Origin of the sequence: Escherichia sp. WS338, from assembly GCF_046486405.1 — a bacterium.
Classification (GTDB): Bacteria; Pseudomonadota; Gammaproteobacteria; order Enterobacterales; family Enterobacteriaceae; genus Escherichia; species Escherichia coli.
Genome location: NZ_JBJQLL010000020.1, coordinates 1 through 57,383 on the forward strand (window position 1 = coordinate 1; position 57,383 = coordinate 57,383).

Here is a 57,383-nt window from a genome sequence, read left to right on the forward strand (position 1 = left end):
ATCCAGAGCACGACAGTTACTCAATTAGTGAAAAGAGTCACGGCAGAGAAGAAACCCGTCTTCATATTGTTTGTGATGTCCCTGATGAACTTATTGATTTCACGTTTGAATAGAAAGGGCAGCTATGGACAGAAACTACCTGGCGTCAGTCCTTACGGGGAGCGGGCTTTCGTAATCTTGCCCTGCTACAACAGGATTAACTTCACAAATTTCATTTCCCAACGTCTACACTTACTCCTGTAAACCGTTCAGGAGCAGTAATGAATCAGCAACGATTTGATGAAAGCACCCTAATCCGCATCTTCGCGATTTATGAGCTATATCGACTGAAAGAACATGGCTTAACGCGCGGGGCGCTTCTCGATTATCACAGCCGTTATAAACTCGTCTTTCTGGCGCATTCCCAGCCGGAATACCGCAAACTTGGCCCGTTTGTGGCTGATATTCACCGGTGGCAAAGTCTGGATGACTATTACAACCAGTACCGCCAACGCGTGATTGTTTTGCTTTCTCACCCTGCCAACCGGCGTGATCATACTAACGTTTTGATGCACGTTCAGGGATATTTTCGCCCACATATTGATTCCACAGAACGCCAGCAGCTGGCGGCGCTTATCGACAGTTATCGCCGTGGCGAGCAACCACTTCTTGCGCCGCTGATGCGTATCAAACACTATATGGCGCTTTATCCTGACGCCTGGCTTTCAGTGCAGCGTTATTTCGAACTTTGGCCGTGTGTGATTAACTTGCGCCATTCAGGAGTTTTATGACTACCCATCTGGTCTGGTTTCGCCAGGATTTACGTCAGCACGATAATCTCGCGCTGGCTGCCGCCTGCCGCAATTCGTCTGCAAGCGTGCTGGCGTTGTATATCGCTACACCACGCCAGTGGGCGGCGCATAACATGTCGCCGCGTCAGGCTGAACTTATCAATGCTCAACTGAACGGGCTACAAATCGCGCTGGCGGAAAAAGGCATTCCTTTATTGTTCCGTGAAGTGGATGACTTTGCCGCCAGCGTCGAAATAGTTAAACAGGTGTGCGCGGAAAACAGCGTTACTCATCTTTTTTATAACTATCAGTATGAGGTGAATGAGCGGGCGCGGGATGTGCAGGTTGAGAGAACGCTGCGTAACGTGGTGTGTGAAGGATTTGATGACAGCGTGATCCTGCCGCCTGGCGCGGTGATGACTGGCAATCATGAGATGTACAAAGTCTTTACGCCTTTTCAAAATGCCTGGCTGAAACGGCTGCGGGAAGGGATGCCGGAGTGCGTCGCTGCACCAAAAGTTCGTAGTAGCGGATCGATAAAGCCCGCGCCATCCATTACGCTGAATTATCCTCGTCAGTCTTTCGATACTGCGCATTTCCCGGTGGAAGAAAAAGCTGCGATTGCGCAATTACGCCAGTTTTGCCAGAACGGTGCCGGAGAATATGAGCAACAACGAGATTTTCCGGCAGTGGAAGGCACCAGTCGTTTGTCCGCCAGCTTGGCAACGGGCGGGTTATCGCCTCGCCAGTGTTTGCATCGCTTGTTGGCGGAACAGCCGCAGGCGCTGGACGGTGGGGCCGGTAGTGTCTGGCTTAGTGAGCTGATCTGGCGCGAGTTCTACCGTCATCTGATGACGTATTACCCCTCGTTGTGTAAACATTGTCCGTTTATTGCCTGGACGGATCGTGTGCAGTGGCAGAGCAATCCCGCACATTTACAGGCCTGGCAGGAAGGCAAAACGGGATACCCGATTGTCGATGCTGCCATGCGTCAGCTTAACAGCACTGGCTGGATGCATAACAGGCTACGGATGATTACAGCCAGTTTTCTGGTGAAAGATTTGTTGATCGACTGGCGCGAAGGCGAGCGATATTTCATGTCGCAGCTGATTGATGGTGATTTGGCAGCTAATAACGGTGGCTGGCAGTGGGCCGCTTCAACCGGAACCGATGCAGCGCCGTATTTTCGTATTTTTAACCCGACAACCCAGGGCGAGAAATTTGACCGCGAAGGCGAGTTTATCCGCCAGTGGCTACCGGAACTGCGCGATGTGCCAGGGAAAGTGGTGCATGAGCCGTGGAAGTGGGCGCAGAAAGCAGGTATGACGCTGGATTATCCGCAACCGATAGTTGATCACAAAGAGGCAAGGCTGCGAACGCTGGCAGCGTACGAAGAAGCGAGGAAAGGAGCCTGATAAAACGCAGTGAGCGTCTTATCAGGCATCGGTGCTGGTCTATTAAGATTCCAGCGCCAGCGCGCGGTTTCTGAATTTCAGCGCCTGATACAGCCAAATCATCAACACCACTCCTACACACGCCAGTGCGCCCCAGGTAATTTGATCAAATACTTCAATATATGCATTGATGGAGTAGTTGATCGCCCCGGAAGCATCAAACGAAGCCTGCGATGTCTGATCGGCAATCACGCCAGCCAGATAGTTCGCAATCGCGCCGGAAAGCAGCATATAAATGCCAGTTAATACGCCAGTCACGCCAGGGATTTCAATGCGCGTAATCTGCGACATAGCAACCGGGTCGATAAACAGTTCGGCAAACCCCATCACCGCCAGGCCTAACACCATCAGTGGCAGAGAAGAATGACCATACATTGCAGACCAGCGGGCGCTTAAGGTCAGAATGCAGAATCCGGCGCTCATCAGGCCGAGACCAAGAGCAAATTTCCCCCAGATGCGCACGGTACGATTACCTGCGACGCTTTCTTTAACCACCCATGCCAGGAACACACCGCACAGCATAACCGCGAAGGCATTAATTGACTGGAACATCGCGGTCGGAACGGTATAACCAAACATATCGCGGTTAACGAAGCGGTCGATATAAAGGCTAATCGAGCTACCGCCCTGTTGTGCGAAGGCCCAGAACAACATACTGAAGAAGGTGAGCGTCACAATCAGCCCCAGCTCCTTACGCTGTTTTTGGTTTTCTGCTTTGCGATAAATTTTAGCCAGAACCCCAAGGCCAATGATCGTCGCGACAATCAAGGCGTATACCGACCACTCTTTCCAGAACAACACGGTAATCAGCGCAGGCGTTGCCACCAGCAGAACCAGTAGCCATCCCCAGTTGGGCAGGAGAAAGTTTGTCGCACGCAGTACCTTTTTGTTAACGCCGCGGGTGTGTGTGAAATGACGATTGCCACATAAGAAAATGACCAGACCCGCGATCATGCCAACCGCCGCCAGGCCAAAGCCCATCGCCCAACTGTACTCTTCCTGGGCGTAGCCACAGGCGATAGGTGCGATAATAGATCCCACGTTACCCGCCGCATACATCAGCGAGAAGCCGCCATCACGACGCGGATCGGTTGGCTCATACAGCTCGCCGAGCAGGCAACTGACGTTGGATTTAAACAGACCATAGCCACAAACGATAATCGCCAGGGACAGATAGAGGAATGACGGATGGATCTCACTGGCACCCAGCACCACATGACCGATCGCCATCAACAACGCCCCCAGCATCACCGCCATGCGATTACCGAGAACTTTATCCGCCAAAAAGCCACCGAGGATTGGCGTGACATACACCAGCGAACAGTAGGCGCTAAATAACTCGTAGGCGTGAGTATCGTTGTATTTTAGTTGATTGGTGAGATAGAGAATCAGCAGGGCACGCATGCCGTAAAAGCTAAAATATTCCCAGATTTGCAGTGCAACGACATAGTAAATAGCGCGCGGTTGTGATGCGTATTTATTCATAATAATTCCACAATTGATGGCAACGTCACGTAATAGTTGCGCGGCGTGCTTGTGTTTCCTTAAAGTTAAAACTTTGATACAGATCTGATTATTTATGCAATATGCTGTCTGATTGCATAAATATACATTAGCTGAAGCGTGATGATATAAACAATTTGCGTCTTTTGGCGTCGGGTTTGTTTCTTAATATGTCAAAAGATTGGCTATCGACGAACAGGCGAGGTAACGCTATGTTAACGGTGTAGCTATCAGAATACGGAAGGCGCGAAGATGAAAAACACCGAACTGGAACAACTGATTAACGAAAAACTGAACAGCGCGGCGATTAGTGATTACGCGCCGAATGGTTTGCAGGTGGAAGGCAAAGAGACGGTGCAAAAAATTGTTACCGGTGTCACTGCCAGCCAGGCTTTGCTCGATGAAGCGGTGCGTCTGGGCGCGGATGCGGTCATTGTGCATCATGGCTACTTCTGGAAAGGCGAATCCCCGGTCATTCGCGGCATGAAGCGTAACCGTTTAAAAACGTTGCTGGCGAATGATATCAACCTGTATGGCTGGCATTTGCCGCTTGACGCACATCCTGAGCTGGGCAATAACGCACAGCTGGCGGCGTTACTGGGGATCACGGTCATGGGCGAAATTGAGCCGTTGGTGCCGTGGGGCGAACTGACCATGCCTGTGCCGGGACTGGAACTGGCCTCCTGGATTGAAGCGCGTCTGGGACGTAAGCCGTTATGGTGTGGCGATACCGGACCTGAGGTGGTCCAGCGCGTCGCCTGGTGCACGGGCGGCGGGCAAAGTTTTATCGATAGCGCCGCGCGTTTTGGCGTGGATGCTTTTATTACTGGCGAAGTTTCTGAACAGACCATTCATTCAGCCCGCGAGCAGGGATTGCATTTTTATGCTGCGGGTCACCATGCCACTGAACGCGGTGGTATTCGCGCATTGAGCGAGTGGCTGAATGAAAATACCGATCTTGATGTGACCTTTATTGATATTCCTAATCCTGCATAACGAATAATCAGAGGGATCGAAAGTGCAACGAGCGCGTTGTTATCTGATAGGTGAAACGGCGGTAGTGCTGGAGCTGGAACCGCCGGTGACGCTGGCTAGCCAGAAACGGATCTGGCGACTGGCGCAGCGTCTGGTGGATATGCCGAATGTGGTTGAAGCCATTCCTGGCATGAACAATATCACGGTGATTTTACGTAATCCTGAGTCGCTGGCGCTGGATGCCATAGAGCGTTTGCAACGCTGGTGGGAGGAGAGTGAGGCGCTGGAGCCGGAGTCTCGTTTTATTGAAATTCCGGTGGTTTACGGTGGCGCAGGCGGACCGGATTTGGCGGTGGTCGCGGCGCATTGTGGGTTGAGCGAAAAACAGGTTGTTGAATTGCACTCCTCCGTGGAATACGTGGTCTGGTTTTTAGGTTTTCAACCGGGCTTCCCGTATCTCGGGAGTTTGCCGGAACAACTACACACGCCACGGCGCGCTGAACCGCGCTTGCTCGTTCCGGCAGGTTCTGTCGGGATCGGCGGGCCGCAGACCGGTGTTTATCCGCTGGCAACGCCGGGTGGCTGGCAGTTGATTGGTCATACCTCACTCAGCCTGTTTGATCCGGCGCGTGACGAACCCATCTTATTACGTCCGGGAGACAGCGTGCGCTTTGTACCGCAGAAGGAGGGAGTATGCTGAAGATTATTCGTGCGGGCATGTATACCACTGTGCAGGATGGCGGTCGTCACGGTTTTCGCCAGTCGGGTATCAGCCACTGCGGCGCACTGGATATGCCCGCGTTACGCATTGCTAACCTACTGGTGGGTAATGACGCCAATGCCCCCGCGCTGGAGATCACGCTCGGTCAGTTAACGGTTGAGTTCGAAACTGATGGGTGGTTTGCTCTGACGGGGGCCGGTTGCGAAGCGCGGCTGGATGATAACGCCGTCTGGACCGGCTGGCGATTGCCGATGAAAGCAGGTCAGCGTTTAACGCTTAAACGCCCGCAGCACGGGATGCGCAGTTATCTGGCGGTCGCGGGTGGTATTGATGTTCCGCCGGTAATGGGGTCATGCAGCACCGATCTCAAAGTGGGGATTGGCGGGCTGGAAGGCCGTTTACTAAAGGATGGTGACCGACTCCCGATTGGCAAATCGAAGCGTGATTTTATGGAAGCGCAGGGCGTTAAACAGCTGCTGTGGGGCAACCGCATTCGCGCCTTGCCGGGGCCGGAATATCATGAGTTCGATCGCGCCTCGCAGGATGCATTCTGGCGTTCGCCCTGGCAGCTTAGCTCGCAAAGTAACCGAATGGGCTATCGCTTACAGGGGCAAATTTTAAAACGCACCACCGATCGCGAACTGTTATCTCACGGTTTGTTACCGGGCGTGGTGCAGGTGCCACATAACGGGCAGCCGATTGTGTTGATGAACGACGCACAGACCACCGGTGGTTATCCGCGTATTGCCTGTATCATCGAGGCTGATATGTACCATCTGGCGCAAATTCCGCTCGGTCAGCCGATTCATTTTGTCCAGTGTTCACTGGAAGAAGCACTGAAAGCACGGCAAGATCAGCAACGTTATTTCGAACAATTAGCGTGGCGGCTGCACAATGAAAATTGACCTGAACGCCGATCTGGGCGAAGGCTATGCCAGCGACGCAGAGCTATTAACGCTGGTTTCCTCTGCCAATATTGCCTGTGGATTTCATGCAGGCGATGCGCAAACCATGCAGGCTTGCGTGCGTGAAGCAATAAAAAATGGTGTTGCGATTGGCGCTCACCCGAGTTTTCCCGACAGGGAAAATTTTGGGCGCAGCGTCATGCAGCTGCCGCCAGAAACCGTTTACGCCCAGACGCTGTATCAAATTGGCGCGCTGGCAACGATTGCCCGTGCGCAAGGCGGTGTTATGCGTCATGTCAAACCTCACGGCATGTTATACAACCAGGCAGCGAAAGAGGCACAACTGGCAGACGCCATCGCCAGAGCGGTATACGCTTGCGATCCGGCATTGATTCTCGTCGGGCTGGCAGGAAGCGAGCTGATTCGTGCAGGCAAGCAATATGGCCTGACAACGCGCGAGGAAGTGTTTGCCGATCGCGGTTATCAGGCAGACGGTTCGCTGGTGCCGCGAAGCCAGCCAGGCGCGTTGATTGAAAACGAAGAACAGGCGCTGGCGCAAACGCTGGAGATGGTGCAACACGGCAGAGTCAAAAGCATCACCGGCGAATGGGCAACGGTCACGGCGCAAACGGTCTGCCTGCATGGCGACGGCGAGCACGCACTGGCATTCGCCCGCCGACTACGCTCTACATTTGCCGAAAAGGGGATTGTTGTCGCAGCATAACCCCGTTTAATAAAGAATGAAAAAAGGATATCACCATGCCTGAAGGCCCGGAGATCCGCCGTGCAGCGGATAACCTGGAGGCGGCGATCAAAGGCAAACCACTAACTGATGTCTGGTTTGCCTTCCCGCAGTTAAAACCTTATCAATCACAACTTATCGGTCAACACGTTACCCATGTGGAAACGCGTGGTAAGGCGTTGTTAACTCATTTTTCCAACGACTTAACGCTCTACAGCCATAATCAGCTTTACGGCGTCTGGCGCGTGGTTGATACCGGCGAAGAGCCGCAGACTATGCGAGTATTGCGGGTAAAACTGCAAACGGTTGACAAAACTATTCTGCTTTATAGCGCCTCGGATATTGAGATGTTGACGCCGGAACAACTGATCACGCATCCGTTTTTACAACGAGTCGGCCCCGATGTGCTGGATCCGAATCTGACGCCGGAGGTGGTAAAGGAACGGTTATTGTCGCCGCGCTTTCGTAACCGTCAGTTTGCTGGATTACTGCTCGATCAGGCGTTTCTGGCTGGGCTTGGCAATTATTTGCGGGTGGAGATCCTCTGGCAGGTTGGGTTGACTGGAAATCATAAAGCGAAAGATCTCAATGCGGCGCAACTGGATGCACTCGCACACGCGTTACTGGATATTCCTCGATTTTCCTACGCTACGCGGGGGCAGGTGGATGAGAATAAGCATCATGGGGCGCTGTTTCGCTTTAAGGTTTTTCATCGTGATGGCGAACTGTGCGAACGCTGTGGCGGCATCATTGAGAAAACCACGCTGTCATCTCGCCCGTTTTACTGGTGCCCTGGCTGCCAGCATTAGGCAGAACGCTTCGGCGCATAGGTTGAAATAAACCGCGCAATGGCAGGTCCCGTCAGCAAAATACTGAACAGGCGCAGGGTTTGCATCGCCATGATGAGCGCCATATCGGCATTGCTCCCTGCGGCGATGACCGCCACGGTATCAAGCCCGCCGGGGCTGGTGGCGAGGTAGGCGGTCATAAAATCAATATGCATAAACCGGGTCAGCCCCCACGCCATACCCGCACAAATAGCCAGCAGAGCAAAAATCGACAGCAGGATTTGTGGCAGTGGGCGCAATGCCCGCAGTAATATTTGCTTATCGAAACCAAGACCAATCCGCCAGCCAATTGCCATATATGCCATCGCCAGCAGCCATTCCGGGAGTTCAATCGTGATGAGCTGACCAGACTGGAGCACTGCGCCCGCCAGCATCGGGATGAGCATCGTGCCGGAAGGAAGACGTAGCAAGCATCCCGCCGTACCGGCAACGACCGCGAGCAAAATCGTAAGCAGGAGATTAATGCTCACTGGCGGGAACCAGACGATCTGCTGGTTAACCGCTTCAGCGTTATCGCCCAGCATCATGCGGGTGACCAGAACAGCGGCTCCTGCGACGAACAGCACTCGCAGATATTGCATAAACGCCACCAGGCGAATATCTGCGCCGTAATCTTGCGCCATTGCGACCATTGCCGCCGCGCCGCCAGGAGAAGAACCCCAGGCCCCGGTATTTCCTGGCAGCGAGCTATAGCGCACCAATAACCAACCCACGATGGCGCTGGAAAGTAACGTCACCAGTAAAATAGCTAACACAATCGGCCAGTTCACCGCTAGCGTGGTCAGGATCGAACCGGTCAGGTTTTGCGCAATCATGCAGCCAAGAATGGCCTGCGCGGCGAGAAAAGCGGAGCGGGGGAGTTGCAGGGTAACCCCGCGCATACTGAAGATGATCCCGGCGAGCATCGGCCCAAGTAATAGCGCCGCCGGGAGATGTAATCCGAGGAAGCCAATAGAAAGTAGAAGTGAGAGCACACATAACATTCCCCACTGCAAAACTGGCATCCTTCGCTCCCTCATTATTTTCTCTTTGGTGTATCGATACAGCATAAAGAAAGCCGGGCCAGGAAAAAATAACAGCAATCAAGGAAAAGGGGAAAATCAGCAATTTTCTGAAAGAGAGGCCCTTTACTGACTGCAAAGGGCATCATGATAAATTAGTTATAGTTAATCTTAAAAAGCACCACTGTATCGAAGGGACCCGCTTCGATGGGGGTGCCGGGAATGGACGAAAGTTCAGCCGTATAGGTTTTTTCGTAGATCAGCATATCGCTGGTGAAATCAGCATATTCGCTGTATTTGTTGAAAGTATAGGGTGAAGAATTTTCATCCAGCAAACGTAGCTTCAGTCCATTACCAATCAGCAGTGCTTTATCCTCTTCAATCAATGTTTCTTCGGTATAAAACGAAGAGCTGACCTTAAATCCGTCGGTGCACTGGTCATTTTGTGATTTTGTCGTCTTAATACTGAATGTTTTCGACATTGTGTGGCGGCGAATATCCAGCAAATTAAATTTACCAAAATCAATCACCTGTGTTTCCGGTGAAATGGAAAAATTGACGCTGCAATCCAGCACGCGAATGTTTTCCAGACCAGTAATATGATATTTCAGGTTTTGGGCAGTAGGGTCTTCGTTAACGCTACCGGCACCGTCAAATTGCACGACGATATAGTCGCTAAGCGTACTTTGATAATCATGCGGCGGCATTTCGCGAATCTTAACGTATAACCGCATACGAGCGAGAAAGGTTCGCGACATGTGAATATTAGCGGGGTCACCCGAGCATATTTTGTTCTGCCAGCCCATCGCGATAATCTGCTCAGGGGTATAAATGTTAATGTTCTTACTGTCGATACACTGGTTGGTGTCGATGCGGCTTTTCCCCAGACTGGCATCGTAATCGACACCATTGTATGTCACGCCGAGTTGATAATAACGATCCTGTACCCCGGGGTAGGGGTTTACCCATGCGTAGACATGTTCGCTTTCAAAGTTGCCGTTGGTATTGTTGTCACAATAGACGGGAATTTTAATATCGTCAGATTCCCAGATCTTATCGCCGGGTTTGGCATTACCTGGCACAGCAAAGGGTTGAATCGCTTCCGATTTTTCTACCGTTCCGCCGGAAGTACCAAAATAGCAGTTCAGCGCTAGCGCAGACTTCAATGGCAGAAATACCAGACAGATGACGAGCAACACTCCCTTGCCAGCACTCATTTCTTCGCCTCCACTGCTTGTAAACGGCATTGTCCGCTGCAGTTGAGCGTCGTCATGCGTAACGCGCCGTAATCATCCATATAACCGAGATAAAACTGACTGCCGCTATAACTTCCGGTGTTTGTAATTACTGTACTAAAAGGCGCAACCATCACGGTTTTGAAGCCGGGAAGAACGCCTTTTTCATTTCTCCCCAGATAGGCAATGGTCAGATAATACGCGGTAGGATTTTTCAGTGTCAGTTGGTTGCCCTGCTGGCTGACTTGTAACTGTAGCTCGACCTTTTCTCCTGCTTTCTTGCGTAATGCAGCCGGTCGCCAGAATACCTTGATACGACTCTGAATGGCGACTTGCAGAACGGCATGGCCGCTGTTTTTTTCTGGGGAGGGAGGAATTTCACGCATATTGTAGAAAAATAGCGTTTCGCGATCGCCCGGTAATTTTGTGGTCGAGGCTTGCTTTACTATCCGTACCTGCGTTGTTGCTTTCGGTTCCAGACGTTGTATCGGTGGCAGGGCAACCAGAAGATCATCGCTTTTCTCCCCTTTTTCATTTTCGAGCCAGGAATAAGCGAGGTAGGGGAGTTTATCGCTACGATTATCCACGCGCAGACTGGTAGCTTTATCATTAGCGTTAAACACAATACGAGTGCGATCGGGTTGTAGTGCAGCGTGGCTGCACAGACTGGCAACCAACAACAAAAGGGGTAGTCCTTTCATAAATGTCATTTTCATTTCCTTAATTAATGACAAGGTAAAATCAGTCGATTTGCGGTGTCTTCCATATGTTCAGGAAGATGGAGCGAGCAATGCTGACTATCACCCCAGACCACGGTAAGCATTTGATTTTCAGCGACTCCGCTTAACCAGGCATGTCCTTCCTCGCCAACCATCCCCACGCTAATGCCGCTGTTATCCTAGCGGATATCCGCACCGAGGGGAGGGAACTGACCGCTGGCGTTGCGAATGATGACGTTAACGTCTTTACCGGAACGGGAAGCCAGCGATTTGTAACCTATCGCGCCTTCAATCCACGTTTCTTTGATAACGTTTTCTGCCACTGTTACGCCGTCGGGTAAGTCATTCATGTTCACCGCCACGGTGGAAGGCTGATAACTGGAAATCAACGGCACCACCGCAATGCCAAAATGGTTGGTGTAGTCGAGATTGCCCTGAACCGGAATATCTGCCACGCCATCGGTACTGACCATCAGACGTGGTTCATTGGTGGAGCTGCGACGATGGAACGCCGCACCATATTGAGTTGCCGTGAAAGAACCGCTCCAGCTGCTGCTGACGGAACTGTAATCATTGGCGGCATAGGTACCAGAAATATCCCACTCACCCGCTGAACTCAGGTGCTGATAGTTACCGCTCACCTGGACTCCATTATCCGGACGGTCGGATTGCAGTCCGGTAGACATGCCCCAGCTATTACGTTCATCTAACGTATCATTCCACGACATGCGGTGTGTGGTGCTGTGACTACTGTTTTGCATGTCATAACCGACCCGCCCCCCGTTACCGAAGGGGAGCGAAATCGACAGGTAAATCTGATTGTCGCGATCTTTATCTTCGTAATGGGTTGTATTGAATGACGTCGAGATCGAGATATCTCTCCAGTTACCAATATCAACATTAAAACCCGCCGTGATGTTGGCGGTCGTGGAGGCGTCTGCATTCCACCAGGTTTGATGCAGCAGGTTGGCGTACAGATTGAGGTTCAGTGGGGTAATCGGTTGGCCCACGGATAAGCTGATCGTCTGTTTTTCGTCCTGCGCATCGCTGTTGTTGTATTTGTGATCCAGATAGTTGGCGTAGCTGTGAAAATGACGATCGGAGAAACGATAAGCGGCGAGCGAAATCGTGCTGTCGGTGGCATCCACTTGTTTGCTGTAATTAAAGCGGTAACTTAAGCCCCGCTCGTCCTGCTGAGTATCAAACTGACTACTGGCCCACGTGACATCAAACGACAATGCACCAAGCCACAGCATATTTTGCCCGATACCCATTGCGGCAGAATGGTAGTCGTCACCCGAAATCAGCAGGCCGCCGTACAGTGAGGTATTTGACAGCATCCCCCAGGAAACTTCATTGCTAAAAAAGGTTTCATTTTCAGTTTGATGAGACATAGATGTTCGCGGCTGACCGGCAGCAAGTTTATAGCGAACCTGCCCCTGGCGCGTAAGGAAAGGCGTCGATGCTGCCGAAACCTGGAAATTGTTCGCCCGACCATCTTCTTCCGTCACTTTGACATCTAACGTACCCTGGACGGACTGATTAAGGTCATCAATGATAAACGGACCTGGTGGGACTTTCTTCTGGTAAATAACTCGCCCTGAGTGACTCACGGTGACGGTGGCGTTGGTTTGTGCAATGCCGCTGATTTGTGGGGCGTAGCCGCGTAGCTCCCACGGTAACATCCGATCGTCACTTGCCAGTGCCGCGCCGGTATAAGAAAAGCCGTCGAAAATATTGGAACTGAAATCCGTTTCACCAAGGGTTAATTTTGAACCTAATTGCGGTAATGGACGAAAAAGATAGGTGCGTGATATTTCGCCTGACTGTTCATGGTTATCATCGCTATCGGTCTGATTCAATTGGTAATCACTGCGTAAACGCCATGCTCCCGCGTTAATTCCGGCTGTTCCATAGGCGTTCAGGTTAGTGCTGTTGCTACCATCCTGTGGGCGGTAGCTGCTTGCAAACAGGTTGTAGTCCATCAGGACGCCGGCGACACCTTCTTTCCATGTTGAGGGGGGAGTCCAGTTATCTGAGTGCCACGCCAGCCAGGCTTGTGGAATAGTGATATTCAGTTGCTGGCTAGCCTGATCAAAAATGAAGAGAATTTCAGGCCGGGAGCTAAAATCGACGCACTGGTTTAACCGTGGTAACGACTGACGAACTTCAGGTTTTAAACCAAATTTATCTACCAGTAAATCATTAATACACGGAATGGTTTGGTCACCGTTCTTTTTCCAGTCAATTTTTTGTCCGTTACTGATTTGGTTGTTATTTACTGTAACGCTAACAAAATATTCACCGGGAGCAATGCCCCCTTTTTCCTTTAATAATGAAATATCAATGCGATCTCGCATCGATTTATCGAGGACATTCAGGTTGAATTCGACCGCCAATGCGGAAGGTATCGCCATGACCAGGCAGGATATAAAAGAGAGTCGATAAATATTCACGGTGTCCATACCTGATAAATATTTGAAGAAAGGCGGCGATGACGCCGCCAAAGTGATACTTATTTATAATCCAGTACGTAGGTCGCATTCGCCGTAACTGCGCCTGGTGTTACGGGCGTAGCCTGATCAATTTGTTCCATCCACGCAAAGAAATTTAACGTTTGTTCGCTGGAGGTTGGTGCCAGGTCGATATCTGGAGTAGCGGTGCCTAAAACGATATTGCTTTGATCTTTATTCATTAAACGCACGCCGACACCGGTCGCTTCACCCGTGCTGGTGTTGTTGAGAATCGGATCTGCGCCGGTGGTTTTCGCTGAGCTGTCAAAGGTGACTGCAACTTTAGAAATCTTGCCGCCGGAACCGTTGTTGGAGTTTTCCAGATCGCAGTTGACTAAGCGCAGGTCGACAGCAACGGCATCGCTGTGATGCGACTGATTAATGTGGCTGGTGGTCACCTGACCGAGTTCAACTTCTTTATCAATATCATCCTGATGTATTTCACACGGTGCTTCAATAACTTCACCTTTAAAGTGAATTTCACCGGATCCTTCATCAGCCGCATAAACAGGTGCAGTGAACAGCAGAGATACGGCCAGTGCGGCCAATGTTTTTTGTCCTTTAAACATAGCTGAGTCCTTTAAATAATGAGATAGAGTGTTGCGAGGCAAGAATATATTAACTGACAGTTGAATGTATTTGGTTTTATTTAACAATATTAAAAAGCTTGTTATATAAAGAATGGAATAATTGAGTGCATAAATTTATTGTTTAATGAGATGAAAGATGGGGTGGGATGGATATGCATAATTTTCATTGGGTTAACAATGCTACCGGCAGGAAAGTAAAAAAATAAACTTATCATTCTGCTCAGTATGTGACTTGTCACATTTTTTCACCTTATTAATGGGTATTTGCATCTGGTTTAATTTTTACAATTTATTATGTTCAGCCATATAAAAAAGAACCCGCTCTATTAAAGGCGGGTCCGGAAAGTAAACGGCTTAGCAATCAATCATTAACGCTTGATATCGCTTTTAAAGTCGCGTTTTTCATATCCTGTATACAGTTGACGCGGACGGGCAATCTTCATACCGTCACTGTGCATTTCGCTCCAGTGGGCGATCCAGCCAACGGTACGTGCCATTGCGAAAATGACGGTGAACATGGAAGACGGAATACCCATCGCTTTCAGGATGATACCAGAGTAGAAATCGACGTTCGGGTACAGTTTTTTCTCGATAAAGTACGGGTCGTTCAGCGCGATGTTTTCCAGCTCCATAGCCACTTCCAGCAGGTCATCTTTGGTACCCAGCTCTTTCAGAACTTCATGGCAGGTTTCACGCATTACGGTGGCGCGCGGGTCGTAATTTTTGTACACGCGGTGACCGAAGCCCATCAGGCGGAAAGAATCATTTTTGTCTTTCGCACGACGAACAAATTCCGGAATGTGTTTAACGGAGCTGATTTCTTCCAGCATTTTCAGCGCCGCTTCGTTAGCACCACCGTGCGCAGGTCCCCACAGTGAAGCAATACCTGCAGCGATACAGGCAAACGGGTTCGCACCCGAAGAGCCAGCGGTACGCACGGTGGAGGTGGAGGCGTTCTGTTCATGGTCAGCGTGCAGGATCAGAATACGGTCCATAGCACGTTCCAGAATCGGATTAACTTCATACGGTTCGCACGGCGTGGAGAACATCATATTCAGGAAGTTACCAGCGTAGGAGAGATCATTGCGCGGGTAAACAAATGGCTGACCAATGGAATACTTGTAACACATCGCGGCCATGGTCGGCATTTTTGACAGCAGGCGGAACGCGGCAATTTCACGATGACGAGGATTGTTAACATCCAGCGAGTCGTGGTAGAACGCCGCCAGCGCGCCGGTAATACCACACATGACTGCCATTGGATGCGAGTCGCGACGGAAAGCATGGAACAGACGGGTAATCTGCTCGTGGATCATGGTATGACGGGTCACCGTAGTTTTAAATTCGTCATACTGTTCCTGAGTCGGTTTTTCACCATTCAGCAGGATGTAACAAACTTCCAGGTAGTTAGAATCGGTCGCCAGCTGATCGATCGGGAAACCGCGGTGCAGCAAAATACCTTCATCACCATCAATAAAAGTAATTTTAGATTCGCAGGATGCGGTTGAAGTGAAGCCTGGGTCAAAGGTGAATACACCTTTTGAACCGAGAGTACGGATATCAATAACATCTTGACCCAGCGTGCCTTTCAGCACATCCAGTTCAACAGCTGTATCCCCGTTGAGGGTGAGTTTTGCTTTTGTATCAGCCATTTAAGGTCTCCTTAGCGCCTTATTGCGTAAGACTGCCGGAACTTAAATTTGCCTTCGCACATCAACCTGGCTTTACCCGTTTGTTATTTGGCTCGCCGCTCTGTGAAAGAGGGGAAAACCTGGGTACAGAGCTCTGGGCGCTTGCAGGTAAAGGATCCATTGATGACGAATAAATGGCGAATCAAGTACTTAGCAATCCGAATTATTAAACTTGTCTACCACTAATAACTGTCCCGAATGAATTGGTCAATACTTCCACACTGTTACATAAGTTAATCTTAGGTGAAATACCGACTTCATAACTTTTACGCATTATATGCTTTTCCTGGTAATGTTTGTAACAACTTTGTTGAATGATTGTCAAATTAGATGATTAAAAATTAAATAAATGTTGTTATCGTGACGCAGATCACTGTTCAGGATAAAACCCGACAAACTATATGTAGGTTAATTGTAATGATTTTGTGAACGGCCTATACTGCCGCCAGGTCTCCGGAACACCCTGCAATCCCGAGCCACCCAGCGTTGTAACGTGTCGTTTTCGCATCTGGAAGCAGTGTTTTGCATGACGCGCAGTTATAGAAAGGACGCTGTCTGACCCGCAAGCAGACCGGAGGAAGGAAATCCCGACGTCTCCAGGTAACAGAAAGTTAACCTCTGTGCCCGTAGTCCCCAGGGAATAATAAGAACAGCATGTGGGCGTTATTCATGATAAGAAATGTGAAAAAACAAAGACCTGTTAATCTGGACCTACAGACCATCCGGTTCCCCATCACGGCGATAGCGTCCATTCTCCATCGCGTTTCCGGTGTGATCACCTTTGTTGCAGTGGGCATCCTGCTGTGGCTTCTGGGTACCAGCCTCTCTTCCCCTGAAGGTTTCGAGCAAGCTTCCGCGATTATGGGCAGCTTCTTCGTCAAATTTATCATGTGGGGCATCCTTACCGCTCTGGCGTATCACGTCGTCGTAGGTATTCGCCACATGATGATGGATTTTGGCTATCTGGAAGAAACATTCGAAGCGGGTAAACGCTCCGCCAAAATCTCCTTTGTTATTACTGTCGTGCTTTCACTTCTCGCAGGAGTCCTCGTATGGTAAGCAACGCCTCCGCATTAGGACGCAATGGCGTACATGATTTCATCCTCGTTCGCGCTACCGCTATCGTCCTGACGCTCTACATCATTTATATGGTCGGTTTTTTCGCCACCAGTGGCGAACTGACATATGAAGTCTGGATCGGTTTCTTCGCCTCTGCGTTCACCAAAGTGTTCACCCTGCTGGCGCTGTTTTCTATCTTGATCCATGCCTGGATCGGCATGTGGCAGGTGTTGACCGACTACGTTAAACCGCTGGCCTTGCGCCTGATGCTGCAACTGGTGATTGTCGTTGCTCTGGTGGTTTACGTGATTTATGGATTCGTTGTGGTGTGGGGTGTGTGATGAAATTGCCAGTCAGAGAATTTGATGCAGTTGTGATTGGTGCCGGTGGCGCAGGTATGCGCGCGGCGCTGCAAATTTCCCAGAGCGGTCAGACCTGTGCGCTGCTCTCTAAAGTCTTCCCGACCCGTTCCCATACCGTTTCTGCGCAAGGCGGCATTACCGTTGCGCTGGGTAATACCCATGAAGATAACTGGGAATGGCATATGTACGACACCGTAAAAGGTTCGGACTATATCGGTGACCAGGACGCGATTGAATATATGTGTAAAACCGGGCCGGAAGCGATTCTGGAACTGGAACATATGGGCCTGCCGTTCTCGCGTCTTGATGATGGTCGTATCTATCAACGTCCGTTTGGCGGTCAGTCGAAAAACTTCGGCGGCGAGCAGGCGGCACGTACTGCGGCGGCAGCTGACCGTACCGGTCACGCACTGTTGCACACCCTTTATCAGCAGAACCTGAAAAACCACACCACCATTTTCTCCGAGTGGTATGCGCTGGATCTGGTGAAAAACCAGGATGGCGCGGTGGTCGGTTGTACCGCACTGTGCATCGAAACTGGTGAAGTGGTTTACTTCAAAGCTCGCGCTACCGTGCTGGCGACTGGCGGGGCAGGGCGTATTTATCAGTCCACTACCAACGCCCACATTAACACTGGCGACGGCGTCGGCATGGCTATCCGTGCAGGCGTACCAGTGCAGGATATGGAAATGTGGCAGTTCCACCCGACCGGTATTGCCGGTGCGGGCGTACTGGTCACCGAAGGGTGCCGTGGTGAAGGCGGTTATCTGCTGAACAAACATGGCGAACGCTTTATGGAGCGTTATGCGCCGAACGCCAAAGACCTGGCGGGCCGTGACGTGGTGGCGCGTTCCATCATGATTGAAATCCGTGAAGGTCGCGGCTGTGATGGTCCGTGGGGGCCACACGCGAAACTGAAACTTGACCACTTGGGTAAAGAAGTTCTCGAATCCCGTCTGCCGGGTATTCTGGAACTCTCCCGTACCTTCGCTCACGTTGATCCGGTGAAAGAGCCGATTCCGGTTATCCCAACCTGTCACTACATGATGGGCGGTATTCCGACCAAAGTGACCGGTCAGGCGCTGACGGTGAACGAGAAAGGCGAAGATGTGGTTGTTCCGGGGCTGTTTGCCGTTGGTGAAATCGCTTGTGTATCGGTACACGGCGCTAACCGTCTGGGCGGCAACTCGCTGCTGGACCTGGTGGTCTTTGGTCGCGCAGCGGGTTTGCATCTGCAAGAGTCTATCGCCGAGCAGGGCGCATTGCGCGATGCCAGCGAGTCTGATGTTGAAGCATCTCTGGATCGTCTGAACCGCTGGAACAATAATCGTAACGGTGAAGATCCGGTGGCGATTCGTAAAGCGCTGCAAGAATGTATGCAGCATAACTTCTCGGTCTTCCGTGAAGGTGATGCGATGGCGAAAGGGCTTGAGCAGTTGAAAGTTATCCGCGAGCGTCTGAAAAATGCCCGTCTGGATGACACTTCCAGCGAGTTCAACACCCAGCGCGTTGAGTGCCTGGAACTGGATAACCTGATGGAAACGGCGTATGCAACGGCTGTTTCTGCCAACTTCCGTACCGAAAGCCGTGGCGCACATAGCCGCTTCGACTTCCCGGATCGTGATGATGAAAACTGGCTGTGCCACTCCCTGTATCTGCCTGAGTCGGAATCCATGACGCGCCGAAGCGTCAACATGGAACCGAAACTGCGCCCGGCATTCCCGCCGAAGATTCGTACTTACTAATGCGGAGACAGGAAAATGAGACTCGAGTTTTCAATTTATCGCTATAACCCGGATGTTGATGATGCTCCGCGTATGCAGGATTACACCCTGGAAGCGGAAGAAGGTCGTGACATGATGCTGCTGGATGCGCTTATCCAGCTGAAAGAGAAAGATCCCAGCCTGTCGTTCCGTCGCTCCTGCCGTGAAGGTGTGTGCGGTTCCGACGGTCTGAACATGAACGGCAAGAATGGTCTGGCCTGTATTACCCCGATTTCGGCACTCAACCAGCCGGGCAAGAAGATTGTGATTCGCCCGCTGCCAGGTTTACCGGTGATCCGCGATTTGGTGGTAGACATGGGACAATTCTATGCGCAATATGAGAAAATTAAGCCTTACCTGTTGAATAATGGACAAAATCCGCCAGCTCGCGAGCATTTACAGATGCCAGAGCAGCGCGAAAAACTCGACGGGCTGTATGAATGTATTCTCTGCGCATGTTGTTCAACCTCTTGTCCGTCTTTCTGGTGGAATCCCGATAAGTTTATCGGCCCGGCAGGCTTGTTAGCGGCATATCGTTTCCTGATCGATAGCCGTGATACCGAGACTGACAGCCGCCTCGACGGTTTGAGCGATGCATTCAGCGTATTCCGCTGTCACAGCATCATGAACTGCGTCAGTGTATGTCCGAAGGGGCTGAACCCGACGCGCGCCATCGGCCATATCAAGTCGATGTTGTTGCAACGTAATGCGTAAACCCAGGCCTGATAAGACGCACAAGCGTCGCATCAGGCAACCAGTGCCGGATGCGGCGTGAACGCCTTATCCGGCCTACAAAAGAAATGCAGAAACCGTAGGCCTGATAAGACGCGCAAGCGTCGCATCAGGCAAACAGCGCCGGATGCGGCGTGAATGCCTTATCCGGCCTACAAAAGAAATGCAGGAAATCTTTAAAAACTGCCCCTGACACTAAGACAGTTTTTAAAGGTTCCTTAGCGGACGCAGAAAACACGACAAGTCCGCAACAAGTGAACCCCGGCACGCACATCAGATATGAAATGTGCGTGGTAGTATCCACGGCGAAGTAAGCATAAAAAAGATGCTTAAGGGATCACGATGCAGAACAGCGCTTTGAAAGCCTGGTTGGACTCTTCTTACCTCTCTGGCGCAAACCAGAGCTGGATAGAACAGCTCTATGAAGACTTCTTAACCGATCCTGACTCGGTTGACGCTAACTGGCGTTCGACGTTCCAGCAGTTACCTGGTACGGGAGTCAAACCGGATCAATTCCACTCTCAAACGCGTGAATATTTCCGCCGCCTGGCGAAAGACGCTTCACGTTACTCTTCAACGATCTCCGACCCTGACACCAATGTGAAGCAGGTTAAAGTCCTGCAGCTCATTAACGCATACCGCTTCCGTGGTCACCAGCATGCGAATCTCGATCCGCTGGGACTGTGGCAGCAAGATAAAGTGGCCGATCTGGATCCATCTTTCCACGATCTGACCGAAGCAGACTTCCAGGAGACCTTCAACGTCGGTTCATTTGCCAGCGGCAAAGAAACCATGAAACTCGGCGAGCTGCTGGAAGCCCTCAAGCAAACCTACTGCGGCCCGATTGGTGCCGAGTATATGCACATCACCAGCACCGAAGAAAAACGCTGGATCCAACAGCGTATCGAGTCTGGTCGCGCGACTTTCAATAGCGAAGAGAAAAAACGCTTCTTAAGCGAACTGACCGCCGCTGAAGGCCTTGAACGTTACCTCGGCGCAAAATTCCCTGGCGCAAAACGCTTCTCGCTGGAAGGCGGTGACGCGTTAATCCCGATGCTTAAAGAGATGATCCGCCACGCTGGCAACAGCGGCACCCGCGAAGTGGTTCTCGGGATGGCGCACCGTGGTCGTCTGAACGTGCTGGTGAACGTGCTGGGTAAAAAACCGCAAGACTTGTTCGACGAGTTCGCCGGTAAACATAAAGAACACCTCGGCACGGGTGACGTGAAATACCACATGGGCTTCTCGTCTGACTTCCAGACCGATGGCGGCCTGGTGCACCTGGCGCTGGCGTTTAACCCGTCTCACCTTGAGATTGTCAGCCCGGTAGTTATCGGTTCTGTTCGTGCCCGTCTGGACAGACTTGATGAGCCGAGCAGCAACAAAGTGCTGCCAATCACCATCCACGGTGACGCCGCAGTGACCGGACAGGGCGTGGTTCAGGAAACCCTGAACATGTCGAAAGCGCGTGGCTATGAAGTTGGCGGTACGGTACGTATCGTTATCAACAACCAGGTTGGCTTCACCACCTCTAACCCGCTGGATGCCCGTTCGACGCCGTACTGTACTGATATCGGTAAGATGGTTCAGGCACCGATTTTCCACGTAAACGCGGATGATCCGGAAGCCGTTGCCTTTGTGACCCGTCTGGCGCTCGATTTCCGTAACACCTTTAAACGTGATGTCTTCATCGACCTGGTGTGCTACCGCCGTCATGGCCACAACGAAGCCGACGAGCCGAGCGCAACCCAGCCGCTGATGTATCAGAAAATCAAAAAACATCCGACGCCGCGCAAAATCTACGCTGACAAGCTGGAGCAGGAAAAAGTGGCGACGCTGGAAGATGCCACCGAGATGGTTAACCTGTACCGCGATGCGCTGGATGCTGGCGATTGCGTGGTAGCAGAGTGGCGTCCGATGAACATGCACTCTTTCACCTGGTCGCCATACCTCAACCACGAATGGGACGAAGAGTACCCGAACAAAGTTGAGATGAAGCGCCTGCAGGAACTGGCTAAACGCATCAGTACGGTGCCGGAAGCAGTTGAAATGCAGTCTCGCGTTGCCAAGATTTATGGCGATCGCCAGGCAATGGCAGCCGGTGAGAAACTGTTCGACTGGGGCGGTGCGGAAAACCTCGCTTACGCCACGCTGGTTGATGAAGGCATTCCGGTTCGCCTGTCGGGTGAAGACTCCGGTCGCGGTACCTTCTTCCACCGCCACGCGGTGATCCACAACCAGTCTAACGGTTCCACTTACACGCCGCTGCAACACATCCATAACGGTCAGGGCGCGTTCCGTGTCTGGGACTCCGTACTGTCAGAAGAAGCCGTGCTGGCGTTTGAATACGGTTATGCCACCGCAGAACCACGCACTCTGACCATCTGGGAAGCGCAGTTCGGTGACTTCGCCAACGGTGCGCAGGTGGTTATCGACCAGTTCATCTCCTCTGGCGAACAGAAATGGGGCCGGATGTGTGGTCTGGTGATGTTGCTGCCGCACGGTTACGAAGGGCAGGGGCCGGAGCACTCCTCCGCGCGTCTGGAACGTTATCTGCAACTTTGTGCTGAGCAAAACATGCAGGTTTGCGTACCTTCTACCCCGGCACAGGTTTACCACATGCTGCGTCGTCAGGCGCTGCGCGGGATGCGTCGTCCGCTGGTCGTGATGTCGCCGAAATCCCTGCTGCGTCATCCGCTGGCGGTTTCCAGCCTCGAAGAACTGGCGAACGGCACCTTCCTGCCAGCCATCGGTGAAATCGACGAGCTTGATCCGAAGGGCGTTAAGCGTGTAGTGATGTGTTCTGGTAAGGTTTATTACGACCTGCTGGAACAACGTCGTAAGAACAATCAACACGATGTCGCCATTGTGCGTATCGAGCAACTCTACCCGTTCCCGCATAAAGCGATGCAGGAAGTGTTGCAGCAGTTTGCTCACGTCAAGGATTTTGTCTGGTGCCAGGAAGAGCCGCTCAACCAGGGCGCATGGTACTGCAGCCAGCATCATTTCCGTGAAGTGATTCCGTTTGGGGCTTCTCTGCGTTATGCAGGCCGCCCGGCCTCCGCCTCTCCGGCGGTAGGGTATATGTCCGTTCACCAGAAACAGCAACAAGATCTGGTTAATGACGCGCTGAACGTCGAATAAATAAAGGATACACAATGAGTAGCGTAGATATTCTGGTCCCTGACCTGCCTGAATCCGTAGCCGATGCCACCGTCGCAACCTGGCATAAAAAACCCGGCGACGCAGTCGTACGTGATGAAGTGCTGGTAGAAATCGAAACTGACAAAGTGGTACTGGAAGTACCGGCATCAGCAGACGGCATTCTGGATGCGGTTCTGGAAGATGAAGGTACAACGGTAACGTCTCGTCAGATCCTTGGTCGCCTGCGTGAAGGCAACAGCGCGGGTAAAGAAACCAGCGCGAAATCTGAAGAGAAAGCGTCCACTCCGGCGCAACGCCAGCAGGCGTCTCTGGAAGAGCAAAACAACGATGCGTTAAGCCCGGCGATCCGTCGCCTGCTGGCTGAACATAACCTCGACGCCAGCGCCATTAAAGGCACCGGTGTGGGTGGTCGTCTGACCCGTGAAGATGTGGAAAAACATCTGGCGAAAGCCCCGGCGAAAGAGTCTGCTCCGGCAGCGGCTGCTCCGGCGGCGCAACCGGCCCTGGCTGCACGTAGCGAAAAACGTGTCCCGATGACCCGCCTGCGTAAGCGTGTGGCAGAGCGTCTGCTGGAAGCGAAAAACTCCACCGCCATGCTGACCACGTTCAACGAAGTCAACATGAAGCCGATTATGGATCTGCGTAAGCAGTACGGTGAAGCGTTTGAAAAACGCCACGGCATTCGTCTGGGCTTTATGTCCTTCTACGTGAAAGCGGTGGTTGAAGCCCTGAAACGTTACCCGGAAGTGAATGCGTCTATCGACGGCGATGATGTGGTTTACCACAACTATTTCGACGTCAGTATGGCGGTTTCTACGCCGCGCGGCCTGGTGACGCCGGTTCTGCGTGATGTCGATACCCTCGGCATGGCAGACATCGAGAAGAAAATCAAAGAGCTGGCAGTTAAAGGCCGTGACGGCAAGCTGACGGTTGAAGATCTGACCGGTGGTAACTTCACCATCACCAACGGTGGTGTGTTCGGTTCCCTGATGTCAACGCCTATCATCAACCCGCCGCAGAGCGCAATTCTGGGTATGCACGCTATCAAAGATCGTCCGATGGCGGTGAATGGTCAGGTTGAGATCCTGCCGATGATGTACCTGGCGCTGTCCTACGATCACCGTCTGATCGATGGTCGCGAATCCGTGGGCTTCCTGGTAACGATCAAAGAGTTGCTGGAAGATCCGACTCGTCTGCTGCTGGACGTGTAGTAGTTTAAGCTTCACCTGCACTGTAGACCGACGTGAATAGGGTGTCGGTCTACGGTTTAAAAGATAACGATTACTGAAGGATGGACAGAACACATGAACTTACATGAATATCAGGCAAAACAACTTTTTGCCCGCTATGGCTTACCAGCACCGGTGGGTTATGCCTGTACTACTCCGCGCGAAGCAGAAGAAGCCGCTTCAAAAATCGGTGCCGGTCCGTGGGTAGTGAAATGTCAGGTTCACGCTGGTGGCCGCGGTAAAGCGGGCGGTGTGAAAGTGGTAAACAGCAAAGAAGACATCCGTGCTTTTGCAGAAAACTGGCTGGGCAAGCGTCTGGTAACGTATCAAACAGATGCCAATGGCCAACCGGTTAACCAGATTCTGGTTGAAGCAGCGACCGATATCGCTAAAGAGCTGTATCTCGGTGCCGTTGTTGACCGTAGTTCCCGTCGTGTGGTCTTTATGGCCTCCACCGAAGGCGGCGTGGAAATTGAAAAAGTGGCGGAAGAAACTCCGCACCTGATCCACAAAGTTGCGCTTGATCCGCTGACTGGCCCGATGCCGTATCAGGGACGCGAGCTGGCGTTCAAACTGGGTCTGGAAGGTAAACTGGTTCAGCAGTTCACCAAAATCTTCATGGGCCTGGCGACCATTTTCCTGGAGCGCGACCTGGCGCTGATCGAAATCAACCCGCTGGTCATTACCAAACAGGGCGATCTGATTTGCCTCGACGGCAAACTGGGCGCTGATGGCAACGCACTGTTCCGCCAGCCTGATCTGCGCGAAATGCGTGACCAGTCGCAGGAAGATCCGCGTGAAGCACAGGCTGCACAGTGGGAACTGAACTACGTTGCGCTGGACGGTAACATCGGTTGTATGGTTAACGGCGCAGGCCTGGCGATGGGCACCATGGACATCGTTAAACTGCACGGCGGCGAACCAGCTAACTTCCTGGACGTTGGCGGCGGCGCAACCAAAGAACGTGTAACCGAAGCGTTCAAAATCATCCTCTCTGACGACAAAGTGAAAGCCGTTCTGGTTAACATCTTCGGCGGTATCGTTCGTTGCGACCTGATCGCTGACGGTATCATCGGCGCGGTAGCGGAAGTGGGTGTTAACGTACCGGTCGTGGTACGTCTGGAAGGTAACAACGCCGAACTCGGCGCGAAGAAACTGGCTGACAGCGGCCTGAATATTATTGCAGCAAAAGGTCTGACGGATGCAGCTCAGCAGGTTGTTGCCGCAGTGGAGGGGAAATAATGTCCATTTTAATTGATAAAAACACCAAGGTTATCTGCCAGGGCTTTACCGGTAGCCAGGGGACTTTCCACTCAGAACAGGCCATTGCATACGGCACTAAAATGGTTGGCGGCGTAACCCCAGGTAAAGGCGGTACTACCCACCTCGGCCTGCCAGTGTTCAACACCGTGCGTGAAGCTGTTGCTGCTACTGGCGCTACCGCCTCTGTTATCTACGTACCAGCACCGTTCTGCAAAGACTCCATTCTGGAAGCTATCGATGCAGGCATCAAACTGATTATCACCATCACTGAAGGCATCCCGACGCTGGATATGCTGACGGTGAAAGTGAAACTGGATGAAGCAGGCGTTCGTATGATCGGCCCGAACTGCCCAGGCGTTATCACCCCGGGGGAATGCAAAATCGGTATCCAGCCGGGTCACATTCACAAACCGGGTAAAGTGGGTATCGTTTCCCGTTCCGGTACGCTGACCTATGAAGCGGTTAAACAGACCACGGATTACGGTTTCGGTCAGTCGACCTGCGTTGGTATCGGCGGCGACCCGATCCCTGGCTCTAACTTTATCGACATCCTCGAAATGTTCGAAAAAGATCCGCAGACCGAAGCGATCGTGATGATCGGTGAGATCGGCGGTAGCGCTGAAGAAGAAGCAGCGGCGTACATCAAGGAGCACGTTACCAAGCCAGTTGTGGGTTACATCGCTGGTGTGACTGCGCCGAAAGGCAAACGTATGGGTCACGCAGGTGCGATCATTGCCGGTGGTAAAGGGACTGCGGATGAGAAATTCGCTGCTCTGGAAGCCGCAGGCGTGAAAACCGTTCGCAGCCTGGCGGATATCGGTGAAGCACTGAAAACTGTTCTGAAATAAATATCTGTAATAAGAAATAGCCCTCGCCGCTTCCCTCTACAGGAGGGGCGAAGGGCTGTCGGTTTCGACATGGTTGGCCATCTTATGATGGCCTTTTTTATTCGGGCACTAATCTGAAAAGTTTGCCCACTGCTTTTCTCCCATCTTCTGCGCAATAATGCCCGGCAAAATATCCCCTCTCCGTTCTGTAAAAGCATTTATACAAGAAGAAAATTGTTCTGCCGGTTGCTCTGGCCCTGATGGGTGTAAATTCGGACGTTTATGCGGCCGATGTAAATATCGATATTTTAAGTGCGACAGTGAAAGATAAACGCATTGAGGGAGTATCGGTGACGCTGCAACGCAATGGCGCACAATCTGTTTCTGGAACCACAAATGCATCGGGCAGCGTTAATCTGGGTTCTACATTTGCTGATGATCAAGATGCTTTATTGATCGTCAAAAAAGAGGGCTATTCTAATCTGGTGGTCAAATGTTCGTGTGCTGGCATGACTTATGCGATTAGTCCGGCAATGACTAGTCTGGATGGCATGCGTGTAGTTTTGAGCTGGGGCGAAAAGCCTTTTGATCTTGATTCACATTTGATCTTCCCTGGCGGACATATCTATTTTGATAGTAAAGAGGGGACTGATGCTAATCTGGATGTTGATGATACGGATAGCTATGGATCAGAAACTGTCACTATCAGCAAAAAGCATTTTGGCGAAAGTTACATCTATGCCGTGCAGGACTATAGCAACAAAGGGTTGCCCAACAGTAATTATCTCTCTGCCAGTAAGGCAAAAGTGTTTGTTTATGTAGGGAGCTCCCTGGTGCGTAGTTATAGTGTCCCTGCTGGAAAACGAGGGAACATCTGGACCGTGTTTAAACTCAATCCAAACGGCGAGTTTGAAGATATCAACTCTGTTACCAGCGCCAATTTTAACGACACCACATTAGGCGTCAGGGATTTAGCCACTGTGATAATGCCTGCGACGGGTTCTTCAACTCCGGCTTCACCTGCGATGCAAAACAGTGGAGATACTCAACTGGCAAGAAAATATAATCGCGAAGGTGAAGCTGTTTATAAAACCGGTCAACTTGAGCAAGCCATTCAACTCTTCCAACAGGCAACAGAATTAGACGGCAATTACGGACAGGCATTTAGTAACCTGGGGCTGGCGTATCAGAAAAATGGCAACATCGCGGAAGCAATTTGGGCAAATCGTAAAGCGATCTCGTTAGCCAGTGGAGCAAATGCGGCGACAATGCGCGCTAACTCCTATTATAACATTGCCAAAATTTATGAAACTGCTGGACAGGACGCTGATGCATTGCAGTATTATCAACTCGCTCTTCACGATGCCATTTTATAACAATGAAAGTGGAATCATATTTTTAAATTTTATATTCTTGCTTGTTTTTCTGGTGAAGTTATCCATCATTCACTGTTCTATTATCTTAAGGATGATGGAAATAGAAGGTTTTTTAATGATAATAAAACATATTCTTATGTTATTTAATCACGAATTTTTAATATGATTATGTATCAATACATTATATTACCCGATGTGTTACTGAATTATCGACTATTACTTTAATATTTAGTGATCGTAAACATGGTTCTCCAGATTACTAAATTTCTGGCATCTTACAATATCATCATCTTCAAATAGTTAAATTAAGATTATGGCACTGCCAAAACAGATAAATTGAAGCAGTCTGGTAGATATTGCAGAACAACCTTGATTCCAACGGCGAAATCATGTTTATCCTCCAGGTTGCCGCCCATATGGAGCTGAATATCATTCAGTCCACGCTTGATGAGTTGATATCGCTATATCCATAGACAGGGTAGCTTTTTACACGAGAGTGTCCGGTGTTTTCTAACGGCTGGCAATCATTCCGTTTTGTTGTTTCGTATCACTGCTATAACAATTTCTCTTGATTTTCAATCTTTGAGCTAATCATTGAATACAGATCGGGAAATATTAATACCATATATATTTTATTTTGAAAATCCTTGTTCCATCTGACTATACCTAAGGTATCTATTTCTTCTTGTGATTATTACCAATGAAACAATAAGTGACGGATTTACAGTACGTTGCTCATAAAGACAACAATCAATTAACGTTGATAAAAATATGTTATGTAAAATGGCAATAAAGTAGCTACTCTAACTAATTAGTATTATAAAAAGTCGATAAAGCGGCTCTGTTAAATAAAATACTGGTTTTTTATCTATATATTTCCATGTGGGTAATTTTACTGTGCTATTTTGTTACAATAAATTAACAATAAAGTTACCAGTGGCTCATGATTCACACATAATTAACATATATGGTTGATTTTGATATAAATCAATTTTTAATTCTTGAAAAAAATCTGCAAAACACGATAAATTGTTGTAGATCAAATTGGTGAGATCGTGACAATTTCGCTATAAATTGATCACTGTCGAAAAATGCAAATTTGCTCAATAAAAACCTGTTTATTGTAAGGATTTTGCGGCGTAATATAATTACGGGATCAATTTGGTTTATTCATTAACACATTTGTAACTTTTTTATCATTGTCTTTTCCTCTTTTGATGAAATGGCAACGATAGAGGCGAGCAAATAATTTTGTATTGGGGCATGCGTGTGACCCTTTCTAACGGGGTTCACTCTCGGAGTCTTCATGCGATGAGCAAGGAGTCATGATGTTAGATATAGTCGAACTGTCGCGCTTACAGTTTGCCTTGACCGCGATGTACCACTTCCTTTTTGTGCCACTGACGCTCGGTATGGCGTTCCTGCTGGCCATTATGGAAACGGTCTACGTCCTTTCCGGCAAACAGATTTATAAAGATATGACCAAGTTCTGGGGCAAGTTGTTTGGTATCAACTTTGCTCTGGGTGTGGCTACCGGTCTGACCATGGAGTTCCAGTTCGGGACTAACTGGTCTTACTATTCCCACTATGTAGGGGATATCTTCGGTGCGCCGCTGGCAATCGAAGGTCTGATGGCCTTCTTCCTCGAATCCACCTTTGTAGGTCTGTTCTTCTTCGGTTGGGATCGTCTGGGTAAAGTTCAGCATATGTGTGTCACCTGGCTGGTGGCGCTCGGTTCAAACCTGTCCGCACTGTGGATTCTGGTTGCAAACGGCTGGATGCAAAACCCAATCGCGTCCGATTTCAACTTTGAAACTATGCGTATGGAGATGGTGAGCTTCTCCGAGCTGGTGCTTAACCCGGTTGCTCAGGTGAAATTCGTTCACACCGTAGCTTCTGGTTATGTGACTGGCGCAATGTTCATCCTCGGTATCAGCGCATGGTATATGCTGAAAGGTCGTGACTTCGCCTTCGCTAAACGCTCCTTTGCTATCGCTGCCAGCTTCGGTATGGCTGCCGTTCTGTCTGTTATTGTTCTGGGTGATGAATCCGGTTACGAAATGGGCGACGTGCAGAAAACCAAACTGGCTGCTATCGAAGCCGAGTGGGAAACGCAACCTGCACCTGCTGCCTTTACTCTGTTCGGCATTCCTGATCAGGAAGAGGAGACGAACAAATTTGCGATCCAGATCCCTTACGCGCTGGGCATCATTGCAACGCGTTCCGTGGATACTCCAGTTATCGGCCTGAAAGAACTGATGGTGCAGCATGAAGAACGCATTCGTAACGGGATGAAGGCGTACTCTCTGCTCGAACAACTGCGTTCTGGTTCTACTGACCAGGCCGTTCGTGACCAGTTCAATAGCATGAAGAAAGATCTCGGTTACGGTCTGCTGCTGAAACGCTATACGCCAAACGTGGCTGATGCGACTGAAGCTCAGATTCAACAGGCAACCAAAGACTCCATTCCGCGTGTAGCGCCGCTGTACTTCGCGTTCCGTATCATGGTGGCGTGTGGCTTCCTGCTGCTGGCAATCATTGCGCTCTCTTTCTGGAGTGTCATCCGCAACCGCATTGGCGAGAAAAAATGGCTGCTGCGCGCCGCGCTGTACGGTATTCCGCTGCCGTGGATTGCTGTAGAAGCGGGCTGGTTCGTGGCTGAATATGGCCGCCAACCGTGGGCTATCGGTGAAGTGCTGCCGACAGCTGTGGCGAATTCGTCACTGACCGCAGGCGATCTCATCTTCTCAATGGTGCTGATTTGCGGCCTGTATACCCTGTTCCTGGTGGCAGAATTGTTCTTAATGTTCAAGTTTGCACGCCTCGGCCCAAGCAGCCTGAAAACCGGTCGCTATCACTTTGAGCAGTCTTCCACGACTACTCAGCCGGCACGCTAAGACAGGAGTCGTCAAATGATCGATTATGAAGTATTGCGTTTTATCTGGTGGCTGCTGGTTGGCGTTCTGCTGATTGGTTTTGCAGTCACTGACGGTTTCGACATGGGGGTGGGCATGCTCACCCGTTTCCTCGGTCGTAACGACACCGAGCGTCGAATTATGATTAACTCCATCGCACCACACTGGGACGGTAACCAGGTTTGGCTGATCACCGCAGGCGGCGCACTGTTTGCTGCCTGGCCGATGGTCTATGCCGCTGCGTTCTCCGGCTTCTATGTGGCGATGATCCTCGTGCTGGCGTCTTTGTTCTTCCGTCCGGTCGGTTTTGATTACCGCTCCAAGATTGAAGAAACCCGCTGGCGTAACATGTGGGACTGGGGCATCTTCATTGGTAGCTTCGTTCCGCCGCTGGTGATTGGTGTAGCGTTCGGTAACCTGTTGCAGGGCGTACCATTCAACGTTGATGAATATCTGCGTCTGTACTACACCGGTAACTTCTTCCAGCTGCTTAACCCGTTCGGCCTGCTGGCAGGTGTGGTGAGCGTAGGGATGATCATTACTCAGGGCGCAACCTATCTGCAAATGCGTACCGTGGGCGAACTGCACCTGCGTACCCGTGCAACGGCTCAGGTGGCGGCACTGGTGACGCTGGTCTGCTTCGCACTGGCTGGCGTATGGGTGATGTACGGTATCGATGGTTATGTCGTGAAATCGACAATGGACCATTACGCAGCCTCTAACCCGCTGAATAAAGAAGTGGTTCGTGAAGCTGGCGCATGGCTGGTTAACTTCAACAACACGCCAATTCTGTGGGCTATTCCGGCACTGGGTGTGGTTCTGCCGCTGCTGACCATCCTGACTGCACGTATGGATAAAGCCGCGTGGGCGTTTGTGTTCTCCTCCCTGACGCTGGCCTGCATCATCCTGACTGCCGGTATCGCAATGTTCCCGTTTGTGATGCCGTCCAGCACCATGATGAACGCAAGTCTGACAATGTGGGATGCAACTTCCAGCCAGCTGACGCTTAACGTCATGACCTGGGTTGCGGTGGTTCTGGTACCGATCATTCTGCTCTACACCGCCTGGTGTTACTGGAAAATGTTCGGTCGTATCACCAAAGAAGATATTGAACGTAACACCCACTCTCTGTACTAAGTAAGGAGCTAAAAATGTGGTATTTCGCATGGATTCTGGGAACGCTTCTTGCCTGTTCGTTTGGGGTAATCACCGCGCTGGCGCTTGAGCACGTCGAATCAGGCAAAGCCGGTCAAGAAGACATCTGATGAGTAAGATTATCGCAACCTTGTATGCGGTAATGGACAAGCGCCCCCTGCGGGCGCTTTCCTTCGTGATGGCACTTCTGTTAGCAGGATGTATGTTTTGGGACCCATCACGTTTCGCCGCGAAGACCAGTGAACTGGAAATCTGGCATGGTTTACTGCTGATGTGGGCCGTCTGTGCTGGTGTGATTCACGGCGTGGGCTTTCGTCCGCAGAAGGTTCTCTGGCAAGGGATTTTTTGCCCATTGCTTGCCGATATTGTTCTCATTGTCGGGCTGATTTTCTTCTTCTTTTAAATCAGAATTCTCTTTAAAAATTTATGGGCCGAGTCAGGCCCATAAATTTTTACGCTCCCTTAACTTGCCCTCATTCCCAAACCTCAATCGCGCGCGTATAGTAGCAGCGTTTAAAAGCTCTAACTTTTGTTGCATTACCGGGATGTAAAGTGAATACAACGCTGTTTCGATGGCCGGTTCGCGTCTACTATGAAGATACCGATGCCGGTGGTGTGGTGTACCACGCCAGTTACGTCGCTTTTTATGAAAGAGCACGCACAGAGATGCTGCGTCATCATCATTTCAGTCAACAGGCGCTGATGGCTGAACGCGTTGCCTTTGTGGTACGTAAAATGACGGTGGAATATTACGCACCTGCGCGGCTCGACGATATGCTCGAAATACAGACTGAAATAACATCAATGCGTGGCACCTCTTTGGTTTTCACGCAACGTATTGTCAACGCCGAGAATACTTTGTTGAATGAAGCAGAGGTTCTGGTTGTTTGCGTTGACCCACTCAAAATGAAGCCTCGTGCGCTTCCCAAGTCTATTGTCGCGGAGTTTAAGCAGTGACTGACATGAATATCCTTGATTTGTTCCTGAAGGCTAGCCTTCTGGTTAAACTTATCATGTTGATTTTGATTGGTTTTTCAATCGCATCCTGGGCCATTATTATCCAGCGGACCCGTATTCTTAACGCAGCGGCGCGCGAAGCCGAAGCGTTTGAAGATAAATTCTGGTCTGGAATCGAACTCTCTCGCCTCTATCAAGAGAGCCAGGGGAAACGGGATAATCTGAGCGGTTCGGAACAAATCTTTTACAGCGGCTTCAAAGAGTTTGTGCGCCTGCATCGTGCCAATAGCCATGCGCCGGAAGCCGTAGTGGAAGGGGCGTCGCGTGCGATGCGTATTTCCATGAATCGTGAACTTGAAAATCTGGAAACGCACATTCCGTTCCTCGGTACGGTTGGCTCCATCAGCCCGTATATTGGTCTGTTTGGTACGGTCTGGGGGATCATGCACGCCTTTATCGCCCTCGGGGCGGTAAAACAAGCAACACTGCAAATGGTTGCGCCCGGTATCGCAGAAGCGTTGATTGCGACGGCAATTGGTCTGTTCGCCGCAATTCCGGCGGTAATGGCTTATAACCGTCTCAACCAGCGCGTAAACAAACTGGAACTGAATTACGACAACTTTATGGAAGAGTTTACCGCGATTCTGCACCGCCAGGCGTTTACCGTTAGCGAGAGCAACAAGGGGTAAGCCATGGCCAGAGCGCGTGGACGAGGTCGTCGCGATCTCAAGTCCGAAATCAACATTGTACCGTTGCTGGACGTACTGCTGGTGCTGTTGCTGATCTTTATGGCGACAGCGCCCATCATCACCCAGAGCGTGGAGGTCGATCTGCCAGACGCTACTGAATCACAGGCGGTGAGCAGTAACGATAATCCGCCAGTGATTGTTGAAGTGTCTGGTATTGGTCAGTACACCGTGGTGGTTGAGAAAGATCGTCTGGAGCGTTTACCACCAGAGCAGGTGGTGGCGGAAGTGTCCAGCCGTTTCAAGGCCAACCCGAAAACGGTCTTTCTGATCGGTGGCGCAAAAGATGTGCCTTACGATGAAATAATTAAAGCACTGAACTTGTTACATAGTGCGGGTGTGAAATCGGTTGGTTTAATGACGCAGCCTATCTAAACATCTGCGTTTCCCTTGCTTGAAAGAGAGCGGGTAACAGGCGAACAGTTTTTGGAAACCGAGAGTGTCAAAGGCAACCGAACAAAACGACAAGCTCAAGCGGGCGATAATTATTTCAGCAGTGCTGCATGTCATCTTATTTGCGGCGCTGATCTGGAGTTCGTTCGATGAGAATATAGAAGCTTCAGCCGGAGGCGGCGGTGGTTCGTCCATCGACGCTGTCATGGTTGATTCAGGTGCGGTAGTTGAGCAGTACAAACGTATGCAAAGCCAGGAATCAAGCGCGAAGCGTTCTGATGAGCAGCGCAAGATGAAGGAGCAGCAGGCTGCTGAAGAACTGCGTGAGAAACAAGCGGCTGAACAGGAACGCCTGAAGCAACTTGAGAAAGAGCGGTTAGCGGCTCAGGAGCAGAAAAAGCAGGCTGAAGAAGCCGCAAAACAGGCCGAGTTAAAGCAGAAGCAAGCGGAAGAGGCGGCAGCGAAAGCGGCGGCAGATGCTAAAGCGAAGGCCGAAGCGGATGCTAAAGCGAAGGCCGAAGCGGATGCTAAAGCTGCGGAAGAAGCAGCGAAGAAAGCGGCGGCAGACGCGAAGAAAAAAGCAGAAGCAGAAGCCGCCAAAGCCGCAGTCGAAGCGCAGAAAAAAGCCGAGGCTGCTGCTGCGGCGCTGAAGAAGAAAGCTGAAGCGGCAGAAGCAGCTGCAGCTGAAGCAAGAAAGAAAGCGGCAACCGAAGCTGCTGAAAAAGCCAAGGCAGAAGCTGAGAAGAAAGCGGCTGCTGAAAAGGCTGCAGCTGATAAGAAAGCGGCAGCAGAGAAAGCGGCAGCCGACAAAAAAGCAGCAGAAAAAGCGGCTGCTGAAAAGGCAGCAGCTGATAAGAAAGCAGCGGCAGAAAAAGCCGCCGCAGACAAAAAAGCGGCAGCGGCAAAAGCAGCAGCTGAAAAAGCCGCTGCAGCAAAAGCTGCCGCAGAGGCAGATGATATTTTCGGTGAGCTAAGCTCTGGTAAGAATGCACCGAAAACGGGGGGAGGGGCGAAAGGGAACAATGCTTCGCCTGCCGGGAGTGGTAATACTAAAAACAATGGCGCATCAGGGGCCGATATCAATAACTATGCCGGGCAGATTAAATCTGCTATCGAAAGTAAGTTCTATGACGCATCGTCCTATGCAGGCAAAACCTGTACGCTGCGCATAAAACTGGCACCCGATGGTATGTTACTGGATATCAAACCTGAAGGTGGCGATCCCGCACTTTGTCAAGCTGCGTTGGCAGCAGCTAAACTTGCGAAGATCCCGAAACCACCAAGCCAGGCAGTATATGAAGTGTTCAAAAACGCGCCATTGGACTTCAAACCGTAATCGCGATGTTGACTGTTCCGACGGTCAACATCAGGCACCGGTTGCCACGGGGTTCTGGTAGTTTTGTGTATTTTAGTTTGTTAACATTCTGCTAAATTATCGTGGGCCATCGGTCCAGATAAGGGAGATATGATGAAGCAGGCATTACGAGTAGCATTTGGTTTTCTCATACTGTGGGCATCAGTTCTGCATGCTGAAGTCCGCATTGTGATCGACAGCGGTGTAGATTCCGGTCGTCCTATTGGTGTTGTTCCTTTCCAGTGGGCGGGGCCTGGTGCGGCACCTGAAGATATTGGCGGCATCGTTGCTGCTGACTTGCGTAACAGCGGTAAATTTAATCCGTTAGATCGTGCTCGTCTGCCACAGCAGCCGGGTAGTGCGCAGGAAGTACAACCAGCTGCATGGTCCGCGCTGGGCATTGACGCTGTGGTTGTCGGTCAGGTCACTCCGAATCCGGATGGTTCTTACAATGTCGCTTATCAACTTGTTGACACTGGCGGCGCACCGGGTACTGTACTTGCTCAGAACTCGTACAAAGTGAACAAGCAGTGGCTGCGTTATGCTGGTCATACCGCCAGTGACGAAGTATTTGAAAAACTGACCGGTATTAAAGGTGCGTTCCGTACCCGTATTGCCTACGTTGTTCAGACTAACGGCGGTCAGTTCCCGTATGAACTGCGCGTATCTGACTATGACGGTTACAACCAGTTTGTCGTTCACCGTTCACCGCAACCGCTGATGTCTCCGGCGTGGTCACCAGACGGTTCTAAACTGGCTTATGTGACCTTCGAAAGCGGTCGTTCCGCGCTGGTTATTCAGACGCTGGCAAATGGCGCTGTACGTCAGGTGGCTTCATTCCCGCGTCACAACGGTGCACCTGCATTCTCGCCAGACGGCAGCAAACTGGCATTCGCCTTGTCGAAAACCGGTAGCCTGAACCTGTACGTAATGGATTTGGCTTCTGGTCAGATCCGCCAGGTAACTGATGGTCGCAGTAACAATACCGAACCGACCTGGTTCCCGGACAGCCAGAACCTGGCATTTACTTCTGACCAGGCCGGTCGTCCGCAGGTTTATAAAGTGAATATCAACGGCGGTGCGCCACAACGTATTACCTGGGAAGGTTCGCAGAACCAGGATGCGGATGTCAGCAGCGACGGTAAATTTATGGTAATGGTCAGCTCCAACGGTGGGCAGCAGCACATTGCCAAACAAGATCTGGCAACGGGAGGCGTACAAGTTCTGTCGTCCACGTTCCTGGATGAAACGCCAAGTCTGGCACCTAACGGCACTATGGTAATCTACAGCTCTTCTCAGGGGATGGGATCCGTGCTGAATTTGGTTTCTACAGATGGGCGTTTCAAAGCGCGTCTTCCGGCAACTGATGGACAGGTCAAATTCCCTGCCTGGTCGCCGTATCTGTGATAATAATTAATTGAATAGTAAAGGAATCATTGAAATGCAACTGAACAAAGTGCTGAAAGGGCTGATGATTGCTCTGCCTGTTATGGCAATTGCGGCATGTTCTTCCAACAAGAACGCCAGCAATGACGGCAGCGAAGGCATGCTGGGTGCCGGCACTGGTATGGATGCGAACGGCGGCAACGGCAACATGTCTTCCGAAGAGCAGGCTCGTCTGCAAATGCAACAGCTGCAGCAGAACAACATCGTTTACTTCGATCTGGACAAGTACGATATCCGTTCTGACTTCGCTCAAATGCTGGATGCACACGCAAACTTCCTGCGTAGCAACCCGTCTTACAAAGTCACCGTAGAAGGTCACGCGGACGAACGTGGTACTCCGGAATACAACATCTCCCTGGGTGAACGTCGTGCGAACGCTGTTAAGATGTATCTGCAGGGTAAAGGCGTTTCTGCTGACCAGATCTCCATCGTTTCTTACGGTAAAGAAAAACCTGCAGTACTGGGTCATGACGAAGCGGCGTATGCCAAAAACCGTCGTGCGGTACTGGTTTACTAAGAGAATTGCATGAGCAGTAACTTCAGACATCAACTATTGAGTCTGTCGTTACTGGTTGGTATAGCGGCCCCCTGGGCCGCTTTTGCTCAGGCACCAATCAGTAGTGTCGGCTCAGGCTCGGTCGAAGACCGCGTCACTCAACTTGAGCGTATTTCTAATGCTCACAGCCAGCTTTTAACCCAACTCCAGCAACAACTCTCTGATAATCAATCCGATATTGATTCCCTGCGTGGTCAGATTCAGGAAAATCAGTATCAACTGAATCAGGTCGTGGAGCGGCAAAAGCAGATCCTGTTGCAGATCGACAGCCTCAGCAGCGGTGGTGCAGCGGCGCAATCAACCAGCGGCGATCAAAGCGGTGTGGCGGCATCAACGACGCCGACAGCTGATGCTGGTACTGCGAATGCTGGCGCGCCGGTGAAAAGCGGTGATGCAAACACGGATTACAATGCAGCTATTGCGCTGGTGCAGGATAAATCCCGCCAGGATGACGCAATGGTGGCATTTCAGAATTTCATCAAAAATTACCCTGATTCAACTTACCTGCCAAACGCCAATTATTGGCTGGGTCAGTTAAACTACAACAAGGGTAAAAAAGATGATGCGGCGTATTATTTTGCTTCGGTAGTGAAAAACTATCCGAAGTCACCGAAGGCTGCAGATGCGATGTTTAAAGTCGGCGTCATCATGCAGGACAAAGGTGACACCGCAAAAGCGAAAGCCGTATACCAGCAGGTTATCAGTAAATACCCTGGTACTGATGGCGCTAAACAGGCGCAAAAACGTCTGAACGCGATGTAATGCATAACACACGACCAGAAGTCGCATTATTTCTGGTCGTGTCGTGCGAATCATAAGCAGTTGAGTGATCTACATCGAAATTTTTGTTGCGCTCAAGTCTGAAATCAGTAATATATGCCGCCGTTGCCACGGGATATCAAACAAACCGAAAGCAACGAAAAAGTGGGTCGTTAGCTCAGTTGGTAGAGCAGTTGACTTTTAATCAATTGGTCGCAGGTTCGAATCCTGCACGACCCACCAATCGCTAAGGTGGACGCGGTAGTAAAACGTGAAGGATAACGTTGCGTCAGCAACGGCCCGAAGGGCGAGACGAAGTCGAGTCATCCTGCACGACCCACCACTAACATAGTTAGTTGTAGTATCCAGCGTAGTATCGGGTGATTAGCTCAGCTGGGAGAGCACCTCCCTTACAAGGAGGGGGTCGGCGGTTCGATCCCGTCATCACCCACCACCGGGTCGTTAGCTCAGTTGGTAGAGCAGTTGACTTTTAATCAATTGGTCGCAGGTTCGAATCCTGCACGACCCACCACTAATTACTGTGGGTTCGGTGGAAGTAGTTTGTAGTATCCAGCGCAGTATCGGGTGATTAGCTCAGCTGGGAGAGCACCTCCCTTACAAGGAGGGGGTCGGCGGTTCGATCCCGTCATCACCCACCACTCGGGTCGTTAGCTCAGTTGGTAGAGCAGTTGACTTTTAATCAATTGGTCGCAGGTTCGAATCCTGCACGACCCACCAATTTTAAACATTGGTTCCGAGTAGAAATCTTTCAGGTAACACCCGTATGGGTCGTTAGCTCAGTTGGTAGAGCAGTTGACTTTTAATCAATTGGTCGCAGGTTCGAATCCTGCACGACCCACCATCCTGAATGATTAAAGCAGCATAATCCCGCAAGGGGTCGTTAGCTCAGTTGGTAGAGCAGTTGACTTTTAATCAATTGGTCGCAGGTTCGAATCCTGCACGACCCACCAATGCAAAAAAGCGCCCTAAAGGCGCTTTTTTGCTATTCAGGCATCTCTCAATTTCAATTCTTGACCCTGATGACATACTCCGCGTTTGCTGCGTAAACAACTCTACGTCGGAGGAATAAGACGCAAAGTGTGGCATTCGGCATCTCATACGTAATTCGAGTGACTTTTCCCCACCATTCGACTATCTTGTTTAGCATATAAAACAAATTTCACCGATAACAGCGAATATTACGCTCATGTCGGTTTTAACGTTAAGCCTGTAAAACGAGATGGTAAGATGAGCGTGATGTTTGATCCAGACACGGCGATTTATCCTTTCCCCCCGAAGCCGACGCCGTTAAGCATTGATGAAAAAGCGTATTACCGTGAGAAGATAAAACGTCTGCTAAAAGAACGTAATGCGGTGATGGTTGCCCACTACTATACCGATCCCGAAATTCAACAACTGGCAGAAGAAACCGGTGGCTGTATTTCTGATTCTCTGGAAATGGCGCGCTTCGGTGCAAAGCATCCCGCTTCTACGTTATTAGTCGCTGGGGTGAGATTTATGGGAGAAACCGCCAAAATTCTCAGTCCGGAAAAAACAATTCTGATGCCGACACTTCAGGCTGAATGTTCACTGGATCTCGGCTGCCCTGTTGAAGAATTTAACGCATTTTGCGATGCCCATCCCGATCGTACTGTCGTCGTCTACGCCAACACTTCTGCTGCGGTAAAAGCGCGCGCAGATTGGGTGGTAACTTCAAGCATTGCCGTCGAACTTATTGATCATCTGGATAGTTTGGGTGAAAAAATCATCTGGGCACCCGACAAACATCTGGGGCGTTACGTGCAAAAACAGACGGGCGCAGACATTTTATGCTGGCAGGGTGCCTGCATTGTGCATGATGAATTTAAGACTCAGGCGTTAACCCGCTTGCAAGAAGAATACCCGGATGCTGCCATACTGGTGCATCCAGAATCACCACAAGCTATTGTCGATATGGCGGATGCGGTCGGTTCCACCAGTCAACTGATCGCTGCTGCGAAAACATTGCCACATCAGCGGCTTATCGTGGCAACCGATCGGGGCATTTTCTACAAAATGCAGCAGGCGGTGCCAGATAAAGAGTTACTGGAAGCACCAACCGCGGGTGAGGGTGCAACCTGCCGCAGCTGCGCGCATTGTCCGTGGATGGCCATGAATGGCCTTCAGGCCATCGCAGAGGCATTAGAACAGGAAGGAAGCAATCACGAGGTTCATGTTGATGAAAGGCTGCGAGAGAGGGCGCTGGTGCCGCTCAATCGTATGCTGGATTTTGCGGCTACACTACGTGGATAACGAATAATAAGGCGTAACGTTACGCTTTGGGGGAAAGATGGATTTTTTTAGTGTGCAGAATATCCTGGTACATATACCAATAGGTGCAGGCGGTTATGATCTCTCATGGATCGAAGCGGTAGGCACGATCGCCGGGTTGCTGTGTATTGGCCTTGCCAGTCTGGAGAAGATCAGCAACTACTTCTTTGGCCTGATCAACGTCACCTTGTTTGGCATTATTTTCTTTCAGATTCAGCTGTATGCCAGCCTGCTATTACAGGTGTTTTTCTTTGCCGCGAATATTTACGGCTGGTATGCGTGGTCGCGACAAACCAGTCAGAACGAGGCGGAGTTGAAAATTCGCTGGTTGCCATTGCCGAAGGCGCTAAGCTGGTTAGCGGTTTGCGTTGTTTCGATTGGTCTGATGACAGTATTTATCAATCCGGTGTTTGCATTTTTGACCCGCGTGGCAGTCATGATCATGCAAGCATTAGGATTACAGGTTGCGATGCCTGAACTACAGCCGGACGCTTTCCCGTTCTGGGATTCATGCATGATGGTGTTATCTATCGTGGCAATGATTCTGATGACGCGTAAGTATGTGGAAAACTGGCTGTTGTGGGTGATTATTAACGTGATTAGCGTCGTTATTTTTGCACTTCAGGGCGTTTACGCCATGTCTCTGGAGTACATCATCCTGACCTTTATTGCCCTCAACGGCAGCCGGATGTGGATCAACAGCGCACGCGAAAGAGGTTCACGCGCGCTGTCCCATTAATGGTGATGATGTGAATGGCCAGACACCCCTTCATTCAGGTGGCAGTCTGGCCCATGACAAGGTTGATATTCCATCTGAATAGTGGCGTGCTCAATCTGATAGTGATCCATCAGGTAGTGTTGGATCTGATCTAACAAGGCATCGTGATCGTGTGGCGGGATCACCTGCACATGCAGCGTCATCACCGGCTTCTCGCCTACCATCCATACATGCACATGGTGCACATTGCGGACTTCCGGGATTTCCCGGCACATACGACGCTTCAGTTCGGCGATATCCAGCGATACCGGTGCACCTTCAAGTAATTCATTCACGCTATCTTTCAACAGTCGCCACGCGCTACGCAGAACCAGAAGCGACACCAGTATTGAGAGAATGGGGTCAGCAGGTGTCCAGCCGGTCCAGATAATAATCAACGCGGCAATAATAGCCCCAACCGAACCCAGCAGGTCCCCGAGCACATGCAGTGCCGCTGCTCGCACGTTGAGGTTTTTCTCTTCGCTGCCGTGATGAAGTAACCAGAAAGAAAGTATATTTGCCAGCAGCCCAGCCACGGCAATTGCCATCATCATGCCGCCCTCGACCGGACGCGGAGTGCGGAAGCGTTCTATCGCCTCCCAGACAATCAAAATAGTAATCACCACCAGGGCGATGGCATTCACAAACGCCGCGAGCGTGGTCAATCTTAGCCAACCGAAAGTGTGGCGAATGGTGGGAGGACGACGGGAAAATTGCACTGCGAGTAGGGCGAAAAGCAGGGCGGCAGTATCGGTCAACATATGACCCGCATCGGCCAGCAATGCCAGAGAACCGGAAAGAAAACCACCAATGACTTCTACGAGCATAAACCCGGCAGTCACGCCGAAAGCATATAACAAGCGACGAGCATTATTATCTTCTGGCAGGTGTGAGGAAGTGTGTGAGTGTGAGTGCGCCATGACGAGTCATCCCTTAATTATTCTCACTTAACTTTATGACATCATACTGCTTTTAGAAGGGAAAAATTAAAAGGGAGAGACTCCGCTCTCCCATTATTGGCTATTTCGCAGGGTTACTGCGTGGTACCGTCGGTTTTGGTATCGACATCATTGTTGATGCCATCACCGGTTTGGACTTTTTTATTGATATCCGGGCAGCGACCATCTTTGCACATGGTGTTCTTGTGCTCTTCATCTTTGGTCATGCCGTCGTTGTTCATTGAAGAACCATCCGGATGCAGCATTGTGCCTCCAGAACCGGTATTTACCCCGTTATTGTCGACGTTATTTGGCGCGACATTTTCACGGGCGTCAGGGGCTACCTGGCCCGCATCAGCTGCGGCGTTTGCCTGGCCGTTATTGCTTTGCGCTCCGCTATCGGCAGCCAGTGCGGCACCGCTGGCAAGGCTTAGAGTGGCAGTCAAAAATAGTGTGGCCAGTTTTGTCATTTTCATAGGATGCTCCTGTTATGGTCGTTATGTCGGATAACCTCTTCCAACAGTGCATTTGCAGGTGAATATAAGGCAATGGTTTAAGATTTCAGCCAGGCAAAGATACCCAGCAGAGAATCTTGAAATAATTAACAAACAAAGGAGTTACAGTTAGAAATTGTAGGAGAGATCTCGTTTTTCGCGACAATCTGGCGTTTTTCTTGCTAATTCCAGGATTAATCCGTTCATAGTGTAAAACCCCGTTTACACATTCTGACGGAAGATATAGATTGGAAGTATTGCATTCACTAAGATAAGTATGGCAACACTGGAACAGACATGAATTATCAGAACGACGATTTACGCATCAAAGAAATCAAAGAGTTACTTCCTCCTGTCGCATTGCTGGAAAAATTCCCCGCTACTGAAAATGCCGCGAATACGGTCGCCCATGCCCGAAAAGCGATCCATAAGATCCTGAAAGGTAATGATGATCGCCTGTTGGTGGTGATTGGTCCGTGCTCAATTCATGATCCTGTCGCGGCGAAAGAGTATGCCACTCGCTTGCTGACGCTGCGTGAAGAGTTGCAAGATGAGCTGGAAATCGTGATGCGCGTCTATTTTGAAAAGCCGCGTACTACGGTGGGCTGGAAAGGGCTGATTAACGATCCGCATATGGATAACAGCTTCCAGATCAACGATGGTCTGCGTATTGCCCGCAAATTGCTGCTCGATATTAACGACAGCGGTCTGCCAGCGGCGGGTGAATTCCTGGATATGATCACCCCACAATATCTCGCTGACCTGATGAGCTGGGGCGCAATTGGCGCACGTACCACCGAATCGCAGGTGCACCGCGAACTGGCATCAGGGCTTTCTTGTCCGGTCGGCTTCAAAAATGGCACCGACGGTACGATTAAAGTGGCTATCGATGCCATTAATGCCGCCGGTGCGCCGCACTGCTTCCTGTCCGTAACGAAATGGGGGCATTCGGCGATTGTGAATACCAGCGGTAACGGCGATTGCCATATCATTCTGCGCGGCGGTAAAGAGCCTAACTACAGCGCGAAGCACGTTGCTGAAGTGAAAGAAGGGCTGAACAAAGCAGGCCTGCCAGCACAGGTGATGATCGATTTCAGCCATGCTAACTCGTCAAAACAATTCAAAAAGCAGATGGATGTTTGTGCTGACGTTTGCCAGCAGATTGCCGGTGGCGAAAAGGCTATTATTGGCGTGATGGTGGAAAGCCATCTGGTGGAAGGCAATCAGAGCCTCGAGAGTGGGGAACCGCTGGCCTATGGTAAGAGCATCACCGATGCCTGCATTGGCTGGGATGATACCGATGCTCTGTTACGTCAACTGGCGAATGCAGTAAAAGCGCGTCGCGGGTAATTTATAGTCGAATCGCCATGACTGTACGTTTGCAGCCCTGATAAGACGCGCAGCGTAGCATCAGGCAATGTGCTCCATTGTTAGCAACGACAAACAAAAAAGCCGACTCACTTGCAGTCGGCTTTCTCATTTTTAAACGAATGACGTTTACTTCGCTTTACCCTGGTTCGCAACGGCTGCTGCTTTCGCCGCGATCTCGTCAGCATTACCCAGATAATAGCGTTTCAGCGGTTTGAAGTTCTCGTCAAACTCATAAACCAGCGGCACGCCGGTCGGGATATTCAGCTCAAGAATCTCTTCTTCGCTCATGTTATCAAGATATTTCACCAGCGCACGTAACGAGTTACCGTGTGCAGCGATGATTACGCGCTCACCGCTCTTCATACGCGGCAGAATGGTTTCATTCCAGTAAGGGATCACGCGGTCAATGGTCAGCGCCAGGCTTTCCGTCAGCGGCAGTTCTTTCTCGCTCAGCTTCGCGTAACGTGGATCGTGACCCGGATAACGCTCATCATCTTTAGTCAGTTCCGGCGGAGTCACTGCAAAACCACGACGCCACTGTTTCACCTGCTCGTCGCCATACTTTTCAGCGGTTTCTGCTTTGTTCAGACCCTGCAACGCACCGTAGTGACGTTCGTTCAGTTTCCAGGATTTCTCAACGGGCAGCCATGCCTGATCCAGTTCGTCCAGCACATTCCACAGGGTATGGATAGCGCGTTTCAGCACAGAGGTGTAAGCAAAGTCAAAGCTGTAACCTTCCTCTTTCAGCAGCTTACCTGCTGCTTTTGCTTCGCTTACGCCTTTCTCAGACAGATCCACGTCGTACCAACCGGTGAAACGGTTTTCTTTGTTCCACTGACTTTCGCCATGACGAACCAGAACCAGCTTAGTTACAGCCATATACTTACTCCTCAAATCATCTTTTAATGATAATAATTCTCATTATATTGCCGTGACGAAGCAACAGCAATGCTTACGCATAACCATAGCGAAAATAGTGTCGCAGTGTAAGGTTGTTGTGAATATTGAGTTGCAAATATGTCGGTGTTTGCTGGTGATTTGAACAATATGAAGATAAAGCCCTCATGACGAGGGCTTAACATTACTGAGCAATAAACTGATATTCCGTCAGGCTGGAATACTCTTCGCCAGGACGCAGGAAACAGTCCGGTTGCGGCCATTCAGGGTGGTTCGGGCTGTCCGGCAGAAACTCGCTTTCCAACGCCAGCCCTTGCCAGTCGGTGTAAGGTTCGGTTCCCCGCGACGGTGTGCCGCCGAGGTAGTTGCCGGAGTAGAATTGCAGAGCCGGAGCGGTGGTGTAGACCTTCAGCTGCAATTTTTCATCTGCTGACCAGACATGCGCCGCCACTTTCTTGCCATCGCCTTTGGCCTGTAACAAGAACGCGTGATCGTAACCTTTCACTTTGCGCTGATCGTCGTCGGCAAGAAACTCACTGGCGATGATTTTGGCGCTGCGGAAATCAAAAGACGTTCCGGCGACAGATTTCAGGCCGTCGTGGGGAATGCCGCCTTCATCAACCGGCAGATATTCGTCCGCCAGAATCTGCAACTTGTGATTGCGCACGTCAGACTGCTCGCCGTCAAGATTGAAATAGACGTGATTAGTCATATTCACCGGGCAAGGTTTATCAACTGTGGCGCGATAAGTAATAGAGATACGGTTATCGTCGGTCAGACGATATTGTACCGTCGCTCCGAGATTACCCGGGAAGCCCTGATCGCCATCATCTGAACTCAGGGCAAACAGCACCTGACGATCGTTCTGGTTCACAATCTGCCAGCGACGTTTGTCGAACCCTTCCGGGCCGCCGTGCAGCTGGTTAACGCCCTGACTTGGTGAAAGCGTCACGGTTTCACCGTCAAAGGTATAACGGCTATTGGCGATACGGTTGGCATAACGACCAATAGAGGCCCCCAGAAATGCGGCCTGATCCTGATAGCATTCCGGGCTGGCACAGCCGAGCAGCGCCTCGCGGACGCTGCCATCGGAAAACGGAATACGGGCGGAAAGTAAAGTCGCACCCCAGTCCATCAGCGTGACTACCATCCCTGCGTTGTTACGCAAAGTTAACAGTCGGTACGGCTGACCATCGGGTGCCAGTGCGGGAGTTTCGTTCAGCACTGTCCTGCTCCTTGTGATGGTTTACAAACGTAAAAAGTCTCTTTAATACCTGTTTTTTCTTCATATTGTTCAGCGACAGCTTGCTGTACGGCAGGCACCAGCTCTTCCGGGATCAGCGCGACGATACAGCCGCCAAATCCGCCGCCGGTCATGCGTACGCCACCTTTGTCGCCAATCACAGCTTTGACGATTTCTACCAGAGTGTCAATTTGCGGCACGGTGATTTCGAAATCATCGCGCATAGAGGCATGAGACTCCGCCATCAACTCGCCCATACGTTTCAGGTCGCCTTGCTCCAGTGCGCTGGCAGCTTCAACGGTGCGGGCGTTTTCAGTCAGGATATGACGCACGCGTTTCGCCACGATTGGGTCCAGTTCATGCGCAACAGCGTTGAACTCTTCAATGGTGACATCGCGCAGCGCTGGCTGCTGGAAGAAACGCGCACCAGTTTCGCACTGTTCACGACGGGTGTTGTATTCGCTGCCAACCAGGGTACGTTTGAAGTTACTGTTAATGATGACGACAGCCACACCTTTCGGCATGGAAACTGCTTTAGTCCCCAGTGAGCGGCAGTCAATCAGCAAGGCATGATCTTTCTTGCCGAGTGCGGAAATTAGCTGATCCATGATCCCGCAGTTACAGCCAACAAACTGGTTTTCTGCTTCCTGACCGTTAAGCGCGATTTGTGCGCCGTCCAGCGGCAAATGATAAAGCTGCTGCAATACGGTTCCGACCGCGACTTCCAGTGAAGCGGAAGAACTTAACCCGGCACCCTGCGGCACATTGCCGCTGATCACCATGTCCACGCCGCCGAAGCTGTTGTTACGCAGTTGCAGATGTTTCACCACGCCACGAACGTAGTTAGCCCATTGATAGTTTTCATGCGCGACAATGGTCGCATCGAGGGAAAACTCGTCGAGCTGATTTTCATAATCGGCTGCCATCACGCGAACTTTACGGTCATCGCGTGGTGCACAACTGATCACGGTTTGATAATCAATCGCGCAGGGCAGAACGAAACCGTCGTTGTAGTCGGTGTGTTCACCAATCAAATTCACGCGGCCAGGCGCCTGAATGGTGTGAGTGGCAGGGTAGCCAAATGCGTTGGCAAACAGAGATTGTGTTTTTTCTTTCAGACTCATTTCTTACACTCCGGATTCGCGAAAATGGATATCGCTGACTGCGCGCAAACGCTCTGCGGCCTGTTCTGCGGTCAGGTCTCGCTGGGTTTCTGCCAGCATTTCATAACCAACCATAAATTTACGTACGGTGGCAGAGCGCAACAGAGGCGGATAAAAGTGCGCGTGCAGCTGCCAGTGTTGATTCTCTTCGCCATTAAATGGCGCGCCGTGCCAGCCCATAGAGTAGGGGAAGGAGCACTGGAAGAGGTTGTCATAACGACTGGTCAGCTTTTTCAACGCCAGTGCCAAATCGCTGCGCTGGGCGTCGGTCAAATCGGTGATCCGTAAAACGTGGGCTTTGGGCAGCAGTAGCGTTTCGAACGGCCAGGCAGCCCAGTAAGGTACAACGGCTAACCAGTGTTCGGTTTCGACAACGGTACGGCTACCGTCTGCCAGCTCGCGCTGAACATAATCCACCAGCATTGGCGATTTCTGTTCGGCGAAATATTCTTTTTGCAGACGGTCTTCGCGCTCAGCTTCGTTAGGCAGGAAGCTATTTGCCCAAATCTGTCCGTGCGGATGCGGGTTAGAGCAGCCCATCGCCGCGCCTTTGTTTTCAAAGACCTGCACCCATGGGTACGTTTTCCCCAGTTCTGCGGTTTGCTCCTGCCAGGTTTTGACGATTTCCGTCAATGCCGCAACGCTGAGTTCTGGCAACGTTTTGCTGTGATCCGGTGAAAAGCAGATCACCCGACTGGTGCCACGCGCGCTCTGGCAACGCATCAGCGGATCGTGACTTTCCGGCGCATCTGGTGTGTCAGACATCAAAGCCGCAAAGTCATTAGTGAAAACGTAAGTCCCGGTGTAATCGGGGTTTTTATCGCCTGTCACCCGCACATTACCTGCGCAGAGGAAGCAATCTGGATCATGAGCAGGTAACACCTGTTTGGCTGGCGTTTCCTGCGCCCCCTGCCAGGGGCGCTTAGCGCGGTGCGGTGAAACCAGAATCCATTGCCCGGTGAGCGGGTTGTAGCGGCGATGTGGATGATCAACGGGATTAAATTGCGTCATGGTCGTTCCTTAATCGGGATATCCCTGTGGATGGCGTGACTGCCAGTGCCAGGTGTCCTGCGCCATTTCATCGAGTGTGCGCGTTACGCGCCAGTTCAGTTCACGGTCGGCTTTGCTGGCGTCCGCCCAGTAGGCCGGAAGGTCGCCCTCGCGACGCGGTGCAAAATGATAATTAACCGGTTTGCCGCAGGCTTTGCTGAAGGCATTAACCACGTCCAGCACGCTGCTGCCTACACCAGCGCCGAGGTTATAGATGTGTACGCCTGGCTTGTTCGCCAGTTTTTCCATCGCCACGACGTGACCGTCCGCCAGATCCATTACGTGGATGTAATCGCGTACGCCAGTACCGTCTTCGGTCGGATAATCGTTACCAAAAATCGCCAGCGAGTCGCGACGGCCTACAGCAACCTGGGCGATGTATGGCATCAGGTTATTCGGAATGCCTTGCGGATCTTCGCCCATATCGCCCGACGGATGCGCGCCAACCGGGTTGAAGTAGCGCAGCAGGGCAATGCTCCAGTCCGGCTGGGCTTTTTGCAGATCGGTGAGGATCTGTTCCACCATCAGTTTGCTTTTGCCGTAAGGGCTTTGCGGTGTGCCGGTCGGGAAGCTTTCAACGTATGGAATTTTGGGCTGATCGCCATAGACGGTGGCGGAGGAGCTAAAAATAAAGTTTTTGACGTTCGCGGCGCGCATGGCGCTAATCAGGCGCAGGGTACCGTTGACATTGTTGTCGTAATATTCAAGCGGTTTTTGTACCGATTCGCCAACGGCTTTCAGCCCGGCGAAGTGGATCACAGTGTCGATAGCGTGATCGTGCAGGATCTCGGTCATCAACGCTTCGTTACGGATATCGCCTTCAACAAACGTTGGATGTTTGCCGCCTAAACGCTCGATAACAGGCAGTACGCTGCGCTTACTGTTACAGAGGTTATCAAGAATGATGACATCATGACCGTTTTGCAGTAATTGCACACAGGTATGACTTCCAATGTAACCGCTACCACCGGTAACCAGAACTCTCATAATTCGCTCCATTAGGCTTATGGTATGAAATAACCATAGCATAACAAAGATGCGAAAAGTGTGACATGGAATAAATTAGTGGAATCGTTTACACAAGAATTTAGCCGTTTTTTATGCGCCATTAATGGATTATAAAACAGAGGGTTTATGAATGATTGAGCTTTTTATCTGAAAAAAGTCGCGGTTTCATGCCTGGATGCGTCGAACTGTAGGCCGGAGAGGGCGCTTAGGCCGCCTCCGGTACAGTCAGCATTACCGACTCAGTTTATTTTTGTCAGCGCATAGCGATAAAAGTCACCGTCCGGCACGAACTCAAGACGATGGGTAATACAGGCAGGCGCATCTTCAGCATGGTGCGAAACAAACAACAATTGCGTTTCACCTTCGCTAATCAGCACATCAACAAACCGGCGGATAAGCTGGCGATTGAGCGGATCAAGCCCCTGTAGTGGTTCATCGAGAATAAGCAACGTCGGATGTTTCACCAGCGCGCGGACGATCAGCGCCAGACGCTGCTGTCCCCAGGAAAGACTATGGAACGGAGCGTCAGCCGTGCGTTTATCAATGCCGAGAATATCCAGCCACTGCTGCACCAGTTTTTGCTGGCGATCCGAAACGGCCTGATAAATGCCAATCGAATCAAAATAGCCAGAAAGGATCACATTACGCACGGTAGTGCTGACCCGGTAATCCAGATGCAAACTACTGCTGACGTAACCGATATGCTTTTTGATATCCCAGATGGTTTCGCCGCTGCCGCGACGTCGTCCGAAAAGCGTCAAATCGTTGCTGTAACCTTGCGGATGATCGCCAGTAATCAGGCTTAATAACGTCGATTTTCCCGCGCCATTTGGCCCGACAATTTGCCAGTGCTCGCCTGGATTCACCTGCCAGCTAAGGTTATTAAGAATGGGGCGATCGTTATAAGAAACCACGCCGTTGTTCAGCACAATGCGCGGTTCGTTGGCGGGTAAGGCGTGACGTGCTGAAGGTTCATCCGGCTCCGGCAGTTGCACACCTTCAAGCTGTTCGCTATGTGCCAGTTGCGCGACGAGTGCTTGCTGGAGCAGTTCCTCTTTAGCGCCCGTTTCCGCTAACGTACAATCCGCCAGCACGCCAGCAAACTGGACAAATTCCGGGATCTCATCGAAGCGATTGAGCACCAGTACCAGAGTAATACCGGACTGATGTAACGAGGCGAGTAGCTCAGCCAGCTGCTGACGTGAGGCAACATCCAGGCCATCGAACGGCTCATCAAGAATCAACAAGTCAGGCTCCGACATCAGCGCCTGACACAGCAGGGTTTTTCGCGTCTCGCCAGTGGAAAGGTATTTAAAGCGTCGGTCGAGGAGGGCGGTAATACCGAACTGCTGCGCCAGTTGCATGCAACGCGGTGCATCCTTTACTTCATCCTGAATGATTTCAGCCGTGGTACGCCCGGTGTCATCTTCGCCAGGGCCGAGCATATCGGTGTTATTCCGCTGCCATTCGTCGCTGACGAGCTTTTGCAATTGCTCGAAGGAGAGACGAGTGATGTGGGAAAACTGGCTTTGCCGTTCACCTTTCAAAAGCGGAAGTTCCCCCGCCTGCGCGCGGGCCAGCGCCGATTTCCCGCTTCCATTCGAACCGACAAACGCCCAACTATCACCCGCGTTTAACGTTAGCTGAGGCAATTGCAGCGTTTTTGTGTCGCTAAGACGAAACGTGCCTTGCAAAATTTGCAACGATGACATTTTATATCCCATTTTGTGCAGCGATTACTGACAGGGATACGTGTTTCATAACAAATTGTCAACACGCTTAGCACAGCGTGGCGATAATCACGCTGTCGGCATTAAAGTAGGCCGTGACATTCTGTCCTTGCTGAAGAGAAGTCGCTTCATTTACCGGCACTGTGGCGCACAGTGTTTGCCCGTCGGGTAGCGCCATTAATACTTCGCACTGCTCTGCGCCGCGCTCAATATGGCTAATAATACCCGGTAATTGGTTGTCGGCGTTTTGTGCGACCGCTTCGTCCTGAGTAATGCCTACCCACGGCGCTTTTAGTAATATCAACACTTCTTTGCCTTCATCCAGCCCCAGACGCGCGCCGCTTTGTGCGGTAATTGCGACTTTCAGGCGTGTTTTTCCGTCAGCCAGTAAGACATCAACATGCTGTTGAACGTCATCATGATCGCGGGCGGTGATGGTGCCAAACCATTGGTTACGGGCGCTGGTTTGCAGTGAAAAACGTGAGATCGCGGCCAGCAGGCTGTTCAGCGGCAGGGCGTCATCGTCACTTAACACATCAAAGGCTTTTTGCTGGATTTGCGCCAGTAAGTCATAGAGCTGAATCAGTCGCTGACCATAGCGGGTCAGTACTGCGCCGCCTCCACCTTTACCGCCTGTTGCGCGCTCAACCAGAATATGCTCACTTAACTGATTCATCTCGTTAATGGCATCCCATGCGCTTTTATAGCTGATACCGGCATCTTTCGCTCCCTGGCTAATGGAACCGGAAAGCGCAATGTGTTTTAGTAGCGAAATGCGGCGCGGGTCGGCGAATAATTTTTGTTGGAGCTTAAGGGTGAGAAGGATTTCGGCCTGCATAACAATATCCTGGAAAAAGTCTTATTGTGACGGAAAACGAACGCCACGCAAAGCTGACCGCACAAAAGGGGAGTGCTTTTCTTTGCTTAGCGGTTAGAATAGTCTCATGACTATATCTGGAGTTGACCATGTTAGAGTTATTAAAAAGTCTGGTATTCGCCGTAATCATGGTACCTGTCGTGATGGCCATCATCCTGGGTCTGATTTACGGTCTTGGTGAAGTATTCAACATCTTTTCTGGTGTTGGTAAAAAAGACCAGCCCGGACAAAATCATTGAATCCCTGAATGCCCGCTTAGTCGGGCATTTCTTTTTCTCAACCTCCTGCTTTTCCTGCCGATATTTTTTCTCATCTACCTCACAAAGGTTAGCAATAACTGCTGGGAAAATTCTGAGTTAGCCGTTATATTGTCGCCTACATAACGTTAGATTAAGGGGTTACCAATGGCTCGTAAATGGTTGAACTTGTTTGCCGGGGCGGCACTCTCTTTCGCTGTTGCTGGCAATGCACTGGCAGATGAAGGGAAAATCACGGTGTTCGCCGCCGCATCACTGACTAACGCAATGCAGGACATTGCTACGCAGTATAAAAAAGAGAAAGGCGTGGATGTGGTTTCTTCTTTCGCTTCGTCATCTACTTTGGCCCGTCAGATTGAAGCGGGTGCGCCTGCGGATCTGTTTATTTCTGCCGATCAGAAATGGATGGATTATGCGGTTGATAAAAAAGCGATCGATACGGCTTCGCGCCAGACACTGCTCGGCAATAGCCTGGTCGTTGTAGCACCGAAAGCCAGCGAGCAGAAAGATTTCACCATCGACAGCAAAACCAACTGGACTTCGCTGCTGAATGGCGGTCGTCTGGCGGTTGGCGATCCGGAACATGTTCCCGCTGGCATTTATGCAAAAGAAGCACTGCAAAAACTGGGCGCATGGGATACGCTCTCCCCGAAACTGGCTCCGGCGGAAGATGTTCGTGGCGCGCTGGCGTTGGTCGAACGCAATGAAGCGCCGCTGGGTATTGTTTACGGTTCTGACGCAGTTGCCAGCAAAGGGGTAAAAGTGGTTGCCACCTTCCCGGAAGATTCACATAAAAAAGTGGAATATCCGGTTGCTGTTGTGGAAGGGCATAACAATGCGACAGTGAAAGCATTTTATGATTATTTGAAAGGGCCGCAGGCTGCGGAAATCTTTAAACGTTACGGATTTACAACCAAGTAATGATACTGACTGATCCAGAATGGCAGGCAGTTTTATTAAGCCTGAAAGTTTCTTCCCTGGCTGTGCTGTTTAGCCTGCCGTTTGGGATCTTTTTTGCCTGGTTACTGGTGCGTTGCACGTTTCCGGGCAAAGCTCTGCTCGACAGCGTACTGCATCTACCGCTGGTGTTACCGCCCGTGGTCGTCGGTTACTTATTATTAGTTTCGATGGGACGGCGCGGATTTATCGGTGAACGTCTGTATGACTGGTTTGGCATTACCTTCGCCTTTAGCTGGCGCGGCGCGGTTCTCGCTGCCGCCGTTATGTCGTTTCCGCTGATGGTGCGGGCAATTCGTCTGGCGCTGGAAGGTGTTGATATCAAACTGGAACAGGCCGCAAGAACACTGGGTGCCGGGCGCTGGCGCGTTTTCTTTACTATCACGTTACCGCTGACCTTACCGGGCATTATTGTTGGTACGGTACTGGCTTTTGCTCGTTCTCTCGGTGAGTTTGGTGCAACCATCACCTTTGTGTCGAACATTCCTGGTGAAACGCGAACCATTCCTTCTGCCATGTATACCCTGATCCAGACCCCCGGCGGGGAAAGTGGCGCGGCGAGACTGTGCATTATTTCTATTGCGCTGGCGATGATCTCCCTGTTGATTTCAGAATGGCTGGCCAGAATCAGCCGTGAACGGGCAGGGCGCTAATCATGCTGGAACTGAATTTTTCCCAGACGTTGGGCAACCATTGCCTGACCATTGATGAAACGCTGCCCGCCAATGGCATAACTGCTATCTTTGGCGTCTCCGGTGCCGGAAAAACTTCGCTGATTAACGCCATCAGTGGACTGACACGTCCGCAAAAAGGGCGGATTGTCCTCAATGGTCGGGTACTAAATGATGCCGAAAAAGGTATCTGCCTGTCGCCGGAAAAGCGTCGCGTTGGCTATGTTTTTCAGGATGCGCGGCTGTTCCCGCATTACAAAGTGCGTGGCAATCTGCGCTACGGCATGGCGAAAAGCATGGTCAATCAGTTCGATAAGCTGGTGGCGCTTTTAGGCATTGAACCGTTGCTTGAACGTTTACCAGGCAGCCTGTCCGGAGGCGAAAAACAGCGCGTGGCGATTGGTCGGGCTTTGCTGACAGCACCGGAATTGCTGTTGCTGGATGAACCGCTGGCGTCACTGGATATTCCGCGTAAACGCGAACTGTTGCCTTATCTGCAACGTCTGACGCGGGAAATCAACATTCCGATGTTGTATGTCAGCCATTCGCTGGATGAAATCCTCCATCTGGCAGACAGAGTGATGGTACTGGAAAACGGTCAGGTGAAAGCCTTTGGCGCGCTGGAAGAAGTCTGGGGTAGTAGCGTGATGAATCCGTGGCTACCGAAAGAGCAACAAAGTAGCATTCTGAAAGTGACAGTACTTGAGCATCATCCGCATTACGCGATGACCGCGCTGGCGCTGGGCGATCAGCATTTGTGGGTCAATAAGCTGGACGAACCGCTGCAAGCTGCGCTACGCATCCGCATTCAGGCTTCCGATGTCTCGCTGGTTTTACAACCGCCACAGCAAACCAGCATTCGTAACGTATTGCGGGCAAAAGTTGTTAATAGTTATGACGACAACGGCCAGGTGGAAGTGGAGCTGGAAGTCGGCGGTAAAACGCTGTGGGCGCGTATCAGCCCGTGGGCCAGGGATGAACTGGCGATCAAACCTGGCCTGTGGCTGTATGCGCAAATTAAAAGTGTGTCGATAACCGCCTGATTAAATCAGGTGGCTATAAATGAACTGGGCAATGCTGTCGGTGGTGTTATCACCAATCACAATGTTGGCGCGCGCTTTTACTGCGTCATCGGCGTTGCCCATCGCCACGCCTGTACCAGCGGCTTCCAGCATACTAATATCATTGAAGTTATCGCCGAAGGCCACGACGTTTTCCATCGACCAGCCTTGCGCCTCAACCCATTTCGTCAAACGTTTACCTTTGCTGTTGCCGCCGCGTGCAATATCAACCTGATCGTGCCAGGACCATTCACACTCCAGTCCCAGTTCATGTTCGACATGCTTACCAAAATTCTGCAATTGCGGCAGGTCATCGTGCGTCAGGGCGAACTTCCATACGGCGTTAACTTGTTGCGCCGTTTCAGCCAGAGAAGCGACTTGTGTGAAAGTCGGACGCTGTTCCGGCGGCAGGGTTTGCGCCCAGTTAGACGTGCGAATGACATGTCCGGTCGGGTGCTCATAAACCATCGCATCATCCACATACATCAGACCGTGAATGTGGTGTTCATTCAGCATCTCAATGAGTTGCAGGGCTTTGTTAACAGGCATTGGGTCCGCTTCCAGCACAGTTTTTGCATGATAATCATACAAATAGGTGCCATTACAGCAAATAGCAGGTGTATCCAGCGCCAGCGCCTGATAAAAAGGATGAATAGCGACGTGATGGCGACCTGTGACGATGATTAATTGATAGCCTGCTTCGCGAGCGCGGGCCAGGGCTTCTATCGATGATGGAAGCAAGGTCTTTTTCGGGGTCAATAAGGTGCCGTCTAAGTCGAGAGCAATCACGCGTGTGGTCATGGCGTATTCCAGATTAAGGTTAAGAATTTTCGTCTGCGCGAATGGTACACCGATACCACTATCGGACAAAATTCTGCGTTTTAATTCAGCATTCACCGCCAAAAGCGACTAATTTTAGCTGTTACAGTCAGTTGCTAAATGCAAAGGAGCATTCATGAAGCAAACAGTTTATATCGCCAGCCCTGAGAGCCAGCAAATTCACGTCTGGAACCTGAATCATGAAGGCGCACTGACGCTGACACAGGTTGTCGATGTGCCGGGGCAGGTGCAGCCGATGGTGGTCAGCCCGGACAAACGTTATCTCTATGTTGGTGTGCGCCCTGAGTTTCGCGTCCTGGCGTATCGTATCGCCCCGGACGATGGCGCGCTGACCTTTGCCGCAGAGTCTGCGCTGCCGGGTAGTCCGACGCATATTTCCACCGATCACCAGGGGCAGTTTGTCTTTGTCGGTTCTTACAATGCGGGTAACGTGAGCGTAACGCGTCTGGAAGATGGCCTGCCAGTGGGCGTCGTCGATGTGGTCGAGGGGCTGGACGGTTGCCATTCCGCCAATATCTCACCGGACAACCGTACGCTGTGGGTTCCGGCATTAAAGCAGGATCGCATTTGCCTGTTTACGGTCAGCGATGATGGTCATCTGGTGGCGCAGGACCCTGCGGAAGTGACTACCGTTGAAGGGGCCGGCCCGCGTCATATGGTATTCCATCCAAACGAACAATATGCGTATTGCGTCAATGAGTTAAACAGCTCAGTGGATGTCTGGGAACTGAAAGATCCGCATGGCAATATCGAATGTGTCCAGACGCTGGATATGATGCCGGAAAACTTCTCCGACACCCGTTGGGCGGCTGATATTCATATCACCCCGGATGGTCGTCATTTATACGCCTGCGACCGTACCGCCAGTCTGATTACTGTTTTCAGCGTTTCGGAAGATGGCAGCGTGTTGAGTAAAGAAGGCTTCCAGCCAACTGAAACCCAGCCGCGCGGCTTCAATGTTGATCACAGCGGCAAGTATCTGATTGCCGCCGGGCAAAAATCTCACCACATCTCGGTATACGAAATTGTTGGCGAGCAGGGGCTACTGCATGAAAAAGGCCGCTATGCGGTCGGGCAGGGACCAATGTGGGTGGTGGTTAACGCACACTAACCGCTGATTTACCCGGCGCAGTCTCTTCTGCGCCGGTGTATTAACCTATCTCCTGTAACGCATGTCTCTGGCGTTCGACGATATTGGTCCACAAATTGTCTTTATCGTCAGTCCACAAATTAATCAGCAAGGCAAAAAAGCGTTCAGCTGCCGGAGAAAGCACGGCATCTTTGCGGCGAATAATCCCCAATGTCCGACGTATAACCGGTTCCACCAGCGGGATACCAATAATCGAAGAATAGGGCGCATGGGGCATTGCCAGACCAGGAAGCGCCGAAATCCCCAGTCCCGCCTCCACCAGCCCTAATGACGTCGAAAGATGACGCACTTCGTAAAACCAGTCCAGCTTCCAGGGCTTGTCGGCTAGCTGTTGTTCTATCAATAGTCGGTTGCCGCTGGAGGAGCGTACGCCAATCATTTTGTAACCCACTAACTCCTGCCATTCTACAAGCTGCTTTTTGGCCAATGGATGGTCACGCCGACAGGCCAGCACGAACGGCTCGTTGACCAGTGGGGTAAAATCAATGGATGAATTTGTGACGTTGTTCATGTTTATGCCAAAGTCTGATTCGTTACACAGCACCGATTCCATGCAATTATTCGTGCCTTGTTCCAGAATCCGCACTTTAATATTGGGATACAGCTCATTAAATTTACCGATTGCCAGCGGTAAAAAATAAAATACTGCGGTCGGAATACACGCTAACGTCACCATACCACGATGATAAGCATTCATATCACGAATATTAAAAAGCGTTTCATCGAATTTTTTTATTAATTCCCGCGCCTCCGGGAGCAACCTTTTTCCTGCTTTTGTTAACGTAACCTTGCGAGTTGTACGCTCAAATAGTTGAATGTGTAAATCTTCCTCCATCTTTTTTATTCTTCGCGTTAATGCAGGTTGCGTAATATTGAGTAATTTAG

The 57,383-nt window shown here is 50.9% G+C and carries 53 protein-coding genes, 7 tRNA genes and 2 pseudogenes (1 of these 62 running past the window's edge); 43 read left to right on the plus strand and 19 right to left on the minus strand.

Annotated elements, in window-relative coordinates:
• The 3 genes and pseudogenes from ACJHWT_RS17085 to phrB form a co-directional block, all read left to right on the plus strand.
• A pseudogene (locus tag ACJHWT_RS17085) lies at positions 1–110 on the plus strand (ISAs1 family transposase); the annotation flags it as partial.
• A 150-nt stretch (positions 111–260) separates the two neighbouring features.
• On the plus strand, positions 261–770 hold the full coding sequence (locus ACJHWT_RS17090; protein ID WP_001076017.1) for a YbgA family protein: 510 nt from the start codon (positions 261–263) through the stop codon (positions 768–770).
• Positions 767–2,185: a deoxyribodipyrimidine photo-lyase gene (gene phrB, locus ACJHWT_RS17095; RefSeq protein ID WP_021539104.1), complete on the plus strand. Its 1,419-nt coding sequence runs from the start codon at positions 767–769 to the stop codon at positions 2,183–2,185. Before ACJHWT_RS17090 ends, phrB begins: the two co-directional genes overlap by 4 nt.
• Positions 2,186–2,227: 42 nt before the next feature.
• Here phrB and dtpD read toward each other — a convergent pair whose 3' ends face one another.
• Positions 2,228–3,709 (minus strand): dipeptide permease DtpD, encoded by a 1,482-nt coding sequence (gene dtpD, locus ACJHWT_RS17100; protein ID WP_001045975.1) that lies wholly within the window; start codon positions 3,707–3,709, stop codon positions 2,228–2,230.
• 270 nt (positions 3,710–3,979) lie between these two features.
• Between dtpD and ybgI the strand changes: the two genes are divergently transcribed.
• Genes ybgI through nei form a run of 5 tightly spaced genes read left to right on the plus strand, consistent with a single transcriptional unit; the run spans position 3,980 to position 7,879 of the window.
• On the plus strand, positions 3,980–4,723 hold the full coding sequence (gene ybgI / locus ACJHWT_RS17105) for a radiation resistance protein YbgI (protein ID WP_000798871.1): 744 nt from the start codon (positions 3,980–3,982) through the stop codon (positions 4,721–4,723).
• Between the two features lie 22 nt (positions 4,724–4,745).
• A complete protein-coding gene (pxpB, locus tag ACJHWT_RS17110; protein ID WP_001188343.1) occupies positions 4,746–5,402 on the plus strand; it encodes a 5-oxoprolinase subunit PxpB in 657 nt (218 codons plus the stop codon).
• A complete protein-coding gene (pxpC, locus tag ACJHWT_RS17115; protein ID WP_000912722.1) occupies positions 5,396–6,328 on the plus strand; it encodes a 5-oxoprolinase subunit PxpC in 933 nt (310 codons plus the stop codon). Before pxpB ends, pxpC begins: the two co-directional genes overlap by 7 nt.
• Positions 6,318–7,052: a 5-oxoprolinase subunit PxpA gene (gene pxpA / locus ACJHWT_RS17120; protein WP_000687178.1), complete on the plus strand. Its 735-nt coding sequence runs from the start codon at positions 6,318–6,320 to the stop codon at positions 7,050–7,052. The genes pxpC and pxpA overlap by 11 nt, the downstream gene beginning before the upstream one ends.
• 35 nt (positions 7,053–7,087) lie before the next feature.
• Entirely contained in the window at positions 7,088–7,879 is a 792-nt protein-coding gene (gene nei, locus ACJHWT_RS17125; protein WP_001113987.1) for an endonuclease VIII, read from the plus strand.
• Here nei and ACJHWT_RS17130 read toward each other — a convergent pair.
• From ACJHWT_RS17130 to ACJHWT_RS17160, 7 genes and pseudogenes are all read right to left on the minus strand, one after another.
• Positions 7,876–8,922 (minus strand): AbrB family transcriptional regulator, encoded by a 1,047-nt coding sequence (locus ACJHWT_RS17130; RefSeq protein ID WP_001317710.1) that lies wholly within the window; start codon positions 8,920–8,922, stop codon positions 7,876–7,878. The genes nei and ACJHWT_RS17130 overlap by 4 nt on opposite strands.
• Positions 8,923–9,074: 152 nt before the next feature.
• Positions 9,075–10,136, minus strand: coding sequence for a fimbrial protein (locus ACJHWT_RS17135; RefSeq protein WP_001272438.1), 1,062 nt, complete (start codon positions 10,134–10,136; stop codon positions 9,075–9,077).
• Positions 10,133–10,864, minus strand: coding sequence for a molecular chaperone (locus ACJHWT_RS17140; protein ID WP_000143536.1), 732 nt, complete (start codon positions 10,862–10,864; stop codon positions 10,133–10,135). Before ACJHWT_RS17140 ends, ACJHWT_RS17135 begins: the two co-directional genes overlap by 4 nt.
• A gap of 14 nt (positions 10,865–10,878) precedes the next feature.
• Positions 10,879–13,338: pseudogene (locus ACJHWT_RS17145) on the minus strand (fimbria/pilus outer membrane usher protein).
• A gap of 50 nt (positions 13,339–13,388) precedes the next feature.
• Complete coding sequence (locus ACJHWT_RS17150; protein WP_000472419.1) at positions 13,389–13,955, minus strand: fimbrial protein; 567 nt, start codon at positions 13,953–13,955, stop codon at positions 13,389–13,391.
• 389 nt (positions 13,956–14,344) lie between these two features.
• On the minus strand, positions 14,345–15,628 hold the full coding sequence (gltA, locus tag ACJHWT_RS17155; RefSeq protein ID WP_000785834.1) for a citrate synthase: 1,284 nt from the start codon (positions 15,626–15,628) through the stop codon (positions 14,345–14,347).
• Positions 15,629–15,833: 205 nt separating this feature from the next.
• Positions 15,834–15,941, minus strand: a complete 108-nt coding sequence (locus ACJHWT_RS17160) for a hypothetical protein (RefSeq protein ID WP_001305582.1) — start codon at positions 15,939–15,941, stop codon at positions 15,834–15,836.
• Between the two features lie 380 nt (positions 15,942–16,321).
• On the opposite strand from ACJHWT_RS17160, the gene sdhC reads away from it, so the two are divergent.
• From sdhC to pnuC, 29 genes are all read left to right on the plus strand, one after another.
• Positions 16,322–16,726: a succinate dehydrogenase cytochrome b556 subunit gene (gene sdhC / locus ACJHWT_RS17165; protein WP_000263347.1), complete on the plus strand. Its 405-nt coding sequence runs from the start codon at positions 16,322–16,324 to the stop codon at positions 16,724–16,726.
• A complete protein-coding gene (gene sdhD, locus ACJHWT_RS17170; protein ID WP_000254365.1) occupies positions 16,720–17,067 on the plus strand; it encodes a succinate dehydrogenase membrane anchor subunit in 348 nt (115 codons plus the stop codon). Before sdhC ends, sdhD begins: the two co-directional genes overlap by 7 nt.
• Positions 17,067–18,833, plus strand: coding sequence for a succinate dehydrogenase flavoprotein subunit (gene sdhA, locus ACJHWT_RS17175; RefSeq protein ID WP_000775540.1), 1,767 nt, complete (start codon positions 17,067–17,069; stop codon positions 18,831–18,833). The genes sdhD and sdhA overlap by 1 nt, the downstream gene beginning before the upstream one ends.
• Before the next feature lie 15 nt (positions 18,834–18,848).
• Positions 18,849–19,565 (plus strand): succinate dehydrogenase iron-sulfur subunit SdhB, encoded by a 717-nt coding sequence (gene sdhB / locus ACJHWT_RS17180; protein WP_001235263.1) that lies wholly within the window; start codon positions 18,849–18,851, stop codon positions 19,563–19,565.
• A gap of 360 nt (positions 19,566–19,925) precedes the next feature.
• The gene (sucA, locus tag ACJHWT_RS17185; RefSeq protein ID WP_001181473.1) at positions 19,926–22,727 is read left to right on the plus strand and encodes a 2-oxoglutarate dehydrogenase E1 component; all 2,802 of its coding nucleotides are present in this window, start codon (positions 19,926–19,928) and stop codon (positions 22,725–22,727) included.
• Between the two features lie 14 nt (positions 22,728–22,741).
• Positions 22,742–23,959, plus strand: coding sequence for a 2-oxoglutarate dehydrogenase complex dihydrolipoyllysine-residue succinyltransferase (gene odhB, locus ACJHWT_RS17190; RefSeq protein ID WP_000099823.1), 1,218 nt, complete (start codon positions 22,742–22,744; stop codon positions 23,957–23,959).
• 93 nt (positions 23,960–24,052) lie between these two features.
• Entirely contained in the window at positions 24,053–25,219 is a 1,167-nt protein-coding gene (gene sucC / locus ACJHWT_RS17195) for an ADP-forming succinate--CoA ligase subunit beta (RefSeq protein ID WP_001048602.1), read from the plus strand.
• Positions 25,219–26,088, plus strand: a complete 870-nt coding sequence (gene sucD, locus ACJHWT_RS17200) for a succinate--CoA ligase subunit alpha (RefSeq protein WP_000025458.1) — start codon at positions 25,219–25,221, stop codon at positions 26,086–26,088. Before sucC ends, sucD begins: the two co-directional genes overlap by 1 nt.
• Before the next feature lie 239 nt (positions 26,089–26,327).
• Positions 26,328–27,443, plus strand: a complete 1,116-nt coding sequence (locus ACJHWT_RS17205; protein ID WP_000538731.1) for a tetratricopeptide repeat protein — start codon at positions 26,328–26,330, stop codon at positions 27,441–27,443.
• Positions 27,444–28,771: 1,328 nt separating this feature from the next.
• Positions 28,772–30,340, plus strand: a complete 1,569-nt coding sequence (cydA, locus tag ACJHWT_RS17210) for a cytochrome ubiquinol oxidase subunit I (protein ID WP_000884361.1) — start codon at positions 28,772–28,774, stop codon at positions 30,338–30,340.
• Between the two features lie 15 nt (positions 30,341–30,355).
• Entirely contained in the window at positions 30,356–31,495 is a 1,140-nt protein-coding gene (gene cydB, locus ACJHWT_RS17215) for a cytochrome d ubiquinol oxidase subunit II (protein ID WP_000568275.1), read from the plus strand.
• Positions 31,496–31,509: 14 nt separating this feature from the next.
• The gene (gene cydX / locus ACJHWT_RS17220) at positions 31,510–31,623 is read left to right on the plus strand and encodes a cytochrome bd-I oxidase subunit CydX (RefSeq protein ID WP_000270282.1); all 114 of its coding nucleotides are present in this window, start codon (positions 31,510–31,512) and stop codon (positions 31,621–31,623) included.
• On the plus strand, positions 31,623–31,916 hold the full coding sequence (gene ybgE / locus ACJHWT_RS17225; protein WP_000034602.1) for a cyd operon protein YbgE: 294 nt from the start codon (positions 31,623–31,625) through the stop codon (positions 31,914–31,916). Before cydX ends, ybgE begins: the two co-directional genes overlap by 1 nt.
• A 149-nt stretch (positions 31,917–32,065) precedes the next feature.
• A complete protein-coding gene (gene ybgC / locus ACJHWT_RS17230; protein ID WP_001098384.1) occupies positions 32,066–32,470 on the plus strand; it encodes a tol-pal system-associated acyl-CoA thioesterase in 405 nt (134 codons plus the stop codon).
• Positions 32,467–33,159, plus strand: a complete 693-nt coding sequence (gene tolQ, locus ACJHWT_RS17235; protein WP_000131310.1) for a Tol-Pal system protein TolQ — start codon at positions 32,467–32,469, stop codon at positions 33,157–33,159. Before ybgC ends, tolQ begins: the two co-directional genes overlap by 4 nt.
• A gap of 3 nt (positions 33,160–33,162) precedes the next feature.
• Positions 33,163–33,591, plus strand: a complete 429-nt coding sequence (gene tolR / locus ACJHWT_RS17240; protein ID WP_000090097.1) for a colicin uptake protein TolR — start codon at positions 33,163–33,165, stop codon at positions 33,589–33,591.
• 64 nt (positions 33,592–33,655) lie between these two features.
• The gene (gene tolA, locus ACJHWT_RS17245) at positions 33,656–34,945 is read left to right on the plus strand and encodes a cell envelope integrity protein TolA (protein ID WP_000030668.1); all 1,290 of its coding nucleotides are present in this window, start codon (positions 33,656–33,658) and stop codon (positions 34,943–34,945) included.
• Positions 34,946–35,077: 132 nt separating this feature from the next.
• Complete coding sequence (tolB, locus tag ACJHWT_RS17250) at positions 35,078–36,370, plus strand: Tol-Pal system beta propeller repeat protein TolB (RefSeq protein ID WP_001295307.1); 1,293 nt, start codon at positions 35,078–35,080, stop codon at positions 36,368–36,370.
• Between the two features lie 34 nt (positions 36,371–36,404).
• The gene (gene pal, locus ACJHWT_RS17255) at positions 36,405–36,926 is read left to right on the plus strand and encodes a peptidoglycan-associated lipoprotein Pal (RefSeq protein ID WP_001295883.1); all 522 of its coding nucleotides are present in this window, start codon (positions 36,405–36,407) and stop codon (positions 36,924–36,926) included.
• A gap of 9 nt (positions 36,927–36,935) precedes the next feature.
• Complete coding sequence (gene cpoB, locus ACJHWT_RS17260) at positions 36,936–37,727, plus strand: cell division protein CpoB (protein ID WP_000097574.1); 792 nt, start codon at positions 36,936–36,938, stop codon at positions 37,725–37,727.
• A gap of 164 nt (positions 37,728–37,891) precedes the next feature.
• Positions 37,892–37,967: transfer RNA gene (locus ACJHWT_RS17265), tRNA-Lys, on the plus strand.
• Between the two features lie 135 nt (positions 37,968–38,102).
• A tRNA-Val gene (locus ACJHWT_RS17270) sits at positions 38,103–38,178 on the plus strand.
• A gap of 2 nt (positions 38,179–38,180) precedes the next feature.
• Positions 38,181–38,256: transfer RNA gene (locus tag ACJHWT_RS17275), tRNA-Lys, on the plus strand.
• 51 nt (positions 38,257–38,307) lie between these two features.
• Positions 38,308–38,383: transfer RNA gene (locus ACJHWT_RS17280), tRNA-Val, on the plus strand.
• A gap of 3 nt (positions 38,384–38,386) precedes the next feature.
• A tRNA-Lys gene (locus tag ACJHWT_RS17285) sits at positions 38,387–38,462 on the plus strand.
• Between the two features lie 48 nt (positions 38,463–38,510).
• Positions 38,511–38,586: transfer RNA gene (locus tag ACJHWT_RS17290), tRNA-Lys, on the plus strand.
• 33 nt (positions 38,587–38,619) lie between these two features.
• Positions 38,620–38,695: transfer RNA gene (locus ACJHWT_RS17295), tRNA-Lys, on the plus strand.
• 277 nt (positions 38,696–38,972) lie between these two features.
• Positions 38,973–40,016, plus strand: a complete 1,044-nt coding sequence (nadA, locus tag ACJHWT_RS17300; RefSeq protein WP_000115280.1) for a quinolinate synthase NadA — start codon at positions 38,973–38,975, stop codon at positions 40,014–40,016.
• A gap of 37 nt (positions 40,017–40,053) precedes the next feature.
• Positions 40,054–40,773, plus strand: a complete 720-nt coding sequence (pnuC, locus tag ACJHWT_RS17305; protein WP_000345406.1) for a nicotinamide riboside transporter PnuC — start codon at positions 40,054–40,056, stop codon at positions 40,771–40,773.
• On the opposite strand, the gene zitB is transcribed toward pnuC, so the two are convergent.
• Together zitB and ACJHWT_RS17315 are read right to left on the minus strand one after the other, a co-directional pair.
• A complete protein-coding gene (gene zitB / locus ACJHWT_RS17310) occupies positions 40,770–41,711 on the minus strand; it encodes a CDF family zinc transporter ZitB (protein ID WP_000951276.1) in 942 nt (313 codons plus the stop codon). The genes pnuC and zitB overlap by 4 nt on opposite strands.
• Before the next feature lie 113 nt (positions 41,712–41,824).
• Complete coding sequence (locus ACJHWT_RS17315; protein WP_000784342.1) at positions 41,825–42,205, minus strand: YbgS-like family protein; 381 nt, start codon at positions 42,203–42,205, stop codon at positions 41,825–41,827.
• A gap of 315 nt (positions 42,206–42,520) precedes the next feature.
• Here ACJHWT_RS17315 and aroG point away from each other — a divergent pair, with 315 nt between their 5' ends.
• A complete protein-coding gene (gene aroG, locus ACJHWT_RS17320; protein WP_001109211.1) occupies positions 42,521–43,573 on the plus strand; it encodes a 3-deoxy-7-phosphoheptulonate synthase AroG in 1,053 nt (350 codons plus the stop codon).
• Between the two features lie 147 nt (positions 43,574–43,720).
• On the opposite strand, the gene gpmA is transcribed toward aroG, so the two are convergent.
• From gpmA to modE, 7 genes are all read right to left on the minus strand, one after another.
• Positions 43,721–44,473: a 2,3-diphosphoglycerate-dependent phosphoglycerate mutase gene (gene gpmA / locus ACJHWT_RS17325; RefSeq protein ID WP_001295305.1), complete on the minus strand. Its 753-nt coding sequence runs from the start codon at positions 44,471–44,473 to the stop codon at positions 43,721–43,723.
• A gap of 202 nt (positions 44,474–44,675) precedes the next feature.
• Positions 44,676–45,716, minus strand: a complete 1,041-nt coding sequence (galM, locus tag ACJHWT_RS17330) for a galactose-1-epimerase (protein WP_000931376.1) — start codon at positions 45,714–45,716, stop codon at positions 44,676–44,678.
• Positions 45,710–46,858, minus strand: a complete 1,149-nt coding sequence (galK, locus tag ACJHWT_RS17335; RefSeq protein WP_065203482.1) for a galactokinase — start codon at positions 46,856–46,858, stop codon at positions 45,710–45,712. Before galK ends, galM begins: the two co-directional genes overlap by 7 nt.
• A gap of 3 nt (positions 46,859–46,861) precedes the next feature.
• Complete coding sequence (gene galT / locus ACJHWT_RS17340) at positions 46,862–47,908, minus strand: galactose-1-phosphate uridylyltransferase (RefSeq protein ID WP_000191497.1); 1,047 nt, start codon at positions 47,906–47,908, stop codon at positions 46,862–46,864.
• Between the two features lie 9 nt (positions 47,909–47,917).
• Complete coding sequence (gene galE / locus ACJHWT_RS17345) at positions 47,918–48,934, minus strand: UDP-glucose 4-epimerase GalE (RefSeq protein WP_001265443.1); 1,017 nt, start codon at positions 48,932–48,934, stop codon at positions 47,918–47,920.
• A 260-nt stretch (positions 48,935–49,194) separates the two neighbouring features.
• Positions 49,195–50,667, minus strand: a complete 1,473-nt coding sequence (modF, locus tag ACJHWT_RS17350; protein ID WP_000096905.1) for a molybdate ABC transporter ATP-binding protein ModF — start codon at positions 50,665–50,667, stop codon at positions 49,195–49,197.
• A gap of 67 nt (positions 50,668–50,734) precedes the next feature.
• On the minus strand, positions 50,735–51,523 hold the full coding sequence (gene modE, locus ACJHWT_RS17355) for a molybdenum-dependent transcriptional regulator (protein ID WP_001147439.1): 789 nt from the start codon (positions 51,521–51,523) through the stop codon (positions 50,735–50,737).
• 128 nt (positions 51,524–51,651) lie between these two features.
• On the opposite strand from modE, the gene acrZ reads away from it, so the two are divergent.
• The 4 genes from acrZ to modC all read left to right on the plus strand — a co-directional run bounded on the left by acrZ (position 51,652) and on the right by modC (position 54,490).
• Entirely contained in the window at positions 51,652–51,801 is a 150-nt protein-coding gene (gene acrZ / locus ACJHWT_RS17360; RefSeq protein WP_000891515.1) for a multidrug efflux pump accessory protein AcrZ, read from the plus strand.
• A 165-nt stretch (positions 51,802–51,966) separates the two neighbouring features.
• Positions 51,967–52,740 carry a molybdate ABC transporter substrate-binding protein gene (gene modA, locus ACJHWT_RS17365; RefSeq protein WP_000101987.1) on the plus strand — a complete coding sequence of 258 codons (774 nt, stop codon included), beginning with the start codon at positions 51,967–51,969 and terminating at the stop codon, positions 52,738–52,740.
• Positions 52,740–53,429 (plus strand): molybdate ABC transporter permease subunit, encoded by a 690-nt coding sequence (gene modB / locus ACJHWT_RS17370; protein WP_000604031.1) that lies wholly within the window; start codon positions 52,740–52,742, stop codon positions 53,427–53,429. The genes modA and modB overlap by 1 nt, the downstream gene beginning before the upstream one ends.
• A gap of 2 nt (positions 53,430–53,431) precedes the next feature.
• Complete coding sequence (gene modC, locus ACJHWT_RS17375; protein ID WP_000891657.1) at positions 53,432–54,490, plus strand: molybdenum ABC transporter ATP-binding protein ModC; 1,059 nt, start codon at positions 53,432–53,434, stop codon at positions 54,488–54,490.
• Here the strand turns inward: modC and ybhA are convergent, their stop codons facing one another.
• Positions 54,491–55,309, minus strand: a complete 819-nt coding sequence (gene ybhA, locus ACJHWT_RS17380) for a bifunctional pyridoxal phosphate/fructose-1,6-bisphosphate phosphatase (RefSeq protein ID WP_001317713.1) — start codon at positions 55,307–55,309, stop codon at positions 54,491–54,493. It lies immediately after the preceding gene.
• Positions 55,310–55,463: 154 nt separating this feature from the next.
• Here ybhA and pgl point away from each other — a divergent pair, with 154 nt between their 5' ends.
• A complete protein-coding gene (gene pgl / locus ACJHWT_RS17385; protein WP_000815435.1) occupies positions 55,464–56,459 on the plus strand; it encodes a 6-phosphogluconolactonase in 996 nt (331 codons plus the stop codon).
• Positions 56,460–56,499: 40 nt separating this feature from the next.
• Here pgl and ACJHWT_RS17390 read toward each other — a convergent pair whose 3' ends face one another.
• Positions 56,500–57,383: the 3' portion of a LysR family transcriptional regulator gene (locus ACJHWT_RS17390; protein ID WP_000679972.1), read on the minus strand. 70 nt of this gene lie beyond the right edge of the window; only the last 884 of its 954 coding nucleotides appear in the window; its start codon lies beyond the right edge, outside the window — the gene reads right to left on this strand; its stop codon occupies positions 56,500–56,502.

Excerpts from the sequence above, each read along its gene's own strand:
- ACJHWT_RS17140 (WP_000143536.1), bottom strand. The coding sequence starts at position 10,864 with ATGACATTTATGAAAGGACTACCCCTTTTGTTGTTGGTTGCCAGTCTG.
- ACJHWT_RS17135 (WP_001272438.1), bottom strand. The coding sequence starts at position 10,136 with ATGAGTGCTGGCAAGGGAGTGTTGCTCGTCATCTGTCTGGTATTTCTG.
- modE (WP_001147439.1), bottom strand. The coding sequence starts at position 51,523 with ATGCAGGCCGAAATCCTTCTCACCCTTAAGCTCCAACAAAAATTATTC.
- galK (WP_065203482.1), bottom strand. The coding sequence starts at position 46,858 with ATGAGTCTGAAAGAAAAAACACAATCTCTGTTTGCCAACGCATTTGGC.
- phrB (WP_021539104.1), top strand. The coding sequence starts at position 767 with ATGACTACCCATCTGGTCTGGTTTCGCCAGGATTTACGTCAGCACGAT.
- sucD (WP_000025458.1), top strand. The coding sequence starts at position 25,219 with ATGTCCATTTTAATTGATAAAAACACCAAGGTTATCTGCCAGGGCTTT.
- sdhD (WP_000254365.1), top strand. The coding sequence starts at position 16,720 with ATGGTAAGCAACGCCTCCGCATTAGGACGCAATGGCGTACATGATTTC.
- dtpD (WP_001045975.1), bottom strand. The coding sequence starts at position 3,709 with ATGAATAAATACGCATCACAACCGCGCGCTATTTACTATGTCGTTGCA.
- odhB (WP_000099823.1), top strand. The coding sequence starts at position 22,742 with ATGAGTAGCGTAGATATTCTGGTCCCTGACCTGCCTGAATCCGTAGCC.
- pnuC (WP_000345406.1), top strand. The coding sequence starts at position 40,054 with ATGGATTTTTTTAGTGTGCAGAATATCCTGGTACATATACCAATAGGT.
- sucA (WP_001181473.1), top strand. The coding sequence starts at position 19,926 with ATGCAGAACAGCGCTTTGAAAGCCTGGTTGGACTCTTCTTACCTCTCT.
- ybhA (WP_001317713.1), bottom strand. The coding sequence starts at position 55,309 with ATGACCACACGCGTGATTGCTCTCGACTTAGACGGCACCTTATTGACC.
- pxpC (WP_000912722.1), top strand. The coding sequence starts at position 5,396 with ATGCTGAAGATTATTCGTGCGGGCATGTATACCACTGTGCAGGATGGC.
- tolR (WP_000090097.1), top strand. The coding sequence starts at position 33,163 with ATGGCCAGAGCGCGTGGACGAGGTCGTCGCGATCTCAAGTCCGAAATC.
- nei (WP_001113987.1), top strand. The coding sequence starts at position 7,088 with ATGCCTGAAGGCCCGGAGATCCGCCGTGCAGCGGATAACCTGGAGGCG.
- ACJHWT_RS17150 (WP_000472419.1), bottom strand. The coding sequence starts at position 13,955 with ATGTTTAAAGGACAAAAAACATTGGCCGCACTGGCCGTATCTCTGCTG.
- sdhA (WP_000775540.1), top strand. The coding sequence starts at position 17,067 with ATGAAATTGCCAGTCAGAGAATTTGATGCAGTTGTGATTGGTGCCGGT.
- sdhC (WP_000263347.1), top strand. The coding sequence starts at position 16,322 with ATGTGGGCGTTATTCATGATAAGAAATGTGAAAAAACAAAGACCTGTT.
- acrZ (WP_000891515.1), top strand. The coding sequence starts at position 51,652 with ATGTTAGAGTTATTAAAAAGTCTGGTATTCGCCGTAATCATGGTACCT.
- zitB (WP_000951276.1), bottom strand. The coding sequence starts at position 41,711 with ATGGCGCACTCACACTCACACACTTCCTCACACCTGCCAGAAGATAAT.
- cpoB (WP_000097574.1), top strand. The coding sequence starts at position 36,936 with ATGAGCAGTAACTTCAGACATCAACTATTGAGTCTGTCGTTACTGGTT.
- ACJHWT_RS17130 (WP_001317710.1), bottom strand. The coding sequence starts at position 8,922 with ATGCCAGTTTTGCAGTGGGGAATGTTATGTGTGCTCTCACTTCTACTT.
- cydB (WP_000568275.1), top strand. The coding sequence starts at position 30,356 with ATGATCGATTATGAAGTATTGCGTTTTATCTGGTGGCTGCTGGTTGGC.
- tolB (WP_001295307.1), top strand. The coding sequence starts at position 35,078 with ATGAAGCAGGCATTACGAGTAGCATTTGGTTTTCTCATACTGTGGGCA.
- cydX (WP_000270282.1), top strand. The coding sequence starts at position 31,510 with ATGTGGTATTTCGCATGGATTCTGGGAACGCTTCTTGCCTGTTCGTTT.
- sdhB (WP_001235263.1), top strand. The coding sequence starts at position 18,849 with ATGAGACTCGAGTTTTCAATTTATCGCTATAACCCGGATGTTGATGAT.
- ACJHWT_RS17090 (WP_001076017.1), top strand. The coding sequence starts at position 261 with ATGAATCAGCAACGATTTGATGAAAGCACCCTAATCCGCATCTTCGCG.
- nadA (WP_000115280.1), top strand. The coding sequence starts at position 38,973 with ATGAGCGTGATGTTTGATCCAGACACGGCGATTTATCCTTTCCCCCCG.
- galE (WP_001265443.1), bottom strand. The coding sequence starts at position 48,934 with ATGAGAGTTCTGGTTACCGGTGGTAGCGGTTACATTGGAAGTCATACC.
- ACJHWT_RS17205 (WP_000538731.1), top strand. The coding sequence starts at position 26,328 with ATGGGTGTAAATTCGGACGTTTATGCGGCCGATGTAAATATCGATATT.
- pal (WP_001295883.1), top strand. The coding sequence starts at position 36,405 with ATGCAACTGAACAAAGTGCTGAAAGGGCTGATGATTGCTCTGCCTGTT.
- cydA (WP_000884361.1), top strand. The coding sequence starts at position 28,772 with ATGTTAGATATAGTCGAACTGTCGCGCTTACAGTTTGCCTTGACCGCG.
- modC (WP_000891657.1), top strand. The coding sequence starts at position 53,432 with ATGCTGGAACTGAATTTTTCCCAGACGTTGGGCAACCATTGCCTGACC.
- modB (WP_000604031.1), top strand. The coding sequence starts at position 52,740 with ATGATACTGACTGATCCAGAATGGCAGGCAGTTTTATTAAGCCTGAAA.
- gpmA (WP_001295305.1), bottom strand. The coding sequence starts at position 44,473 with ATGGCTGTAACTAAGCTGGTTCTGGTTCGTCATGGCGAAAGTCAGTGG.
- ybgI (WP_000798871.1), top strand. The coding sequence starts at position 3,980 with ATGAAAAACACCGAACTGGAACAACTGATTAACGAAAAACTGAACAGC.
- sucC (WP_001048602.1), top strand. The coding sequence starts at position 24,053 with ATGAACTTACATGAATATCAGGCAAAACAACTTTTTGCCCGCTATGGC.
- modA (WP_000101987.1), top strand. The coding sequence starts at position 51,967 with ATGGCTCGTAAATGGTTGAACTTGTTTGCCGGGGCGGCACTCTCTTTC.
- pxpA (WP_000687178.1), top strand. The coding sequence starts at position 6,318 with ATGAAAATTGACCTGAACGCCGATCTGGGCGAAGGCTATGCCAGCGAC.
- gltA (WP_000785834.1), bottom strand. The coding sequence starts at position 15,628 with ATGGCTGATACAAAAGCAAAACTCACCCTCAACGGGGATACAGCTGTT.
- modF (WP_000096905.1), bottom strand. The coding sequence starts at position 50,667 with ATGTCATCGTTGCAAATTTTGCAAGGCACGTTTCGTCTTAGCGACACA.
- ybgE (WP_000034602.1), top strand. The coding sequence starts at position 31,623 with ATGAGTAAGATTATCGCAACCTTGTATGCGGTAATGGACAAGCGCCCC.
- pgl (WP_000815435.1), top strand. The coding sequence starts at position 55,464 with ATGAAGCAAACAGTTTATATCGCCAGCCCTGAGAGCCAGCAAATTCAC.
- galT (WP_000191497.1), bottom strand. The coding sequence starts at position 47,908 with ATGACGCAATTTAATCCCGTTGATCATCCACATCGCCGCTACAACCCG.
- aroG (WP_001109211.1), top strand. The coding sequence starts at position 42,521 with ATGAATTATCAGAACGACGATTTACGCATCAAAGAAATCAAAGAGTTA.
- ACJHWT_RS17160 (WP_001305582.1), bottom strand. The coding sequence starts at position 15,941 with ATGCGTAAAAGTTATGAAGTCGGTATTTCACCTAAGATTAACTTATGT.
- ACJHWT_RS17315 (WP_000784342.1), bottom strand. The coding sequence starts at position 42,205 with ATGAAAATGACAAAACTGGCCACACTATTTTTGACTGCCACTCTAAGC.